Genomic DNA, 56,304 nt, shown 5'->3' on the forward strand with positions numbered 1-56,304 from the left:
TTTTTTGAGAGGTTTGACACCATATAAATGTGGAAATAATATTGTTAGTTGAGCGATTATCTTGAAAAATCGATCGAAAAAATTTATAGTAAGATTAAAGTCAAATATAGTCAAAGTCAATGGAGGAGGAGGCGGAGTGGCACAAAACATTTCTGATATCATCGAACAGTATTTGAAGGAAGTCTTGGATCAGAATGGTCGAGAAATATTGGAAATTAAGCGCAATGAGATTGCAGATAAGTTTCAATGCGTACCTTCACAAATTAACTATGTGATCAATACACGCTTTACGAGCGAAAGAGGCTATATCGTTGAAAGTAAGCGTGGCGGTGGTGGCTATATCCGTATCATTAAAGTCAAAATGAACGATGAAGTCGACTTATTGAACAACATTATTTCCCAAATATATCATCGTTTATCACAGGCCGCATCTGATCATATCATCATGCGTCTTGTTGAAAATAACATTCTATCTGAAAGAGAAGCTAAGATGATGATCAGTGTCATGGACCGTTCTGTTTTGCACATTGATTTACCTGAACGAGATGAACTGCGGGCTCGGATGATGAAAGCGATGTTAAATGCTTTAAAATTAAAGTAAAGCGGGTGAAAAGATTGATTTGTCAAGAATGCAATGAGAGACCAGCCACTTTTCACTTTACAAAAGTTATAAATGGAGAAAAACAAGAAATGCACATATGTGAACAATGTGCAAAAGAAAACAGTGATTCATATGCTATGAGTGGAAACCAGGGTTTCTCCATTCACAATTTGTTATCAGGCTTGTTGAATATTGATCCTAGCTTTACCACAAGTGCTAACAAAGGGTCATCTATTTTTCAAGAAGCGAGAGAAGTGGATCAATGTCCTAAATGTGGCTTAACCTTTCAGCAGTTCAGAAAAACAGGCCGTTTTGGCTGTGCAGAATGTTATCGTACATTTGATCAGTATCTGAATCCTGTTTTGCGGAAAGTCCATAGTGGAAATACAGCACATAATGGAAAAGTTCCTAAACGGATTGCCGGCAGTCTGCATGTTCGCCGGAAACTTGAGTTGATGCAGCAAGAGCTGAAGCAGTTGATTGAACAGGAAGAGTTTGAAAAAGCAGCGGAAGTTCGAGATCAAATTCGTGCATTAGAGCATGAGCAATCTCAGCAGAGGGAGGGAGAGTAACGACATGTCGCTCCAGCATTTTATTCAAGACGCTTTAAGTCAATGGATGAAACAAAAAGGACCAGAAAGTGACATTGTTCTTAGCAGTCGTATTCGGCTAGCACGCAATCTAGAGCATGTTCGTTTCCCAACTCAGTTTTCTCAAGAGGAGGCCGAAGCTGTTCTAAAGCAATTCGAGCAGAAGTTTGCGAGCGGGGAAGTGAAGGACGTTGGAAACTTTGTTCTGATTCGAATGAATGAAACGCAGCCTTTAGCCAAAAGGGTGCTTGTTGAAAAGCATTTGATTAGTCCCAACTTGGCAGAATCAAGATTTGGTGGCTGCTTGCTTTCTGAAAATGAGGAAATTAGTGTCATGCTAAATGAAGAAGACCATATTCGCATTCAATGCCTGTTCCCAGGATTTCAGTTGGCCAATGCACTAAAAGTGGCTAATCAGGTAGACGACTGGATTGAAGAGCAAGTGGATTATGCGTTTTCTGAAAAGAGAGGATACTTAACAAGCTGTCCGACCAATGTGGGTACAGGTATTAGGGCTTCGGTCATGATGCATTTACCAGCATTAGCCCTCACAAGACAAATGAACCGGATTATTCCTGCAATTAATCAATTAGGTCTTGTGGTCAGAGGAATTTATGGTGAGGGTAGCGAAGCAATAGGAAACATCTTTCAAATCTCAAATCAAATGACACTTGGTCAATCAGAAGAGGATATTGTGGATGATTTGAATAGTGTGACCGCTCAGCTTATTGAACAAGAGCGATCTGCACGAAAAGCTTTATATCAAACGTCTAAAATTGAACTTGAGGACAGAGTGTACCGCTCCTTAGGGATACTGGCCAATTGTCGTATGATTGAATCAAAAGAAACGGCAAAGTGTCTGTCAGATGTGCGGCTTGGAATTGATTTAGGTATCATTAAGGGGCTTTCAAGTAATATACTGAATGAACTCATGATTTTGACACAGCCTGGCTTCCTTCAGCAATATTCAGGGGGAGCTTTGGAGCCAAATGAACGAGATATAAAACGAGCAGCGATAATTAGAGAAAGGCTGCGCTTAGAAATGCATAGGAATGGACAGGAGGATGAAACGATATGATGTTTGGAAGATTCACTGAAAGAGCTCAAAAGGTATTAGCACTTGCACAAGAAGAAGCCATTCGCCTAGGCCATAAGAACATTGGAACAGAACACATTTTACTTGGTCTTGTACGCGAAGGTGAGGGTATCGCCGCAAAAGCGTTAGAAGCATTGGGTCTTGTTTCAGATAAAATCCAAAAAGAAGTCGAAAGCTTGATTGGAAGAGGGCAAGAGGTGACTCAAGCTATTCCTCATTATACGCCTAGAGCGAAGAAGGTCACTGAGCTTTCAATGGATGAAGCAAGAAAGCTAGGTCATTCCTATGTAGGGACAGAACATATTCTATTAGGTCTTATTCGTGAGGGAGAGGGTGTAGCTGCCCGTGTCTTAAATAACCTCGGAGTGAGCTTAAATAAAGCACGTCAGCAAGTCTTACAGCTGCTTGGCAGCAATGAAACGGGTGCATCTGCGGCAGGCTCTAATAGCAATGCGAATACACCAACATTAGATAGTTTGGCAAGAGATTTAACGGCTATTGCGAAAGAGGATAGCTTGGACCCTGTCATTGGCAGAAGCAAAGAAATTCAGCGTGTCATTGAGGTATTAAGCAGAAGAACGAAGAATAACCCTGTACTGATTGGTGAGCCAGGTGTTGGTAAAACAGCCATCGCAGAAGGTCTTGCACAGCAAATTATTCATAACGAAGTGCCTGAAATCCTGCGCGATAAACGAGTGATGACACTTGATATGGGAACCGTTGTGGCAGGAACAAAATATCGTGGTGAATTCGAGGACCGCTTGAAAAAAGTCATGGACGAAATTCGTCAGGCTGGAAATATCATTCTCTTCATTGATGAGCTTCATACACTGATTGGTGCAGGTGGAGCAGAGGGTGCGATTGATGCGTCTAATATTCTGAAACCATCTCTAGCACGTGGTGAGCTTCAATGTATTGGGGCTACAACGTTAGATGAGTACCGTAAATATATTGAGAAGGATGCGGCGCTTGAACGTCGATTCCAGCCAATTCAAGTGGATCAGCCGTCCGTTGATGAAAGTATTCAGATCTTAAGAGGACTTAGAGATCGTTATGAAGCACATCACCGTGTGTCTATTACAGATGAAGCGATTGAGGCGGCAGTGAAGCTGTCTGACCGCTACATTTCTGATCGTTTCCTTCCAGATAAGGCGATTGATCTAATTGATGAGGCAGGCTCGAAGGTACGCTTACGTTCATTCACGACACCGCCTAACCTAAAGGAACTAGAGCAAAAGCTAGATGAAGTACGTAAGGAAAAGGATGCGGCTGTACAAAGTCAAGAATTTGAAAAAGCAGCTTCTCTTCGCGATACAGAGCAGCGTTTGCGTGAAAAAGTAGAAGTGACAAAGAAATCATGGAAAGAAAAGCAGGGACAAGAGAATTCTGAGGTATCTGTAGATGATATCGCAATGGTGGTCTCTAGCTGGACCGGAGTGCCTGTTTCGAAAATTGCTCAAACGGAAACAGATAAGCTTCTGAATATGGAACAATTGCTCCACTCTCGTGTGATCGGGCAGGATGAAGCCGTTGTCGCTGTGGCAAAAGCTGTGAGACGTGCTCGCGCTGGTCTAAAAGATCCGAAACGTCCGATCGGCTCCTTTATTTTCTTAGGCCCAACAGGGGTTGGTAAGACAGAGCTTGCTAGAGCGCTTGCCGAGTCTATTTTCGGTGATGAAGAAGCGATGATCCGTATTGATATGTCTGAGTACATGGAGAAACATTCTACATCAAGACTTGTTGGATCACCTCCGGGTTATGTTGGCTATGATGAAGGCGGTCAGCTGACTGAAAAAGTGAGAAGAAAGCCTTACTCTGTTGTACTTTTAGATGAGATTGAAAAGGCGCATCCTGATGTCTTTAATATCTTACTGCAAGTATTAGAAGATGGTCGTCTTACTGATTCTAAAGGACGTACAGTTGACTTTAGAAATACCATTTTGATTATGACTTCAAACGTTGGAGCTAGTGAATTGAAGCGCAATAAATATGTTGGCTTTAACGTGCAGGATGAAGGTCAAAATTACAAAGATATGAAAGGCAAAGTAATGGGCGAGTTGAAACGTGCGTTTAGACCAGAATTCATCAACCGTATTGATGAAATCATTGTCTTCCACTCGCTTGAAAAGAAACACTTAAAAGAGATTGTGTCTCTCATGTCTGATCAATTAACAAAACGATTAAAAGAGCAAGACCTCTCAATTGAACTGACAGAAGCGGCAAAAGCGAAAATTGCCGACGAAGGGGTAGACCTTGAGTATGGTGCTCGTCCGTTAAGAAGAGCGATTCAAAAGCATGTGGAGGATCGACTTTCTGAGGAGCTGCTGAAGGGCAATATTGAAAAAGGTCAACATATTGTATTAGATGTGGAAGATGGAGAAATTGTCGTAAAAGCGACGGCTGCTACGAACTAATATAGTAAGATAAAAGTGTGAGGCATACCAGTCAGATGTATGCCTCCCTTTACTTATTCTCTGACCAGTATAAGGAGTTGTATTCTTCAATCTATGGCTAAGACAAAATCAAAATTTATATGCCAATCGTGCGGGTACGAGTCAGCCAAATGGATGGGGAAATGTCCAGGCTGCGGCACGTGGAACAGTATGACAGAAGAGGTCGTTCGCAAAGAGTCGGCAAACCGTCGAAGTGCTTTTAATCATTCTGTTCAAACCATTCAAAAACCTTCACCTATTTCTGCAATTGAAACATCCGAAGAACCCCGTATTAAGACGAATCTAGAAGAATTTAACCGAGTATTAGGAAGTGGAATTGTCAAAGGCTCTCTTGTTCTCATTGGAGGAGATCCTGGGATTGGGAAGTCCACATTATTATTGCAAGTATCAGCACAGCTCTCAGATCAAAATCAGAATGTGTTATACATATCTGGTGAGGAGTCCATTAAACAAACGAAGCTAAGAGCGGACCGCCTCGGCATTGATAGCACCTCTTTACATGTTTTGGCTGAAACCGATATGGAGTATATAACGTCTTCTATACAAGAGATGAAGCCCGCTTTTGTGGTGGTGGATTCGATTCAAACCGTTTATCAAAGCGATATAACGTCAGCTCCTGGATCTGTTTCTCAGGTAAGAGAATGTACAGCGCAGTTGATGAAGATTGCTAAGACGAATGGAATTCCTATTTTTATCGTTGGTCACGTGACCAAAGAGGGCTCCATCGCAGGTCCACGTCTTTTAGAGCATATGGTGGACACGGTTCTATATTTTGAAGGGGAGCGGCATCATACGTTTCGTATCTTACGAGCGGTGAAAAACCGATTTGGTTCAACGAATGAACTAGGGATTTTTGAAATGAGAGAAGAAGGGCTCACAGAAGTCTTAAACCCATCAGAAATCTTCTTAGAAGAGCGGTCAGCAGGTGTATCTGGGTCATGTGTTGTGGCCTCAATGGAAGGAACAAGACCCGTTCTTGTGGAGATACAAGCATTAATATCGCCGACAAGCTTTGGAAATCCGCGAAGAATGGCTACAGGCCTTGATCATAATCGTGTGTCATTGCTCATGGCTGTTTTAGAAAAACGTGTAGGGCTGCTGCTGCAAAACCAAGATGCATATTTAAAGGTCGCAGGCGGTGTGAAGCTTGACGAACCAGCGATTGACTTGGCTATTGCCGTCAGTATTGCATCAAGCTTTAAAGATGCAGCGCCGCAGCAAGCGGATTGCTTTATAGGAGAAGTGGGTCTGACGGGAGAAGTCAGAAGAGTATCAAGAATTGAACAGCGTGTGCAAGAAGCTGCTAAACTAGGATTTAAACGAATGTTTATTCCTCAGGCGAATATAGACGGATGGAAAAAGCCGAGAGGGATTGAGTTAGTCGGTGTAGAAAATGTAGCGGAGGCACTTCGTATTTCACTAGGGGGATCATAGAATGGAAAAAGAGAAAAAAGGAGCGAGAGAAGTTGATCTCTTAGATATCGTACAGTTTGTGGCACCAGGGACACCTTTGCGAGTAGGGATTGAAAATGTCCTGAGAGCCAATACTGGCGGGCTCATTGTTGTTGGTTATAACGACAAAGTAAAAAGTGTGGTAGATGGAGGATTTCACATTAATTCTGCCTTCTCCCCAGCACACTTATATGAATTGGCCAAGATGGATGGGGCGATTATTTTAAGTGATTCTGGTCAGAAAATCTTGTATGCGAATACACAGCTGATGCCAGATGCAACGATTCATTCATCAGAAACAGGTATGAGACACCGAACGGCTGAACGTGTAGCCAAGCAGACAGGCTGCTTAATCATTGCCATTTCTGAACGGAGAAATGTCATTACTTTATACCAAGGGAATCGTCGTTATACGTTGAAAGATATCGGTTTTATTTTAACAAAGGCCAATCAAGCCATTCAAACGCTTGAGAAATATAAAACCATTTTAGATCATGCCATTTCAGCGTTAAGCGCCCTAGAATTTGAAGAGCTTGTCACCTTTGGTGATGTACTCTCTGTGCTGCACCGCTACGAAATGGTGCTCAGAATCAAGAATGAAATTAATATGTATATCAAAGAACTTGGAACAGAAGGGCACTTGATCCGTCTTCAAGTCAATGAGCTGATTACAGATATGGAGCAGGAAGCGGCTCTATTTATTAAAGATTACGTGAAAGAAAAGATTAAAGATCCATATGTTTTGCTTAAACAACTCCAAGATATGTCTAGCTTTGAGCTGTTAGATGATTCTATTCTGTACAAGTTACTTGGATATCCAGCTTCTACAAATATTGACGATTATGTGTATACAAGAGGCTACAGATTACTTCACAAAATCCCTAGACTGCCAATGCCTATCGTCGAAAATGTGGTCGAAGCGTTTGGTGTGTTAGATCGAATTATGGAAGCAGATGTACAAGATTTGGATGAAGTAGAAGGAATTGGAGAAGTAAGAGCGAAAAAGATAAAAAAAGGATTAAAAAGGTTACAAGAAAAACATTATATTGACCGTCAGTTATAAAAGAGAAATTTTTCTTAATCACGGTTAAAAATGGATGAATATGGGTATATTAATGATGCTTTTGTTTTCTGTTGATTATGATAGAAAACTTAAACATATATCAATGTCAGATGAAGGTGGATTGACAGATGAAAAATAAAGGAGGTGAAGGTATGTTAAAAAAAATCGTTCAGGCGTTTTTTATCATTTTTGGTGCAGTTGTGGGGATTTTTATCATTCCAGAGTTATTTCTGCTGTTAAATGTAAAGGACATACCTCTCATAACAAATGCTTACTCTTCAGCACTAATAGGAGCCGCTGTGTTCTTCCTTATCGGCCAATGGTGCACAGGTTATGTGGTTAATTGGGTGAAATGGATCGAGGATTCTCTATTGAAGGCGCCTCTTCCTGATCTTATATCTGGAAGTTTCGGTTTAGTATTTGGACTTATTCTAGCATATCTTATTGTAAACGTGATCCCGCTAAACAATATCCCATATCATATTTTTGGTACCATTATTCCGATTTTTCTGGCTTTCTTTTTAGGATACCTTGGATTTCAGGTAGGGTTTAAGAAGAAGGATGAGATGATGGGGCTGTTCTCTCGATCTGCAAAGGTCAGCAAGAAAAAAGGCGCAGCTGATGATGAACCGGAAATAGAAGATAAAAAGCTGAAAATTTTAGACACAAGTGTTATCATTGATGGAAGAATCGCAGATATTTGTCAAACTGGATTCTTAGAAGGAGTTATGGTCATTCCTCAATTTGTTCTCGAGGAATTACAGCATATTGCTGACTCTTCTGATGTATTAAAGAGAAATAGAGGCCGAAGAGGTCTTGATATTTTAAATCGTATTCAAAAAGAATTGGATATCAAAGTTGAAATTTACGAAGGTGACTTCGAAGACATTCAAGAGGTTGATAGCAAGCTTGTGAAGCTCGCTAAATTAACTTCAGGTGTTGTTGTGACAAATGATTTTAATTTAAATAAAGTATGCGAACTTCAAAAAGTAGCAGTGTTAAACATCAATGATCTAGCCAATGCGGTCAAACCGGTTGTGCTACCTGGGGAAGAAATGAAGGTACAGGTCATTAAAGATGGGAAAGAGCATAACCAAGGTGTTGCCTACTTAGATGACGGTACGATGATTGTGGTCGAAGAAGGACGCAATTACATTGGAAAAGACATTGATGTGCTTGTCACAAGTGTGCTTCAGACTGCTGCTGGAAGAATGATTTTTGCGAAACCAAAACTTCTGGAGAAGGCGCTCTAAAGGGAGAACGAACATGTATTATGAAGTAGTTATTCCGGCTGCGGGGCAGGGGAAACGGATGAAGGCCGGCCGCAATAAGCTTTTTATTGAATTGAAAAGAATGCCGGTCATCATTCACACATTAAAGGTGTTTGACGCTCATTCACAATGCAAACGCATGATCTTAGCGATCAACGAAGAGGAGCGTCATGACTTTGAAAGGCTACTAAAGGTACACGCTTTTCAAACGCCTGTTTCACTTGTCACTGGTGGTGAAGAACGTCAGCAAAGTGTATACGAAGGATTGAAGGCTGTGAAAGATGCGGACATCGTGCTTGTTCATGATGGGGCAAGGCCTTTTATTAAGCATACACAGATCGACTTGCTCGTAAAAGCAGCGATTGAAAAAGGCTCCGCAGTCGTAGCGGTACCAGTGAAAGACACAATCAAACGCGTTCAACAAGGCAAAGTGGAGCAAACCATTGAACGTCAGAGCTTGTGGGCAGTCCAGACCCCACAAGCTTTTCGTCATTCTATTTTAAAAGAGGCGCATGAATATGCGGAGCGGACCGGCTTCCTTGGAACAGACGACGCCAGTCTTGTGGAACAACTACACGGTGAGAGTGTGTACATTGTTCAGGGAGACTATACCAATATTAAGCTGACAACACCGGATGATTTACTGGTTGCCAAGGCAATTATGGATGCGGAAAGAGGGTACTAGATCATGTTGAGAATAGGACAAGGCTTTGATGTACATCAATTAACAGAGGGAAGACCTCTTATTATCGGTGGGGTGACCATTCCCTATGAAAAGGGACTGCTTGGGCATTCAGATGCTGACGTATTGCTTCACACGGTGGCTGATGCCTGTCTAGGTGCGATTGGTGAAGGAGATATCGGCAGACATTTCCCGGATACGGATCCTGAGTTTAAGGATGCAGATTCTTTTAAACTACTTCAGCATGTGTGGGCGCTTGTGAAAGAAAAAGGCTATACACTTGTGAATATTGACTGCACCATCATGGCGCAAAAGCCAAAAATGGCACCTTACATTCAACCAATGTGCGAAAAAATCGCAGAAGCGCTTGAGGCAGATGTCACACAGGTGAATGTCAAAGCAACAACGACAGAGAAACTCGGATTTACAGGAAGAGGCGAAGGAATTGCCTCTCAGGCGACAGTGCTTCTTCAGAAAAAGTAAAATCCATTTTGATGAGAATGGGTTTTGATGATAAAATACGTTTATAAAAAATTGGTGTCAGACAACATGATGCAGATGAAAGGAAGTTAAACTCATGGGAAATGAAGTGCGCGTTCGTTATGCACCGAGTCCAACTGGTCATTTACATATTGGGAATGCTAGAACGGCTCTTTTCAACTATTTGTTCGCACGCAGCCAAGGCGGCAAATTTATTATTCGAATCGAGGATACGGATCAAAAGCGTAATGTAGAAGGCGGAGAAGAAAGTCAGCTTCGCCACCTGCAGTGGCTCGGTATTGATTGGGACGAGAGCATTGATAAAGATGGCGGCTACGGTCCTTACAGACAATCAGAACGTAATGATATTTACAAAAAATATTATGACGAGCTGCTAGAAAAGGACTTGGCGTATAAGTGCTATTGTACGGCTGAAGAACTAGAAGAAGAGCGTGAAGCACAAATTGCCCGCAGTGAAATGCCTCGATATTCTGGTAAATGCAGTCATTTATCAAAAGAAGAAGAGGACAAGCTCATTGCTGAAGGAAGAGAGCCAAGCATTCGCTTCCGTGTGCCAAAAGGAGAAATCATCAAATTTGACGATATGGTCAAAGGTGATATTTCATTTGAAACAGATGGCATCGGTGACTTTGTCATTGTGAAGAAAGATGGTACGCCAACTTATAACTTCGCCGTAGCAGTGGATGATCATTTGATGAAAATGACTCACATTCTTCGCGGAGAGGACCACATTTCAAATACACCTAAACAAATCATGATCTTCAATGCATTTGGCTGGGATGTTCCGCTATTCGGACATATGACGCTGATTGTGAACGAGAACCGCAAGAAATTAAGTAAGCGTGATGAATCGATTATTCAATTCATCGAGCAGTATAAGAACTTGGGCTATTTACCAGAAGCCCTGTTTAACTTCATTGCATTACTTGGATGGTCTCCAGTTGGCGAAGAAGAATTATTTACAAAAGAGCAGTTCATCGATATTTTTGATGTAAACCGACTTTCTAAGTCACCAGCTCTATTCGACATGCATAAACTAAAATGGGTGAATAACCAATACGTGAAAGCACTTGATCTTGATCAAGTTGTGGCACTAACACTTCCACATCTTCAAAAGGCAGGCAAGGTAAGCGAGCAGCTGACAGAAGAAGAAAACACGTGGGTACGCAAGCTTATTTCTCTATATCATGAGCAATTGAGCTACGGAGCAGAAATTGTTGAGTTGACAGAGTTGTTCTTTAAGGAGCAAATTGAGTATAATCAAGAGGCGAAGGAAGTTCTAGCAGAGGAACAAGTACCAGAAGTCATGGCCTCTTTTGCAGGTCAGCTTGAACGTCTGGAGTCTTTCACACCTGATGAAATCAAGGCTGCTATTAAAGCGGTACAAAAAGAAACAGGGCATAAAGGCAAGAAACTATTCATGCCGATTCGTGTGGCTGTCACAGGACAAACGCATGGCCCAGAACTTCCGCAAAGTATTGAACTACTAGGTAAAGAAACGGTATTAAACCGCATTAAACAAATATAAGGAAAATCGTTGCGAGGGAGAAGTACAATGTTTTCGCCCATCACAGAAAGAGTCTTCACCGGCTGAAAGAGACTTATGGGCAGACGTTGGAAATGCACCCTCAAGACCCTTGAGGAACACGTACGTTAGTATGCAAGGGCGGTACCCTCCGTTATGGGATTAAGTTGAGAAAGCTTGCAATAAGAGGCTTTCTAAACAGAGTGGAACCGCGTTTTCAAAACGTCTCTGTCATATGGCAGAGGCGTTTTTTATTTGTCCAAAAAAAGAGAGCAAGTCCTAAGAGAGATTGATGGGGAAGAACGGGGGGAGCATGTGTTTTTCAAAATGCTGAAAGAAGATATTGATACTGTGTTTGATCAAGATCCTGCTGCTAGAAGCTATATTGAAGTAGTGCTAACCTATTCAGGGCTTCATGCGATTTGGGCTCACCGTATCGCGCATGCATTTTATAAGCGTAAGCTATATTTTCTTGCGCGGATCATTTCTCAGGTCAGCCGTTTTTTCACAGGGGTTGAAATTCACCCAGCGGCAACCATCGGCAGGCGATTCTTCATTGATCACGGCATGGGTGTCGTGATTGGGGAAACGTGTGAAATTGGAGACAACGTTACTGTTTTCCAAGGCGTGACATTAGGGGGAACAGGGAAAGAAAAGGGAAAGCGGCATCCGACCATTTTAGACGATGCTCTCATTGCGACGGGTGCAAAGGTGCTCGGTTCCATTACCGTTGGAAAAGGGTCCAAGATTGGTGCAGGGTCTGTTGTGTTAAAGGACGTCCCTGACCATTCCACCGTTGTAGGTATACCTGGGCGCGTGGTCGTTCAAAATGGAAAGAAAATCAATCGTGATCTCAACCATCAAGATTTGCCAGATCCAGTTTCCGATCGTTTTAAAGAATTAGAACGAGAAATGGAAAAGCTAAAACGTGAGCTGGCTTCATTGAGCAGAAAGGAAGAACAATCATGACGATCAATATTTATAATACATTAACGCGTAAGAAAGAAGAGTTTGTCCCGCTTGAACCAGGAAAGGTCAAGATGTATGTGTGCGGACCAACCGTTTATAACTATATTCACATTGGGAATGCAAGACCAGCAATTGTATATGACACCGTACGTAAGTATTTAGAATACAGCGGTTATGATGTGAACTTTGTATCAAACTTTACAGATGTGGATGATAAGCTCATCAAAGCAGCCAATGAGCTTGGGGAAGATGTCCCGACCATTGCTGACCGGTTTATCCAAGCGTATTTTGAAGACGTCAGTGCATTAGGCTGCAAAAAAGCAGACCTTCACCCGCGAGTAACAGAAAATATGGATGACATCATTGCGTTTATTGCTACATTGATTGAAAAAGGCTACGCCTATGAAGCAGATGGCGACGTGTATTACAGCACGCGTTCGTTTGAAGGCTACGGAAAGCTTTCTCATCAATCGATTGATGAACTGAAGACAGGTGCCCGTATTCGTGTAGGTGAAAAGAAACGAGATGCACTGGACTTTGCTCTATGGAAGGCTGCAAAGGATCAGGAAATCTCATGGAATAGCCCGTGGGGCGAAGGTCGTCCAGGCTGGCACATTGAGTGCTCGGCCATGGTCAAAAAGTATTTAGGTGACACGATCGACATTCATGCTGGCGGGCAGGATTTAACCTTCCCGCACCATGAGAATGAGATTGCCCAATCTGAGGCGTTGACAGGGAAACCTTTTGCGAAGTATTGGATGCATAACGGATATATTAATATTGATAATGAAAAAATGTCAAAATCACTTGGCAACTTTGTGCTGGTTCATGACATTGTGAAAGAACAAGATCCAGATGTGCTTCGCTTCTTTATGCTGTCGGTTCACTATCGTCACCCGATTAACTATTCAATGGATTTATTAGAAAATACAAAGAGTGCGTTTAACCGACTCAAAACATCATTTGCCAATTTACATCACCGCCTTGAGAGCAGCACGAATATCACGGAAGATAATGCCGAATGGCTGGCGAAGATTGAAGAGCAGCGTGCGACATTTATTTCTGAAATGAATGATGACTTCAATACGGCGAATGCCATCTCTGTTTTATTCGAACTAGCGAAACAGGCGAATTACTATATGGAGAATGATCATACTTCGGAGGAGGTCATCAAGGCATTCATTGGCTTGTTCCAAGAGATCACTTCCGTTCTTGGTTTCTCAATAGAAGAAAAGCACACGCTTGACGAAGAGGTAGAAGCGTTAATTGAGAAACGAAATGAAGCTAGAAGAAATCGTGACTTCGCCCTGTCTGATCAAATTCGTGACCAGTTAAAGAGCATGAATATTGTATTGGAGGACACTCCTCAAGGTACTCGCTGGAAAAGAGGAGAATAGGCATGTTGAATTTTGAAAAGCTGAAAGACGGTAAACAGTTGAACGGACTTGCGCTTGCTTATATGGGTGATGCCATTTTTGAAGTCTATGTGAGGCATCACCTCCTCCAAACGGGGGCGACAAAACCAAATGAGCTGCATAAACGAGCAAGTAAGATTGTTTCAGCTAAATCTCAGGCCGCTATTTTATTTACACTTCAGCAGCAAGGCTTTTTCACTGAGGCGGAAGAAGCGGTGCTGAAAAGAGGAAGGAATGCAAAATCAGGCACAGTGCCTAAAAACACAGACGTTCAAACGTATCGTTATAGTACGGCGTTTGAAGCGCTCATGGGTTATTTATTTATTGAACAGCAGGACGAACGCTTAGAAGAGCTGATTAGTCAGGCGATTGAAATCGGAACGTCAGGGAGGAAGACAAATGAGTCAGCAACATGATTATGTGATTGGGAAAAATGCAGTGATTGAAACACTGAAGTCAGATCGAGAGTTATACAAGCTCTGGATGGCAGAAAACACTGTAAAAGGACAAGCCCAGCAGGTCATTGAACTCGCTAAAAAGCAAAATATCACCATTCAGTATGTTCCGAGGAAAAAGCTTGATCAAATGGTAACGGGTCAGCACCAGGGAATCGTTGCACAAGTAGCGGCATATGAATATGCAGAGTTAGACGATCTGTATCAAATCGCCGAAAAGCGGAATGAACAGCCATTTTTCCTTATTTTAGATGAAATCGAAGATCCTCATAATTTGGGGTCCATTATGCGTACGGCGGATGCTGTAGGTGCACACGGGATCGTTATTCCGAAAAGGCGAGCGGTCGGCTTGACGACAACCGTTGCCAAGGCATCCACTGGAGCAATCGAGCATATTCCTGTCGCAAAGGTGACCAATCTTTCAAGAGCTCTTGATGAGATGAAAGAAAGAGGAATCTGGGTCGCGGGAACAGATGCGTCTGCTAAGCAGGATTACAGACAATTTGATGGCACAATGCCGCTGGCTCTTGTGATCGGCAGTGAAGGAAAAGGGATCGGCCGCTTGATCAAGGAAAAATGTGATTTCCTGATTAAACTGCCAATGGCCGGGAAGGTCACTTCATTAAATGCATCAGTTGCCGCGAGTTTATTGATGTATGAAGTGTATCGAAAACGTTATCCGTTAGGAGAATAGAGATGGACATCCTCTTAGTCGATGGATACAACATGATAGGTGCATGGCCTCGTTTGCAGCACTTAAAGGAAAACAGCTTTGAAGAAGCCAGAGACGTACTGATTCAAAATTTAGCAGAATATCAAGCATACACAGGGTATCGAGTCATTGTCGTATTCGATGCCCATATGGTTAAAGGGATCGAGAAAAAGCGGACAAACCACCGGGTAGAGGTCATCTTTACGAGAGAGAATGAAACGGCTGATGAGCGTATTGAAAAGCTGGCGCAGGATTTAAATAACATTCGGACGCAAATTCATGTGGCAACCTCTGACTTTACGGAACAGTGGGCGATCTTTGGACAAGGCGCTCTTCGCAAGTCGGCTAGAGAGCTTTTAAGAGAGATTGAAGTGATTGAACGAAAGATTGAAACACGGGTCAAAAAGATTACGTCTGATAAACCGGCATCCAAAATTGAATTGTCAGAAGATGTATTGAAAACGTTTGAAAAATGGCGGCGAGGGAATTTGGAATAGCTTGACGATATTTCAACCATTAATGTATAATATTTCTATCTAGGTGCGGTCGGGGGGATCGAAGTGAATCTAAACAACAGCAAGGGTAAATCCATCAGAGAGCAATTTTGCCAGTTGGAAGATGAACAAGTCATTGAAAGGGTTCATGTCGGAGATAGTGATGCGCTAGATTATTTAATTACGAAATACCGCAATTTTGTTCGTGCGAAAGCAAGGTCATATTTCTTGATTGGAGCGGATCGAGAGGACATTGTCCAAGAGGGAATGATCGGACTTTATAAGTCTATCCGCGATTTCAGAGAGGACAAGCTTACTTCATTTAAAGCTTTTGCAGAATTATGTATTACCCGCCAAATTATCACCGCAATTAAAACAGCTACTCGCCAAAAACATATCCCGTTAAATTCCTATGTATCATTAGACAAGCCGATATACGATGAAGAATCGGACAGAACATTGTTGGACGTCATTTCCGGTGCTAAAGCGCTAAACCCAGAAGATTTAATCATTAGCAAAGAAGAATTTGATGATATTGAAATGAAAATGGGTGAACTATTAAGCGAGCTGGAAAGAAAGGTACTTGTGCTTTATCTTGATGGCAGATCCTATCAGGAGATCTCTGAAGATTTGAACCGTCATGTGAAATCAATTGATAACGCACTCCAAAGAGTAAAGAGAAAATTAGAGAAATATTTAGAACTTCGTGAGATCAGTCTCTAGTCAAACCTATATTGACAGCTTTTTCGACACTGTGATAAGGTACTAAGGAAATGATGTCGAGAAAATAGGTGTAAATATGAGGAAAAAAATTACTCTAGCCTGTAAAGACTGCGGAAGCCGCAATTATACGACAATGAAAAGTGTTGCTTCAGCAGCTGAAAGATTAGAAGTTAAGAAATATTGCAAGAATTGTAATTCACATAAAACACATTTAGAAACGAAGTAAGATTTGCGTTCTTTAATCTGTGGAGGTCTTTTACATGCGTATTATCAGTTTCTTAAAAAGTGTCGGAAAAGAAATGAAAAAGGTCAGCTGGCCAAAGAAAAACGAAATGGTCCGCTACACAATCACTGTTATTTTAACAGTCGTATTCTTTGCAATCTTTTTCTCTTTTCTTGATATAGGAATCTCACAATTAATCGAATTAATTCATTAATACTTGAATAATGGTCTGCTGAACGTGCTATAATAGATCATAATATGACTTGCCAAAAAACCCGTTTTACGGGTTTTTTCAATTGCTTGAAAATATTTACTGTTACTCGATATTCGTCAAATAGACATTATGAAATGTGGGGAGGGAAGGACTGAATAGTCCTGATCTAAAATGGAAAAGAATTGGTATGTTGTGCATACGTACTCTGGCTATGAAAACAAAGTAAAAGCAAATCTGGAAAAGCGTGTTGAATCAATGGGCATGCAGGATAAAATCTTCCGCGTAGTCGTACCAGAAGAAGAAGAAACTGATTTTAAAAACGGTAAGAAAAAAGTAGTCAAAAAGAAAGTATTCCCTGGCTATGTTCTAGTGGAAATCGTTATGACTGACGACTCTTGGTATGTCGTTCGTAATACACCAGGTGTCACTGGATTCGTTGGATCAGCTGGATCAGGCTCAAAACCGACTGCGCTGCTACCAGGCGAAGCTGAAACCATTCTGAAGAGAATGGGTCTTGAAGAGCGTAAAACAGAAATCGACTTTGAATTGAAAGAAACAGTCAAGGTCATCGATGGGCCATTTGCTAACTTCACAGGCTCTATTGAAGAGATTGATTACGATAAAAGCAAAGTTAAAGTATTCGTTAATATGTTTGGTAGAGAAACACCCGTGGAACTTGAGTTCACGCAGATCGACAAATTGTAATTCAAAAGAGCTTGAAATGAGTGTATAGAAGTGGTAATATAGCAAAGGTACGTCTTGAGTTCACTCAAGATCGCTAGCTAGTTATTTCGTCATTCATATAAAGAATGAAGTTGTTGAGTGGGAGGGGGATTCCCCTATTACCACATCACGGACTTTAAGGAGGTGTGTCTCGTGGCTAAAAAAGTAGTAAAAGTTGTTAAATTGCAAATTCCTGCTGGAAAAGCTAACCCAGCTCCACCAGTTGGACCTGCACTAGGTCAAGCCGGTGTTAATATCATGGGATTCTGTAAGGAGTTTAACGCTCGTACAGCTGACCAAGCTGGTCTTATCATTCCTGTTGAAATTTCGGTTTTTGAAGACCGTTCATTTACATTTATTACTAAAACTCCACCTGCTGCAGTATTACTTAAAAAAGCAGCTGGTATTGAGTCTGGTTCTGGTGAACCTAACCGTAATAAAGTGGCAACTGTTAAGCGTGATAAAGTACGCGAAATCGCGGAAACAAAAATGCCTGACTTAAACGCTGCTAGCGTTGAATCAGCTATGCGCATGGTTGAAGGTACTGCACGCAGTATGGGTATTGTCATCGAAGATTAATTTTTTGTCTTGTTGGGTTGCGAGTTTGGTTTTGACAAGTTCGCAACCCTTATTCGTGGGAGGTTATTCCGCTAAAACCACATAAGGAGGATTTTTATAATGGCTAAAAAAGGTAAAAAGTATGTAGAAGCTGCGAAGCTAATCGAACGTACTAAAGCGTATGATGTAGCTGAAGCTGTTTCTCTTACAAAAAAAGCAAATACAGCGAAATTTGATGCGACTGTAGAAGTTGCTTTTCGTTTGGGCGTAGACCCTCGTAAAAACGATCAACAAATCCGCGGTGCAGTTGTACTTCCTAACGGAACTGGTAAAACTCAACGCGTTCTTGTGTTCGCTAAAGGCGAAAAAGCAAAAGAAGCAGAAGCTGCTGGAGCAGACTACGTTGGAGATTCTGATTACATCACTAAAATCCAACAAGGTTGGTTCGACTTCGATGTAATCGTTGCGACACCTGACATGATGGGTGAAGTTGGTAAGATCGGTCGTGTACTTGGACCAAAAGGTCTTATGCCAAACCCTAAAACAGGAACTGTTACATTCGAAGTAGAAAAAGCAATCAATGAAATCAAAGCTGGTAAAGTAGAATACCGCGTTGATAAAGCTGGTAACATCCACGCGCCAATCGGAAAGGTTTCTTTCGAGGACGAAAAGCTTGTTGAGAACTTTGCAACAATCTATGACACAATCCTTAAAGCAAAACCTGCAGCGGCTAAAGGTGTATACGTGAAAAACGTTTCTGTTACATCTACTATGGGCCCTGGCGTGAAAGTGGATCCATCTTCTTTCTCTGCAAAATAATTCTTGACTTATCACAATCATTTTGATAATATCAAAATGTTGTAAAATAGAATATGTCCATTTATACCGTAGACAGCAGGGGCCTTATGGCTTAATTAACCCGCCGAGGTGTATATGTCACAGTCTTACGTTAACGTATGCTTGTATATACAGCCTCCATGTCTTAATGGAGGCTTTTTATATGGAGAACCGTTCGTTAGGAACGTGATGGCCTGATCGGTATAAGTGTTACACAAACAATGTACAGGAGGTGTAACCATGAGCAATGCAATCGATACAAAAAAAGTTGTCGTTGATGAAATTACTTCTAAATTTAAAGATAGTATGTCTACTGTCATTGTAGATTACCGCGGTCTTTCAGTTTCTGAAGTGACTGAACTTCGTAAACAGCTTCGTGACGCTGGCGTAGAATTCAAAGTTTACAAAAACACTTTGACTCGCCGTGCAGTTGAACAAGTTGAACTAACAGGTTTAAACGATTTCTTAACAGGTCCAAACGCTATCGCATTCAGTAATGAAGATGTTATCGCACCTGCGAAAATCATCAACGAATTTGCGAAAAGCCACGAAGCTTTAGAAATCAAAGCTGGTGTCATCGAAGGAAACGTAGCGACTGTAGAAGAAGTGAAGGCTCTTGCGGAACTTCCGTCTCGCGAAGGCTTACTATCTATGTTGCTTAGCGTTCTTCAAGCTCCAGTTCGTAACCTTGCTCTTGCTACTAAAGCAGTTGCAGATCAAAAAGAAGAACAAGGCGCTTAATGCGTACTTGACGTAAAATAACTTAAAATGGAGGAATTACAAATGGCTTTAAATATCGAAGAAATCATTGCTTCAGTTAAAGAAGCAACTGTACTTGAGTTAAACGACTTAGTAAAAGCAATCGAAGAAGAATTTGGCGTAACTGCTGCTGCTCCTGTAGCTGTAGCTGCTGGTGGCGGTGCTGCTGCTGAAGAAAAAACTGATTTTGATCTAGTACTTGCTGGTGCTGGAGACCAAAAAATCAAAGTTATCAAAGTGGTTCGTGAAATCACTGGTCTTGGCTTGAAAGAAGCTAAAGAACTTGTTGACAACACTCCAAAACCACTTAAAGAAGGTATTGCTAAAGAAGAAGCTGAAGAACTTAAAGCTAAGCTTGAAGAAGTTGGCGCTTCTGTAGAAGTTAAGTAATCTTCGCCTAATCTTTTGGGAAAGCTCGCTTTTACTGGCGGGCTTTTTCTTTTCTAATCTCCTGAAACGATTGAATCCAGAGGAGGTCCATTCACCATGAGTGACCACTATTATACGGAAAAGCCATCAGTGAAAAGCAATAAACAGACATGGGACTTCACCTTGAGAAACCGTAGCTATACTTTTACAAGTGACAGTGGAGTGTTTTCTAAGAAAGAAGTCGACTATGGTTCGAGGCTTTTAATTGAAGCTTTTGAAGAACCTGACTTGGATGGCGACGTCTTAGATGTCGGTTGCGGTTATGGACCGATTGGCTTATCGTTAGCAAACGAAATGACAGGCCGCACCATTCATATGATTGATGTGAACGAAAGAGCAGTCGAACTTTCAAAGGAAAACGCTAAGCATAATCGCATTGATAATGTCCGCATCTATCAAAGTGATTTGTTCTCGAATGTTCATTCATCAGCTGCTTTTGCCTCTATACTGACCAATCCCCCAATACGGGCAGGGAAGAAAGTAGTACATGCGATCTTTGAAAAAAGTGCTGATCATTTATTGCCGGAAGGTGAGTTGTGGGTGGTTATTCAGAAGAAACAAGGTGGACCATCTGCGATTGAGAAATTAGAGCAGCTTTTTGGAGAAGTCGCGGTCGTTATGAAAAAAAAGGGCTACTATATTATCAAAGCTAAAAAAGTTTGACGCAGTTTCCTAGCTGTGTTAACATTATAAAATGCCAATGTGTATATTTTGCTTGATAGGCTTAAAAAACAACTATTTTGTATAAATTATGCATACTTGGGAAAACTAATAAAATCGGTATTTGTTTTTGGATGTGGTTTTCTTATTTTAGAAACCCTTTTTTCTTTTGTCTTGTAAAAGTATTTCTTTACTGACATTTGAAAGACAGAAATACTTTTTACACATATAATACGCATGATTTGAGGGGTGAATCAGTTGACAGGTCAACTAGTTCAGTATGGACGACACCGCCAGCGCAGAAGCTACGCACGCATAAGCGAAGTGTTAGAATTACCAAATCTCATTGAAATTCAAACCTCTTCTTATCAGTGGTTTCTTGATGAGGGTCTTAGAGAGATGTTTCAAGATATATCCCCAATTGAGGATTTTACTGGTAACCTTTCTCTTGAATTCATTGATTACAGCCTAGGGGATCCTAAGTATCCTGTAGCAGAATCAAAAGAACGTGATGTAACTTACTCTGCTCCACTAAGAGTAAAAGTTCGTTTAATTAACAAAGAAACTGGAGAAGTAAAGGACCAAGATGTGTTTATGGGTGATTTCCCAATCATGACAGACACAGGTACTTTTATCATTAATGGTGCGGAACGTGTAATCGTTTCTCAGTTAGTACGTTCTCCAAGTGTATATTTCAGTGGTAAAGTAGACAAAAACGGTAAAAAAGGTTTTACTGCGACTGTCATTCCAAACCGTGGCGCATGGTTAGAATACGAAACTGATGCGAAGGATGTAGTCTATGTACGCATCGATCGCACACGTAAGTTGCCGGTTACGGTTCTTTTGCGTGCTCTCGGCTTCAGCTCTGATCAAGAGATTCTTGACCTCATTGGCGAGAATGAATACTTACGCAACACGTTGGAAAAAGACAATACAGAGAATGCCGATAAAGCACTTCTCGAAATCTACGAGCGTCTTCGTCCTGGAGAGCCACCAACTGTTGAAAATGCGAAAAGCTTGCTAGACTCTCGCTTCTTTGATCCGAAGAGATATGACTTAGCAAATGTTGGACGCTACAAGATTAATAAGAAGCTTCATATTAAAAATAGACTGTTCAATCAAAAATTGGCTGAAACGTTAGTTGACCCTGAAACAGGTGAAATTCTAGCAGAAAAAGGTCAAATTTTAGATAGAAGAGTGCTTGATAAAGTTCTCCCATACTTAGAAAACGGCATCGGATTTAGAAAGCTTTATCCGAATGGTGGCGTAGTAGAGGATGAAGTAGAACTTCAATCTATTAAGATTTATGCACCAACTGATCAAGAAGGCGAGCAAGTGATCAACGTGATTGGAAATGCATATGTAGAGGAAGCTGTGAAGAATATCACGCCTTCTGACATCATTGCATCGATCAGTTACTTCTTCAACCTTCTTCATGGTGTAGGTGACACAGATGATATCGATCACCTGGGTAACCGTCGTCTACGTTCTGTAGGTGAGCTTCTGCAAAACCAATTCCGTATTGGTTTAAGCAGAATGGAGCGTGTTGTTCGTGAAAGAATGTCGATCCAAGACACAAACACGATCACACCTCAGCAGCTGATCAACATTCGTCCTGTGATCGCATCTATCAAAGAGTTCTTTGGTAGCTCTCAGCTTTCTCAGTTCATGGATCAAACAAACCCGCTTGCTGAATTGACACACAAACGTCGTCTGTCAGCGCTTGGACCGGGTGGTTTGACACGTGAGCGTGCAGGAATGGAAGTTCGTGACGTTCACTACTCTCACTATGGTCGTATGTGTCCGATTGAAACACCAGAGGGTCCAAACATCGGTTTGATCAACTCTCTATCTTCATTTGCAAAAGTGAATCGTTTCGGCTTTATTGAAACACCTTACCGCCGGGTTGATCCTGAAACAGGTAAAGTGACACCGAGAATCGATTACTTAACTGCTGATGAAGAGGATAACTACGTAGTAGCACAAGCGAACGCTCAGTTAGCTGATGATGGTTCGTTTATCGATGATAATATCATTGCTCGTTTCAGAGGGGAAAACACAGTTGTTCCTCGAAACCGCGTTGACTACATGGACGTTTCGCCAAAGCAGGTTGTTTCTGCAGCGACAGCATGTATCCCATTCTTAGAAAACGATGACTCTAACCGTGCTCTAATGGGAGCGAACATGCAACGTCAGGCTGTGCCTTTGATGCAGCCAGAATCACCGATTGTTGGTACAGGTATGGAGTATGTATCAGGTAAAGACTCTGGTGCTGCTGTTATCTGCCGCTACCCAGGTGTTGTAGAACGTGTTGAAGCGAAGAATATTTGGGTTCGCCGGTATGAAGACGTTGACGGCCAACAAGTGAAAGGAAACCTAGACAAATACAGCTTGCTGAAATTTGTCCGCTCTAACCAAGGGACTTGCTACAACCAGCGTCCAATTGTAAGTGTTGGAGATGAAGTCGTTAAAGGGGAGATCCTTGCAGACGGTCCTTCTATGGAAAAAGGTGAATTGGCTCTAGGACGTAACGTTATGGTCGGTTTCATGACATGGGACGGTTACAACTACGAGGATGCGATCATTATGAGTGAGCGCCTTGTAAAAGATGATGTCTATACTTCTATCCATATTGAAGAATATGAATCAGAAGCTCGTGATACAAAGCTTGGACCTGAAGAAATTACACGTGATATTCCAAACGTTGGGGAAGATGCTTTACGCAACCTTGACGAGCGCGGAATCATCCGTATTGGTGCAGAAGTAAAAGACGGAGACCTTCTTGTAGGGAAAGTAACGCCTAAAGGTGTAACAGAACTAACAGCTGAAGAACGTCTATTACATGCAATCTTCGGTGAAAAGGCTCGTGAAGTTCGTGATACGTCTCTGCGCGTTCCACACGGCGGCGGCGGAATTATCCACGATGTAAAAGTCTTCAACCGTGAAGATGGCGATGAATTACCACCAGGTGTGAACCAGTTAGTCCGCGTATACATCGTTCAGAAACGTAAAATTTCTGAGGGTGACAAAATGGCCGGACGACATGGTAACAAAGGGGTTATCTCTAAAATCCTTCCAGAAGAAGATATGCCGTATCTTCCAGATGGAACGCCGATTGATATCATGTTAAACCCACTAGGGGTACCATCTCGTATGAACATCGGTCAGGTACTTGAACTTCATATGGGTATGGCTGCACGTTACCTTGGCATCCACATTGCGTCACCAGTATTTGATGGTGCTCGTGAGGAAGATGTTTGGGAAACGCTTGAAGAAGCAGGCATGTCCCGTGATGCAAAAACAGTCCTTTATGATGGTCGAACTGGTGAACCATTCGACAACCGTGTATCTGTCGGAATCATGTATATGATCAAACTGGCTCACATGGTTGACGATAAACTTCACGCTCGTTCAACTGGACCATACTCACTTGTTACGCAGCAGCCACTTGGCGGTAAAGCTCAGTTTGGCGGTCAGCGTTTCGGAGAGATGGAAGTATGGGCGCTTGAAGCTTACGGTGCAGCATACACACTTCAAGAAATCTTAACGGTTAAATCGGATGACGTTGTGGGTCGTGTGAAAACATACGAAGCCATCGTCAAAGGGGATAACGTACCTGAACCAGGTGTCCCTGAATCATTCAAAGTGTTAATTAAAGAACTTCAAAGTTTAGGTATGGATGTGAAAATCCTATCTGGTGATGAAGAAGAGATAGAAATGAGAGATTTAGAAGACGATGAGGAAACGAAGAAAGCAGACGGATTAGCGTTATCTAATGACGAAGATGCTGCTGACCTCGCACCTGTCGATCTTGAACGTGACGCAGTCACAAAAGAATAGCAGAAACGATTAGAGCAAGTGACTAGGGTATAACCCGAAGATTAAAAGGGAGGTAGGCCCCTTGCTAGATGTGAACAATTTTGAGTATATGAACATCGGTCTCGCATCACCTGATAAAATCCGTTCTTGGTCTTTTGGTGAAGTGAAAAAGCCTGAAACGATTAACTATCGTACACTGAAACCTGAAAAAGATGGTCTCTTTTGTGAACGTATCTTCGGACCGCAAAAAGACTGGGAATGTCATTGTGGAAAGTATAAACGCGTTCGTTATAAGGGTGTTGTATGTGACCGTTGTGGTGTAGAAGTAACACGGGCAAAAGTCCGTCGTGAGAGAATGGGGCATATCGAACTGGCTGCCCCAGTTTCCCACATTTGGTATTTCAAAGGTATCCCAAGCCGTATGGGTCTTGTACTTGATATGTCACCACGTGCGTTAGAAGAAGTGATCTACTTTGCTTCTTACGTCGTGACAGATCCAGGCAACACACCGCTTGAGAAGAAACAGCTTCTTTCTGAGAAAGAATTCCGTGCTTATTTAGATAAATACGGCAATACATTCCAAGCAGCTATGGGTGCTGAAGCAATCAACAAACTTCTTCAAGATATCGATCTTGTAAAAGAAGTAGATACACTGAAAGAAGAGCTAAAAACAGCCCAAGGACAGCGCCGTACACGTGCGATCAAACGCCTTGAAGTGTTAGAAGCCTTCCGTAACTCAGGAAACAAACCGTCTTGGATGATCCTTGATGTACTTCCGGTTATTCCGCCAGAATTACGTCCAATGGTTCAGCTTGATGGTGGACGTTTTGCTACTTCTGACTTGAACGACCTTTATCGTCGTGTCATCAACCGTAACAATCGTCTGAAACGTTTATTAGATCTTGGCGCGCCAAGCATCATCGTTCAGAACGAGAAGCGTATGCTTCAAGAAGCTGTCGATGCCTTGATTGATAATGGACGTAGAGGTCGACCAGTAACAGGACCAGGAAACAGACCATTGAAATCTCTTTCTCACATGCTGAAAGGGAAACAAGGACGTTTCCGTCAAAACTTGCTTGGTAAACGTGTTGACTATTCTGGACGTTCTGTTATCGTCGTAGGCCCACATTTGAAAATGTATCAGTGTGGACTTCCGAAAGAAATGGCTCTTGAGTTATTCAAACCATTTGTGATGAAAGAGCTTGTTGAAAAAGGATTAGCTCACAACATTAAGAGCGCGAAGCGTAAAATTGAGCGCGTGCAGCCGGAAGTATGGGATGTTTTAGAATCAGTTATTCGTGAGCATCCAGTCTTACTAAACCGTGCACCAACTCTTCACAGACTTGGTATTCAAGCGTTTGAACCTACACTTGTGGAAGGACGCGCAATTCGTCTCCATCCACTTGTATGTACAGCCTACAACGCTGACTTTGACGGTGACCAAATGGCGGTTCACGTACCATTATCTGCTGAAGCTCAAGCTGAAGCTCGTATCTTAATGCTTGCTGCTCAAAACATTTTGAACCCGAAAGATGGAAAACCAGTTGTTACGCCATCTCAGGATATGGTGCTTGGTAACTACTACCTAACACTTGAGCGTAAAGGTGCTATCGGAGAAGGTATGGTCTTCAAAGATACGAATGAAGCCCTTCTAGCTTATCAAAATGGTTATGTGCATCTTCATACTCGTGTAGCTGTTGCAGCTAACTCGTTGAAGAATGTGACATTCACTGATGAACAGCGTTCTAAATTGTTGATTACAACAGTTGGAAAACTGATCTTTAACGAAATCTTACCGGAATCATTCCCATACATGAATGAGCCGACGAAGAGCAATATTGAAGAAAAAACACCTGATCGTTTCTTCCTTGAAAAAGGTGAGGATATAAAAGCTGCGATCGAGAAACAAGAAATCAATCCGCCGTTCAAAAAAGGTATTTTAGGGAAAATCATTGCGGAAATCTTTAAGAGATTCCACATCACTGAGACATCTAAAATGCTTGACCGCATGAAAAATCTTGGGTTCAAATATTCTACTAAAGCCGGTATTACCGTTGGTGTATCTGATATCGTCGTATTAGATGATAAGCAGAAAATCCTTGAAGAAGCACAAGCAAAAGTAGATAACGTCATGAAGCAATTCAGACGTGGTTTGATTACAGAAGAAGAGCGTTATGAGAGAGTCATTTCAATCTGGAGTTCTTCTAAAGATGTCATCCAAGGTAAACTGATGAAGTCCCTTGATGAAGTCAACCCGATCTACATGATGAGTGACTCTGGAGCGCGTGGTAACGCATCTAACTTCACTCAGCTGGCTGGTATGCGTGGTCTGATGGCCAACCCGGCTGGACGTATCATTGAACTTCCGATTAAATCAAGTTTCCGTGAAGGTTTAACTGTATTAGAATACTTTATTTCCACTCACGGAGCGCGTAAAGGTCTTGCCGATACAGCTCTTAAAACAGCTGACTCAGGTTACCTCACGCGTCGTCTCGTTGACGTTGCACAGGATGTCATCATCCGTGAAACAGATTGCGGTACAGACCGTGGAATCTTGGCCAAGTCCATTAAAGAAGGAAATGAAATTATTGAGAAACTTGAAGAACGTCTAATCGGACGTTTTGCAAGAAAACCAATTGTTCATCCTGAAACGGGCGAAGTCATTGTTGGCGAAAACGAACTAATTGATGAAGATAAAGCACTTGAAGTAGTTGAAGCAGGAATCGAGGAAGTATGGATCCGTTCTGCATTTACATGTAACACGCCTCATGGTGTATGTAAACGATGCTACGGCCGTAACCTTGCAACTGGTACTGACGTTGAAGTCGGTGAAGCAGTTGGAATCATCGCTGCACAATCAATCGGTGAGCCAGGAACACAGCTTACAATGCGTACGTTCCACACCGGTGGGGTAGCAGGAGACGATATCACACAAGGTTTACCTCGTATTCAAGAGCTATTTGAAGCGCGTAATCCGAAAGGGCAAGCGACCATCTCTGAAATTGATGGTGTCGTTGCTGAAATTAACGATGTTCGTGACAAGCAGCAGGAAATTGTGGTTCAAGGCGAAGTTGAAACTCGTTCTTACACAGCTCCTTACAATGCACGTCTGAAAGTTGTTGAAGGTGACAAAGTCACTCGTGGTCAAGTATTGACAGAAGGTTCAATCGATCCGAAAGAACTTCTTAAAGTGACTGACATGACAGCTGTTCAAGAATATCTGCTTCATGAAGTACAAAAAGTATACCGTATGCAAGGGGTAGAAATCGGAGATAAGCACGTAGAGGTAATGGTTCGCCAAATGCTTCGTAAAGTGCGTGTGGCTGATGCTGGGGATACAGATGTATTACCAGGTACACTTCTTGATGTACACCAATTCACTGAAGCGAACAAAAAAGTACTATTCGAAGGCAAGCGTCCTGCAACAGGCCGTCCAGTTCTTCTTGGTATTACAAAAGCATCACTTGAAACAGACTCATTCTTGTCTGCTGCATCCTTCCAAGAAACGACTCGTGTCCTAACAGATGCGGCGATCAAAGGAAAACGCGATGAACTGCTTGGCTTGAAAGAGAATGTTATCATTGGTAAACTTGTTCCAGCTGGAACGGGAATGCCAAACTACCGTAAAGTTAAGCCGGTTTCACAAGTGCAACCGACTGACGACATGGTACCTGTAGAGTAATCTATCTCATCAGATCTCCATAAAAATCATCAAAAAATGGTGAAGGATGTCAAGAATATCTGTCATACGATATTGACATCCTTCTGCCATGATGATAATATAACCAAGGTGCTCAAAATAAAACCTGTTACTTTGGAGGATATTCGATGTCTTATGATAAAGTATCACAGGCTCAGTCCATTATTATTGGTACGAAGCAAACAGTAAAAGCCTTAAAACGAGATTCAGTAAAGGAAATCGTCGTAGCGAAAGATGCTGATCCTGCTTTAACAGCTAGTGTAATCAAACTAGCGCAAGAGAAGGGTGTAGACATTTTAATGGTAGATTCCATGAAAAAGCTCGGCAAGGCCTGCGGAATTGAAGTTGGGGCAGCAGCTGTTGCCATTATGTTATAACGTACTTGTTTGTTTTTGCATGCTTAAAATGCAAAAGCATTGTTTTTTGCCTTTTGATGAACCACCTGGGTATGTGGGTTATAAAAAAAGTAATGAAGGGAGGAATAACAACATGCCTACAATTAATCAGCTAATACGCAAAGGACGCGTGAGTAAAGTTGAAAACTCAAAGTCTCCTGCACTTAACAAAGGATACAACAGTTTCAAAAAAGAGCACACTAACGTAACATCTCCACAGAAGCGCGGGGTTTGTACTCGTGTCGGTACGATGACACCGAAAAAACCAAACTCAGCACTACGTAAATATGCTCGTGTACGTTTGTCTAACCTGATTGAAGTAACAGCTTACATTCCTGGTATCGGACATAATCTACAAGAGCACAGTGTAGTACTTATCCGTGGCGGACGTGTAAAAGACTTACCGGGTGTACGTTACCACATCGTTCGTGGTGCGCTTGATACTGCCGGAGTTGACGGTCGTATGCAAGGACGTTCTAAATACGGAACAAAACGCCCTAAACAAAGCAAATAATATAAACAAACATAAGGGTTTTTAGAAGTTGACGTCAGATCAGTGGAGTCAGGTAACTGACAATGAAACTTGTGAGATGAGAGACAGATAGAAATCCTTTTAAAAGAGAAGGGAGGCTATTCAGATGCCACGTAAAGGTCCTGTAGCAAAAAGAGACGTTTTGCCAGATCCAATTTACAATTCTAAACTTGTATCTCGTTTGATCAACAAAATGATGATCGACGGTAAAAGAGGAAAAGCACAAACAATCCTCTACAAGTCATTTGATATCATCAAAGAACGTACTGGTAATGAAGCGATGGAGGTTTTCGAACAAGCCTTGAAAAACATCATGCCAGTTCTTGAAGTTAAAGCACGTCGTGTAGGTGGAGCTAACTACCAAGTACCAGTAGAAGTTCGCCCAGACCGTCGTACAACTTTAGGTCTTCGTTGGTTAGTAAACTACGCTCGTCTTCGTGGAGAAAAAACGATGGAAGAGCGTCTTGCTAACGAAATCCTTGACGCAGCTAACAACACTGGTGCTGCTGTTAAGAAACGTGAAGATACACACAAAATGGCAGAAGCGAACAAAGCATTCGCTCACTACCGCTGGTAGGATTTATACCAAACTAAAAAAACTATTCCCTAATAAGGAAGGAGAAATTACCCAATGGCAAGAGAGTTCTCCTTAGACAAAACTCGTAATATTGGTATCATGGCTCACATCGATGCCGGTAAAACGACAACGACTGAGCGTATCTTGTACTACACTGGTCGTATCCATAAAATTGGTGAAACTCACGAAGGAGCTTCACAAATGGACTGGATGGAGCAGGAGCAAGAACGTGGTATTACAATCACTTCTGCTGCTACTACAGCACAATGGAAAGGTTACCGTGTAAACATCATCGATACACCAGGACACGTAGACTTCACTGTTGAAGTTGAACGTTCTTTACGTGTACTTGATGGTGCGGTTGCTGTTCTTGATGCACAATCAGGTGTAGAGCCACAAACTGAAACAGTTTGGCGCCAAGCAACAACTTACGGAGTACCTCGTATCGTATTCGTTAACAAAATGGATAAAACTGGTGCGGACTTCCTTTACTCTGTAAGCACATTAAGAGATCGCCTTCAAGCGAACGCTCATGCAATTCAATTGCCGATCGGCGCTGAAGACCAATTCGAAGGAATCATCGACCTTGTAGAAAACGTAGCATACTTCTATGAAGATGACCTTGGAACACGCTCTGATGCACAAGAAATCCCTGCTGAGTATAAAGACAAAGCTGAAGAGCTTCGCAACAGCCTAATTGAAGCTGTCGCTGAGCTTGATGAAGAGCTTATGGAAAAATACCTTGAGGGTGAAGAAATCACAATTCCTGAATTGAAAGCTGCAATCCGTAAAGGAACGTTGAATGTTGAATTCTACCCAGTTCTTGTTGGTTCTGCTTTCAAAAACAAAGGTGTTCAGCTTGTACTTGATGCTGTGATTGATTACCTTCCTGCACCAACTGATGTTGCTGCAATCAAAGGTACCTTGCCAGATACAAATGAAGAGGTTGTACGTGAGTCTACTGATGACGCACCGTTCGCAGCTCTTGCATTTAAAGTTATGACTGACCCTTATGTTGGGAAACTAACTTTCTTCCGCGTATACTCTGGAACACTTGATTCTGGTTCTTACGTGAAGAACTCTTCTAAGAACAAGCGTGAACGTGTTGGACGTATCCTTCAAATGCACGCAAACAGCCGTGAGGAAATCTCTACTGTATATGCAGGAGATATCGCAGCAGCTGTAGGTCTTAAAGATACATCTACTGGTGACACTCTTTGTGACGAGAAAAATCTTGTTATCCTTGAGTCTATGGAATTCCCAGAGCCAGTTATCGATGTAGCTATCGAGCCTAAATCTAAGGCTGACCAAGATAAAATGAGTATCGCTTTAGCTAAACTAGCTGAAGAGGATCCAACATTCCGTACACAAACAAACCCTGAAACTGGTCAAACGATCATCTCTGGTATGGGTGAGCTTCACCTTGATATCATTGTTGACCGTATGAAACGTGAGTTCAAGGTTGAAGCTAACGTAGGAGCTCCTCAAGTTGCGTACCGTGAAACATTCCGTTCTGGTGCAAAAGTTGAAGGTAAATTCGTACGTCAGTCTGGTGGACGCGGTCAGTTCGGACACGTTTGGATCGAATTCGAACCAAACGAAGAAGGCGCAGGCTTCGAATTTGAAAATGCAATCGTCGGTGGGGTTGTTCCACGTGAATACATCCCAGCAATTCAAGCAGGTCTTGAAGATTCACTTGAAAATGGTGTATTAGCTGGATTCCCATTAATCGACATCAAAGCAAAATTATTTGATGGATCTTACCACGATGTTGACTCTAACGAAATGGCGTTCAAAATTGCTGCATCTATGGCATTGAAAAATGCTGTCAGCAAATGTAACCCAGTTCTACTTGAGCCAATGATGAAAGTGGAAGTCGTTATCCCTGAAGAATACATGGGAGACATCATGGGTGATATCACATCTCGTCGTGGACGTGTAGAAGGTATGGAAGCTCGCGGTAACGCTCAAGTTGTTCGCGCTATGGTTCCACTTTCTGAAATGTTCGGATATGCAACTGCACTCCGTTCTAACACACAAGGACGCGGTACTTTCACTATGCACATGGATCACTACGAAGAAGTGCCTAAGAGCATCAGTGAAGAAATCATCAAAAAAAATAAAGGTGAATAATTGATTTTGCCTTTAAACTAAAGTATAACTACTATTGAAGATCAGAAAGTGAGAGGTAACTCTTCACTTTCTATCACTCTATACCAAATACAATGAACCTTTAAGGAGGATTTTTAGAATGGCTAAAGAAAAATTCGACCGTTCCAAATCGCATGCTAACATTGGTACAATTGGACACGTTGACCATGGTAAAACAACTCTAACTGCTGCTATCTCAACAGTTCTTCATAAGAAATCTGGTAAAGGTACAGCTATGGCTTATGACCAAATCGATGGTGCTCCAGAAGAGCGCGAGCGTGGAATCACAATCTCAACTGCACACGTTGAGTATGAAACTGAAAGTCGTCACTATGCACACGTAGACTGCCCAGGACACGCTGACTATGTTAAAAACATGATCACTGGTGCTGCTCAAATGGACGGCGCGATCTTAGTAGTATCTGCTGCTGACGGTCCAATGCCACAAACACGTGAGCACATCCTACTTTCTCGTAACGTAGGTGTACCTTACATCGTAGTATTCCTTAACAAATGTGACATGGTTGACGATGAAGAGTTACTTGAACTTGTTGAAATGGAAGTTCGTGACCTTCTTTCTGACTATGACTTCCCTGGTGACGATGTACCAGTTATCAAAGGTTCTGCTCTTAAAGCTCTTGAAGGAGATGCTGAGTACGAAGCAAAAATCTTTGAACTTATGGATGCGGTTGATGAGTACATCCCAACTCCAGAGCGTGACACTGAGAAGCCATTCATGATGCCAGTTGAGGACGTATTCTCAATCACTGGTCGTGGAACAGTTGCTACTGGTCGTGTTGAGCGTGGACAAGTTAAAGTCGGTGACGAAGTTGAAATCATCGGTCTTCAAGAAGAAAACGGTAAAACAACTGTTACAGGTGTTGAAATGTTCCGTAAGCTTCTTGACTATGCTGAAGCTGGTGACAACATCGGTGCACTACTTCGTGGTGTATCTCGTGAAGATATCCAACGTGGTCAAGTACTTGCTAAACCAGGTACAATCACTCCACATAGCCGTTTCAAAGCTGAAGTTTATGTACTTTCTAAAGAAGAGGGTGGACGTCATACTCCATTCTTCACTAACTACCGTCCGCAGTTCTACTTCCGTACAACTGACGTAACTGGTATCGTACATCTTCCAGAAGGTACTGAAATGGTAATGCCTGGCGATAACACTGAGATGGAAGTTGAACTTATCTCTACTATCGCTATCGAAGAAGGAACTCGTTTCTCTATCCGTGAGGGTGGACGTACTGTAGGTTCTGGCGTTGTTTCTACTATCATTAAGTAATAAACAGATAAAAGAGACTCCTTTCAAAAGGGTCTCTTTTTTTGCTTTTCCAGATCAGAACCGCTACTATAAGCTATAGAATCTAAATGGAACCGAGAGGATCACTGGAATGGCGAAGACACACTTGAAAAAATGGTTGATCGGTGGGGTTGACCAATGGATTATGATAAAAGAAGATCACCTGCAAAAAACGAAGCCCGTTCTTTTATTTTTACATGGTGGGCCTGGCTCAGCTCAAATCAGTTATATTGATTCCTTTCATGAGGAACTTGATCAAGACTTTACAGTCGTTCATTGGGATCAGCGTGGTGCAGGACTTTCCTATCAAAAGACAATTCCCGCTGCTTCGATGACTATTCAGCAATTTGTTGAAGATACGATTGAACTAACCGAAAAGCTTCTTTCGTATTTAGGGCATTCAAAACTGTACATTGCAGGGTACTCGTGGGGATCACTAATTGCGATACAAGCCGTACATAAGCGACCAGATCTATATCTTGCTTACTATGGGATTAGTCAGGTGGTGGATGTTTTAAAAGAAGATATTGTGTCGTACGAACTTCTTCTAAAGAAATACCAGCGCAATCGACTGTTCACTAGCTGCCTTCGATTACTGACACCACCTCCTTGGAAGCGAACTTCTGCACATGCTTTGTTCTCTCTCTATAAGGAGTTCGCAAAAGTAGGGCTCACGCATAGGTGGAAGCCGATTTTTCAAATAATGGGAGCGTTTCTTCATAGTAAGCATTATCAGCTTATAGATAAATGGAGATTCCTTAAAGGACAGAAGTTTAGTCAGGATAAGCTATGGAATGAACTGATGAATGAGAGTATTCAATACCGAGTTTCTACTATATTAATACCGTGCTACTTTATCATTGGTGAACATGACATGATTACACCAGCTGCTGTATCAAAACCATATGTTGATCAATTAACAGCACCTATCAAGGAATGGTTCACCTTTAAAGAATCTGCACATTCCCCGCATATTGAAGAGCCAGATGAATTTATTCGTATCGTAAGAAAGACTGCTATACATCATCTTCAGGGAAAGCTTGATTTATAGGCTGAACCCCTGTATAATATGAAAAGTGTGCAAATCATAAATTTATCCGATTTATTATTGCAACACGCAGGCCAATTTGGTACAATAGTGCATGTTGGTCTTTGACTGCGATGAAGTGAGAGGTTGCTGACACACCCGGCCGCTTTGCCATGGCAAGGTGATCAGGTTTTTCTCACGGAGAACTGTCTAACGTAAGTAGGCGAAAAGGAGGGAAAATAATGGCAAAACAAAAAATTCGTATTCGTTTAAAAGCATATGATCATAGAATTCTTGATCAATCTGCTGAGAAGATTGTTGAAACGGCTAAGCGTTCTGGTGCTAGTGTATCTGGTCCAATCCCGCTTCCAACTGAAAAATCAGTTTACACAATCCTTCGTGCGGTGCATAAGTACAAAGATTCTCGTGAGCAATTCGAGATGCGTACTCATAAACGTCTAATCGACATCGTGGATCCAACTCCGCAAACAGTTGATGCACTTATGCGTTTAGATTTACCATCTGGTGTAGATATCGAAATCAAACTTTAATTCAAATAGAAAACACATATTATAGGAGGTGTGACGAATGACCAAAGGAATCTTAGGTAGAAAAATTGGTATGACGCAAGTATTCGCAGAAAACGGTGATCTTATCCCTGTAACTGTTGTTGAGGCTGCTGCTAACGTTGTTCTTCAAAAGAAGACTGCTGATACGGATGGCTATGAAGCAATCCAAATCGGTTTTGATGACAAACGTGAAAAGCTTTCTAACAAACCAGAGAAAGGCCACGTTGCTAAAGCGGAAACTGCTCCTAAGCGCTTCGTAAAAGAATTACGCGGTGTGGAGTTAGATGCGTATGAAGTTGGTCAGGAAGTCAAGGTTGATATTTTCGCAAATGGAGATATCGTAGATGTAACAGGAACATCAAAAGGTAAAGGATTCCAAGGGGCTATCAAGCGCCACGGACAATCACGCGGACCAATGACTCACGGTTCACGTTATCACCGTCGTCCTGGTTCAATGGGACCTGTTGATCCAAACCGCGTATTTAAAGGTAAACTTCTTCCAGGACGTATGGGCGGAGAGCAAATCACTGTCCAAAACCTTGAGATCGTTAAAGTGGATGCAGAACGCAATCTTCTATTGATCAAAGGAAACGTACCAGGAGCTAAAAAATCTCTAGTAACTGTCAAGAGTGCAGTTAAATCTAAATAACTCTCTTAGGAAAGGAGGAAACAAGTCATGCCAAAAGTAGCATTATTTAACCAAAACGGTTCTACTAACGGTGAAATCGAATTAAACGCTTCTGTGTTTGGAATCGAGCCAAACGAAAGCGTAGTATTCGATGCTATTCTTATGCAAAGAGCTTCCTTACGTCAAGGAACTCACAAAGTAAAAACTCGTTCTGAAGTACGTGGCGGAGGTCGTAAGCCTTGGAGACAGAAGGGTACAGGTCGTGCTCGTCAAGGTTCTATCCGTTCACCACAATGGCGCGGAGGCGGTATCGTATTCGGTCCATCACCACGCAGCTATTCTTATAAATTACCTAAAAAAGTTCGCCGCTTGGCTATCAAGTCAGTATTGTCTTCTAAAGTAATCGACAACAACATCATCGTTCTTGAAGATCTAACTCTTGATGCAGTGAAAACGAAAGAATTCGCAGGCATCCTTAAAGGGTTATCTGTTGAGAAGAAAGCGTTGATCGTCACTGCGGATGCAAACGAAACAGTAGCTTTATCTGCTCGTAACATCCCTGGAGTAACAGTTGTTGAAGCTAAAGGTATCAACGTTCTTGACGTTGTCAACCACGACAAACTTCTGATCACAAAAGCAGCGGTTGAAAAAGTAGAGGAGGGACTTGCATAATGAAAGATCCTCGTGATGTTCTAAAGCGCCCTATCATTACTGAACGTTCTGCTGATCTAATGACAGAGAAGAAGTACACGTTCGAAGTTGATGTCAGAGCTAACAAAACAGAAGTGAAAGACGCTGTTGAAGAAATCTTTGGAGTGAAAGTTGAGAAAGTCAACGTTCAAAACTACAAAGGAAAATCTAAACGCGTTGGACGCTACACTGGTATGACTAGCCGTCGCAGAAAAGCGATCGTGAAATTAACTGCTGACAGCAAAGAAATCGAAATTTTTGAAGCGTAAATCTTAAAAAGAAGGAGGGAAATTCAAAATGGCGATTAAAAAGTATAAACCAACCAGTAATGGTCGTCGTGGCATGACTACTTCAGATTTTGCTGAAATCACGACTGACAAACCAGAAAAATCGTTGCTTGCACCGCTTCATAAAAAAGGCGGACGTAACAACCAAGGTAGATTGACTGTTCGTCATCAAGGTGGCGGTCATAAACGTCAATACCGTATCATTGACTTTAAGCGTGATAAAGACGGTATACCTGGACGCGTTGCTACAATCGAGTATGATCCAAACCGTTCAGCGAACATCGCTCTTGTAAACTATGCAGATGGTGAGAAACGTTACATTCTTGCTCCGAAAGGAATCCAAGTTGGTACTGAAGTTACTTCTGGACCAGAAGCTGACATCAAACCAGGTAATGCTCTTCCACTTATCAACATCCCAGTTGGTACAGTTGTGCATAACATTGAATTAAAACCAGGTAAAGGTGGACAATTAGTTCGTTCTGCTGGTACTTCTGCTCAAGTTCTTGGTAAAGAAGGTAAATACGTTCTTGTACGTTTGAACTCAGGAGAAGTTCGCATGATTCTTTCTGCTTGCCGTGCGACTATCGGTCAAGTTGGAAACGAGCAACACGAATTAATTAACATCGGTAAAGCTGGACGTTCTCGCTGGAAAGGCGTACGCCCAACAGTTCGTGGTTCTGTAATGAACCCTAACGATCACCCACACGGTGGTGGTGAAGGACGCGCTCCAATCGGACGTAAATCACCAATGTCTCCATGGGGTAAACCGACTCTTGGATTCAAGACTCGTAAGAAAACCAACAAGTCTGATAAATTCATTGTACGTCGTCGTAAAAACAAGTAACGGGGTTGTCTACGGTTCATTTAGGACCGTAGTTCAATCACGAAGGGAGGTTCCACAATGGCTCGCAGCTTAAAAAAAGGACCATTTGTTGATGATCATTTGATGGCTAAAGTCGAGAAATTGAATGAAACTGACAAAAAGCAAGTCGTAAAAACTTGGTCTCGTCGTTCTACAATTTTCCCACAATTCATCGGTCACACAATCGCTGTCTATGACGGACGCAAACATGTACCTGTTTTCATTTCTGAAGATATGGTAGGTCACAAATTGGGCGAATTCGCACCAAGCCGTACTTACAAAGGTCATGCTAGTGACGATAAAAAAACAAGACGCTAATGAGAGGAGGCTTTTAAATGCAAGCTAAAGCTGTCGCAAGAACAGTCCGTATTGCTCCTCGTAAAGCACGTCTAGTAATGGACCTGATCCGAGGTAAGCAAGTAGGAGAAGCAGTTTCTATCTTAAACCTTACACCTAAGGCTGCTTCACCAATTATTGAAAAAGTATTAAAATCTGCTATCGCAAACGCTGAGCACAACTACGAGTTGGACGCTAACAGCCTAGTGATTACTCAAGCATTCGTTGACGAAGGTCCAACACTTAAGAGATTCCGTCCACGTGCTATGGGTCGTGCGAGCGCAATTAACAAACGTACTAGCCACATTACAATCGTTGTATCAGAAAAGAAGGAGGGATAATCCGTGGGTCAAAAGGTAAATCCAGTAGGTCTTCGTATTGGCGTCATTCGTGATTGGGAATCTAAATGGTTCGCAGGTAAAGATTACGCTGACTTCTTACATGAAGACTTGAAAATCCGTGAATTCATCAGCAAGCGTTTGTCTGACGCGTCTGTTTCTAAAGTAGAAATCGAACGTGCTGCAAACCGCGTAAATATCACAATCCACACGGCTAAACCAGGTATGGTAATTGGTAAAGGCGGATCTGAAGTTGAAGCACTTCGTAAAGCTCTTAACAGCCTAACTGGCAAACGTGTACACATCAACATTCTTGAAATCAAGAGAGCAGATCTTGACGCTCAGCTAGTTGCTGAAAACATCGCTCGTCAACTTGAAAATCGTATTTCATTCCGTCGTGCACAAAAACAAACAATCCAACGCACAATGCGTGCTGGAGCACAAGGAATTAAAACAATGGTTTCTGGTCGTCTTGGCGGTGCAGATATTGCTCGTTCTGAATATTACAGTGAAGGTACTGTTCCGTTGCACACACTTCGTGCTGACATCGACTATGCTACTGCTGAAGCTGACACTACTTATGGTAAGCTTGGCGTAAAAGTATGGATCTATCGTGGAGAAGTCCTTCCAACTAAGAAGAATACTGCGGAAGGAGGAAAATAATATGTTATTGCCAAAACGCGTGAAGTATCGCAGAGAACATCGTGGAAAAATGCGTGGTCGTGCAAAAGGCGGCACTGAAGTACATTTCGGTGAGTTCGGTATCCAAGCTCTTGAAGCTTCATGGATCACTAACCGTCAAATCGAAGCTGCTCGTATTGCTATGACTCGTTACATGAAACGTGGCGGTAAAGTTTGGATTAAAATTTTCCCTTCTAAGCCATACACAGCAAAACCTCTAGAGGTCCGCATGGGTTCCGGTAAAGGTGCTCCAGAAGGATGGGTAGCTGTAGTAAAACCGGGCAAAGTTTTATTTGAAATTTCTGGTGTGTCTGAAGAAGTTGCTCGTGAAGCTCTTCGTCTTGCATCTCACAAATTGCCAATTAAAACGAAGTTCGTAAAACGTGAAGAAATTGGTGGTGAATCAAATGAAAGCTAATGAAATTCGTGACCTTACCACTGCTGAAATTGAACAAAAAGTAAAGTCTCTTAAAGAAGAACTTTTCAATCTTCGTTTCCAATTAGCGACTGGGCAGCTTGAAAACACTGCTCGCATTCGTGAAGTGCGTAAATCAATCGCACGCATGAAAACTGTGATTCGTCAAAGAGAAATCGCTGCTAATAAATAATAATTAGAGGGGAGGCCCCGCAAACATGAGCGAACGTAACCAACGTAAAGTGTATCAAGGTCGTGTTGTTTCTGACAAAATGGATAAAACCATCACTGTTGTAGTTGAAACATACAAAAAGCATTCACTTTATGGCAAACGTGTAAGATACTCTAAAAAGTTCAAAGCACATGATGAAAACAACCAAGCAAAAATCGGAGACATCGTAAAGGTCATGGAAACTCGTCCTTTATCTGCGACTAAACGCTTTCGTCTAGTTGAAGTTGTCGAAGAAGCTGTTATTATCTAATAAAGTTCGGATTTCTTTTTCCGAAGGGAGGTAACATTAATGATTCAACAGGAGACTCGTTTAAAAGTAGCTGACAACTCTGGCGCACGCGAAGTACTAACGATTAAAGTTCTTGGTGGCTCTGGACGTAAGACGGCTAACATCGGTGATGTCATTGTTTGTACGGTTAAACAAGCAACACCAGGAGGCGTTGTCAAAAAAGGTGAAGTTGTGAAAGCAGTTATCGTTCGTACAAAGAGCGGAGCTCGCAGAAACGATGGATCTTACATCAGTTTTGATGAAAATGCATGTGTCATCATCCGTGACGACAAGAGCCCACGTGGAACTCGTATCTTCGGACCAGTAGCACGTGAACTTCGTGAAAATAACTATATGAAAATTGTTTCTCTAGCACCAGAAGTACTTTAATGAATACAATCCCCGACTCAAGGAGGTGCGATTAAATGCATGTTAAAAAGGGCGATAAAGTAGTGGTTATCTCTGGTAAAGATAAAGGTAAACAAGGAGTCATCCTTGCTGCTTTCCCTAAGAGTGACCGTGTTTTAGTAGAAGGTATTAACCTTGTGAAAAAACACTCTAAACCAACCCAAGCTAACCCTCAAGGCGGAATTTCTGAACAGGAAGCGTCGATTCACGTATCAAACGTAATGCCGCTTGATCCTAAAACGGGTGAAGTGACACGTGTTGGATATAAAGTTGAGGACGGAAAGAAAGTCCGTGTAGCGAAAAAATCTGGGCAAGTTCTAGATAAATAGTAAATAAGGAAGGGAGGTCTTTCTCATGAACCGCCTTAAAGAAAAGTTTGTAAAAGAAATTACACCTGCATTAGTTTCTAAGTTTGAATACAAATCAGTAATGCAAGTGCCAAAAATCGAAAAAATCGTGATCAACATGGGTGTTGGTGACGCAGTTCAAAATGCTAAAGCAATCGATACTGCTGTTGAAGAATTAACGTTTATCGCTGGTCAAAAACCTGTCGTTACTCGTGCGAAGAAGTCTATTGCTGGATTCCGTCTACGTGAAGGGATGCCAATCGGTGCGAAAGTAACACTTCGCGGAGAGCGCATGTATGATTTCCTTGATAAACTTATTTCTGTATCTTTACCACGTGTACGTGACTTCCGCGGGATTTCTAAGAAATCTTTCGACGGACGTGGAAACTACACGCTTGGTATTAAAGAACAGTTAATCTTCCCAGAAATTGATTACGATAAAGTAACAAAGGTCCGCGGTATGGATATCGTTATCGTTACGACTGCCAATACGGACGAAGAAGCACGTGAGTTATTAACTCAAGTAGGTATGCCGTTCCAGAAATAATCAATGAAAGGGAGGCGAAATCGTGGCTAAAAAGTCTATGATTGCGAAGCAACAACGCAAACAAAAGTTTAAAGTTCAAGAGTATACGCGCTGCGAACGTTGTGGACGTCCACATTCAGTTATTCGTAAGTTTAAACTTTGCCGTATTTGTTTCCGCGAACTTGCATATAAAGGACAAATTCCTGGCGTTAAAAAAGCCAGCTGGTAATCCCCATAAATGGGAAGGAGGTTATTAAATAATGGTTATGACAGATCCGATTGCAGATTTGCTGACTCGTATTCGCAATGCGAACATGGTACGTCATGAGAAGCTAGAAGTACCGGCTTCAAAAATCAAAAGAGAAATTGCTGAAATCTTAAAGCGTGAAGGTTTTATCCGTGACGTTGAGTACGTCGAAGACAGCAAACAAGGAATTATCCGTATGTTCCTTAAATACGGCCAAAACAACGAACGTGTTATCACTGGTCTTAAAAGAATCAGTAAACCTGGTTTACGCGTATATGCGAAATCAAATGAAGTACCACGTGTACTTAACGGACTTGGAATCGCAATTATTTCTACATCACAAGGTGTTTTATCGGACAAAGAAGCCCGTGCTAAACAAGCTGGTGGAGAAGTACTTGCTTACGTATGGTAAAAAAAGCTTAAGATGAATGGAGGTGCTTGGTATGTCTCGCATAGGTAAAAAACTAATCGAGATCCCTTCAGGAGTAACTGTGACAAACAACGATAACACAGTGACAGTAAAGGGACCAAAAGGTGAACTAACTCGTACGTTTCACCCTGATATGGAAATTAAAATTGAGGACAACGTCTTAACTGTAAGCCGTCCGTCTGAAAATAAAGAACACCGTGCATTACATGGTACAACACGTAGCTTGCTTGCAAACATGGTTGAAGGTGTATCTAAAGGTTTCGAAAGAGGTTTAGAACTTATCGGTGTCGGTTACCGTGCAGCTAAATCTGGAAACAAACTTGTTCTTAACGTTGGATACTCTCATCCAGTTGAAATCGTTCCTGAGGCTGGAGTTGAAGTCGAAGTTCCATCTCAAACGAAAGTAATCGTTAAAGGTATCGATAAAGAGCGTGTAGGAGCTCTTGCTTCTAACATCCGCGCTGTCCGTTCTCCAGAGCCTTACAAAGGTAAAGGAATTCGTTACGAAGGTGAATTCGTTCGCCGTAAAGAAGGAAAAACTGGTAAGTAAGATCGCTTAAAGTGAAGAAAGGAGTGACTCGGATGATTACGAAAACTAGCAAAAACGCTACTCGTCTTAAAAGACATGCTCGTGTTCGTGCGAAACTTTCAGGTACTGCTGAAAGACCTCGCCTTAACGTTTTCCGTTCTAACAAGAATATTTACGCTCAAGTAATTGATGATGTGAACGGTGTAACACTTGTAAGTGCTTCTACTCTTGATAAAGAGTTAAAGATCGAGAATAGTTCTGACACTGCAGCTGCTACGAAAGTTGGCGAAGTTGTTGCAAAACGTGCTGTTGAAAAAGGAATCTCTAACGTGGTATTTGACCGCGGAGGATACTTATATCATGGACGTGTAAAAGCTCTAGCTGAAGCTGCTCGTGAGGCTGGACTTAAATTTTAATAAAAGAAGGAGGGACACATCCGAATGAGTCGTATTGACCCAAGCAAATTAGAGTTAGAAGAACGCTTAGTTACGGTTAACCGCGTAGCGAAAGTTGTTAAAGGTGGACGTCGTTTCCGTTTTGCAGCTTTAGTTGTTGTCGGTGACAAAAACGGTCATGTTGGTTTCGGTACTGGTAAAGCACAAGAAGTACCAGAAGCAATCCGCAAAGCTGTTGAAGATGCGAAAAAGAATTTAATTGAAGTACCAATGGTTGGAACTACAATTCCACATGAAATCATCGGTCGATTCGGTGCAGGAAACGTTCTATTGAAGCCTGCTTCAGAAGGTACGGGAGTTATCGCTGGAGGCCCAGTGCGTGCGGTACTTGAGCTTGCTGGTCTAGCTGATATCCTTTCTAAATCTCTAGGTTCAAATACACCGATCAACATGATCCGCGCAACACTTCAAGGTTTAAGTGAACTTAAACGTGCTGAAGATGTAGCGAAGCTTCGTGGAAAATCTGTAGAAGACCTGTTAGGATAAGGAGGGAACAATAATGGCAAATAAATTAGAAATTACCCTCAAACGCAGTGTTATCGGTCGCCCTGAAGATCAGCGTGTCACTGTTCGTACTCTTGGTCTAAAGAAAACAAACCAAACAGTCGTACATGAAGACAATGCAGCGATCCGCGGCATGATTAACAAGGTGTCTCATTTAGTTTCTGTTAAAGAACAATAAAACATTTTTAATCGATAAGGAGGTGCCCAAATGAAACTTCATGAATTGAAGCCTTCAGAAGGTTCACGTAAAGTACGCAACCGTGTTGGTCGTGGTATTGGATCAGGTAACGGTAAAACTTCTGGTAAAGGTCATAAAGGTCAAAACGCTCGTTCTGGCGGCGGTGTACGCCCTGGATTCGAAGGTGGACAAATGCCTTTATTCCAACGCCTTCCAAAACGTGGTTTTACAAACATCAACCGTAAAGATTACGCGGTAATCAACTTAGACAGATTAAACAGTTTTGACGAAGGAACGGAAGTCACTCCTGAACTTCTTCTAGAGACTGGTGCATTAAGCAAGTTAAAAGCAGGAGTAAAAATTCTTGGCAACGGTAAATTAGAAAAAAAATTAACTGTAAAAGCCAATAAATTCTCTGCTTCTGCGAAAGAAGCTATTGAAGCTGCTGGCGGTACAGCCGAGGTGATCTAACTTGTTTAAGACAATCTCCAATTTTATGCGCGTGAAAGATATACGGAATAAGATTATATTCACACTTTTAATGTTAGTCGTCTTTCGTATAGGTGCTTTCATCCCTGTGCCTAATGTGAACGCTGAAGTTCTCCAGGCACAGGATCAAATGAGTGTTTTCGGTATCCTCAATACATTTGGGGGTGGGGCACTTTTCCAATTCTCCATTCTTGCAATGGGGATTATGCCGTATATCACTGCTTCGATCATCATTCAGCTCTTGCAGATGGATGTTGTTCCGAAGTTTACTGAGTGGTCAAAGCAAGGAGAGGTTGGCCGCCGAAAATTAGCACAATTCACAAGGTATTTTACAATTGTTCTAGGATTTATCCAGGCGTTAGGAATGTCATATGGGTTCAACAATATGGCAGGAGGCATGCTGATTGAAAACCCTGGGGTGTCAACGTATCTCTTAATTGCGGTCGTACTCACTGCGGGAACAGCATTTTTAATGTGGCTGGGTGAGCAGATTACTGCTCACGGCGTAGGTAACGGTATATCGATTATTATCTTTTCCGGTATCATCGCAGGTATCCCTCAAACATTAAAGCAAGTGTACGCTCAGCAGTTTGTAGGTGGCGATGGACAGCTGTTCATGCAAATCCTTAAAATTGCCCTTATTGTGATTGCCATTCTTATCATTGTTATAGGTGTTATTTACATTCAAATGGCAGTGAGAAAAATTGCAATTCAATATTCAAAAGGAACTGGCCGTGCACAAATGTCTGCAAGTCAAGCAACGCATCTTCCATTGAAAGTGAATCCAGCAGGGGTGATTCCAGTCATCTTTGCCGTTTCTTTCATTATTACTCCGCAGACGGTCGCATCGTTCTTTGGAACTAATAATGTCACAACTTGGATAACCAACAACTTTGACTATACTAAGCCAATCGGTATGACGATTTATGTAGCGCTGATTGTTGCTTTCACATATTTTTATGCCTTTGTCCAAGTCAATCCTGAACAAATGGCTGAAAATCTGCAAAAGCAGGGTGGCTATATCCCGGGAGTTCGTCCAGGGAAAATGACTCAAGATAGAATTACGAGTATTTTGTACCGACTCACGTTTGTGGGCGCCATTTTCTTAGCCGTGATTTCAATACTTCCTATCTTTTTCATTCAATTCGCTGGATTACCTTCCGCTGCACAAATTGGTGGCACAAGCCTTCTCATTGTTGTAGGTGTTGCACTTGAAACAATGAAACAGCTTGAAAGCCAATTAGTGAAACGAAACTACCGTGGATTTATGAAATAAAACAGAGGGCTGGGCTCCTGCCCAACCTCTCTAAGTAAGGAAGGGGAAATCCGAAATGAACTTAGTCTTAATGGGGCTTCCGGGTGCTGGTAAAGGCACTCAGGCAGAACGAATTGTTGATGATTATGGGATCCCTCATATCTCAACAGGAGATATGTTCCGCGCTGCTATGAAAGAGGAGACACAACTTGGGCTCGAAGCAAAATCCTTTATCGATAAAGGAGAGCTTGTTCCTGATGAGGTCACAATCGGTATTGTTAGAGAAAGACTTGGCAAGAATGATTGTGAACAAGGTTTTCTTCTGGACGGATTTCCGCGAACAGTCGCTCAGGCTGAAGCTTTAGAAGAAATTCTAAAGGACCTTGGCAGAACGATTGATTATGTCATTAATATTAAAGTCGATAAAGATGCTTTGATGGAGCGTCTGACTGGCCGAAGAATTTGCAAAAATTGCGGAGCGACATATCATTTAGTATTCAATCCACCTGCGAAAGAAAATGTTTGCGACAAGTGTGGAGGCGAGCTTTATCAACGTGCAGATGATAATGCAGAAACCGTTTCGACTAGACTTGAAGTAAACTTAAAGCAGACTGAACCTTTACTGAACTTCTATTCAGAAAAAGGATATCTTGTAAACATTGATGGTGCGAAGCACATTAACGATGTATACACAGATATCAAGGACCTGCTTGGGGGATTAAATAAATGATTATCTGTAAAACTCCTCGCGAGCTTGAGATTATGAGAGAAGCTGGACGTATTGTCGCACTGACTCATGAAGAGCTGAAGAAACACATAAAACCAGGTATTTCGACAAAAGAATTGGATCAAATTGCCGAACGTTTTATTACAAAGCAGGGTGCAATCCCATCTTTTAAAGGGTATAATGGTTTTCGCGGGAGCATTTGCGTTTCGGTGAATGAAGAACTCGTTCACGGTATTCCTGGTAAACGGGTTTTACGTGATGGAGACATCATTAGTATCGATATCGGCGCAAAGTTAAATGGCTATCATGGTGACTCTGCTTGGACTTATCCAGTTGGGGTAATCAGTGATGAAGACCGCAAACTACTGGAAGTCACAGAGGAATCTCTATATAAAGGCTTACAGGAAGCAAAGCCAGGCGAACGTCTGTCGAACATTTCCCATGCCATACAAACGTATGTTGAAGGTGAGAATTTCTCAGTTGTTAGAGAATATGTTGGACATGGGGTCGGACAGGATCTTCATGAGGACCCTCAAATTCCTCATTATGGTCCGCCAAACAAAGGCCCACGGCTAAAACCTGGAATGGTGTTGGCCATCGAACCGATGGTGAACGCAGGCAGCCGATATGTGAAAACATTGGCTGATAACTGGACGGTTGTAACGGTTGATGGGAAAAAGTGTGCTCACTTTGAGCATACGATTGCGATTACAGATACAGGTTTTGATATACTGACTAAGATTTAGGTCTTCTGAAGCCTTTCAGGCCCAATTTGGGCAGGTTGTCTGTATAGTCCAAGGAAAGAACAAGATCAGTATACAGGTGTCATCGGCATGTTCGTTTGTTGCCATATACTAATCGCAGACGGAGAAAAGCGTAGATTTCATTCTCCTAAGAAAAAAATATCAATCATTTAACCTTTTATGATTGCGTATCTCCGGAAGTTCAGAACAGTATATTCAAAACAGGTCGGGTGATAGATGGACAATTGAGAGGATCTCATTTGGACATTTGTCAGAGAGCAAATTACTGATTTGAAGAAGGGAGAACACTTGAATGGCGAAAGACGATGTAATTGAAGTGGAAGGTACTGTAGCAGAAACTTTGCCAAATGCAATGTTCAAAGTCGAACTAGAGAATGGTCATACAGTTTTGGCTCATGTATCAGGAAAAATCCGTATGCACTTCATTCGCATTTTACCTGGAGACAAAGTTACGGTAGAATTATCTCCATATGACTTAACTCGTGGTAGAATTACGTACCGTTACAAATAAAGCAACTCCGGAAGAAGGAGGTTGGAAACACATGAAAGTGAGACCATCTGTTAAACCTATCTGTGAAAAATGTAAAGTGATTCGCAGAAAAGGAAAAGTAATGGTGATCTGTGAAAACCCAAAACATAAACAAAAACAAGGCTAATAACAAGGAGGTGCCCAAATCATGGCTCGTATTGCTGGTGTAGATATTCCACGTGATAAGCGTGTTGTCATTTCTTTAACATATGTTTTTGGAATTGGTCGTACGACTGCGCAACAAGTCCTTAAAGAAGCAGGTGTTTCTGAAGACACTCGCGTTCGCGATCTAACTGAAGACGAACTTGGTAAAATCCGTGATATCATTGACAAACTTAAAGTAGAAGGTGACCTTCGTCGTGAAGTTTCACTTAACATTAAGCGTCTAATTGAAATCGGAAGCTACCGCGGAATCCGTCATCGCAGAGGACTTCCTGTTCGTGGACAAAACACAAAAAACAACGCGCGTACTCGTAAAGGTCCGCGTCGTACTGTAGCTAACAAGAAAAAATAAGTAAAGGAGGTAGTTAAAGAATGGCTGCTGCTCGTAAACAAAATACGCGTAAACGTCGCGTGAAAAAGAATATTGAAGCTGGAATCGCTCATATCCGTTCCACTTTCAACAACACGATTGTAACGATTACTGATGTTCATGGAAACGCAATTTCTTGGTCAAGTGCTGGTGCATTAGGATTCAGAGGTTCTCGTAAATCTACTCCTTTCGCTGCACAAATGGCTGCTGAAACTGCTGCTAAAGGTTCTATCGAACATGGTCTTAAAACACTTGAAGTAACTGTTAAAGGTCCTGGTTCTGGTCGTGAAGCTGCAATTCGTGCGCTTCAAGCTGCAGGTCTTGAAGTTACTGCAATCAGAGACGTAACTCCAGTTCCTCATAACGGATGCCGTCCACCAAAACGTCGCCGCGTGTAATTTGTTTGTATAGATTTTGTGTCCCTGTCAATAATGGGTTATGATACAGTTATTTATGAGACGAATACACGACTCGTTGCCTGAGCACATACGGGACTAAACAATGAGGAATTTCGGATGGAATCTCATATGATTCTATTCGAGGTTTCGACGTTTTGAAGGAGGGTTTTATTAGATGATCGAAATTGAAAAACCAAAAATCGAAACGGTTGAAATCAGCGACGATGCCAAGTATGGCAAGTTTGTCGTAGAGCCACTTGAGCGTGGATATGGTACCACTTTAGGGAACTCCCTTCGTCGTATCCTTTTATCCTCACTTCCTGGTGCAGCTGTAACATCGATCCAGATAGATGGTGTCTTACACGAATTCTCAACGATCGAAGGCGTGGTTGAAGATGTTACAACGATTATCTTAAACATTAAAAAGCTTGCACTCAAAATCTACTCTGAAGAAGAGAAGACGCTTGAAATTGATGTACAAGATGAAGGTATTGTAACAGCTGCTGATATTACACACGACAGCGATATTGAAATCTTAAATCCAGATCTTCACATCGCAACTCTTGGCAAGAATGCGAGCTTCCGTGTTCGCTTAACTGCACAAAGAGGTCGCGGGTATAATCCTGCTGATGCAAACAAAAGAGACGATCAGCCAATCGGTGTGATTCCGATCGATTCAATCTATACACCTGTATCTCGTGTGACTTATCAAGTGGAGAACACCCGTGTTGGGCAAATCACAAACTATGATAAACTAACACTAGATGTATGGACTGATGGAAGCACAGGGCCGAAAGAAGCGATCGCTCTAGGTTCTAAGATTTTAACTGAACACCTGAATATTTTCGTTGGGTTAACTGACGAAGCTCAGCATGCAGAAATCATGGTTGAAAAAGAAGAAGACCAAAAAGAAAAAGTGCTTGAAATGACAATTGAAGAGCTTGATCTTTCTGTTCGTTCTTACAACTGTTTGAAGCGTGCGGGTATTAATACTGTTCAAGAGCTTGCTAACAAGACAGAAGAGGATATGATGAAAGTTCGTAACCTTGGACGTAAATCTCTTGAAGAAGTGAAAGCGAAACTAGAAGAACTTGGACTGGGTCTTCGTAAAGACGATTGACTAGTTTCATTGTGAACTAGGATTTTCGTGTGTTTTTTATTCATACAGCATCTCTAATTAAGGAGGGGACATCACATGGCATACAGAAAGCTAGGACGCACTAGTGCACAACGTAAAGCAATGCTTCGTGACCTAACGACTGATTTGATCATCAACGAACGCATCGAAACAACTGAAACACGTGCGAAAGAACTTCGCTCTGTAGTTGAAAAAATGATCACTCTTGGCAAACGCGGAGATCTTCATGCTCGCCGTCAAGCTGCAGCTTACATTCGTAACGAAGTAGCTAACGCTGAAACAAACCAAGATGCACTTCAAAAATTATTCGCTGACGTTGCAACTCGCTACGAAGATCGCCAAGGTGGATACACTCGTATCATGAAGCTTGGACCTCGTCGCGGCGATGGCGCACCAATGGCTGTCATTGAATTAGTTTAATCACATATCGTGTATCTAAGAAAGGGCGGGACAGTTTATAACTGGATCTATGCCCTTTTTTAGATACTACGGCTTTTTAGGCATAAGCGAAGAAGAGGTTGAGCTGAGAGGAGGTCCGGTAGAGATGGGGAAGACATTAATTGACGTAAAGGACATTGTATTTCGTTATCACAAAGATGCGGACAAGCCCGCTTTAGATCAAGTGTCATTGCATGTGAATCAAAATGAATGGCTCGCCATTGTTGGTCATAACGGTTCAGGTAAATCCACACTTGCCCGTGTGCTGAATGGGCTCATTTTACCGGATGCTGGAACGGTCAAAGTTGGTGAGATTGAGCTAAAAGAAGAGAGTGTTTGGGATATTCGCAAAAAGGTCGGAATGGTCTTTCAAAACCCAGATAACCAATTCGTTGGCTCAACAGTTCGTGATGATGTGGCTTTTGGTTTAGAAAATAACGGGGTTGAGCGGGAATTGATGATAGAACGTGTGGATTGGGCTGTCAAACAGGTCAATATGCAGGAGTTTCTTGATCAAGAGCCGCACCATCTATCAGGCGGGCAAAAGCAGAGAGTCGCCATTGCAGGTGTGCTTGCCGCAAGCCCTGACATCATGATCTTGGATGAAGCAACATCTATGCTTGATCCGATTGGCCGAGAAGAAGTGTTAGAGACTGTTAGACTGCTGAAGGAACAAGGAACGGTCACAGTCATTTCCATCACACATGATTTAGACGAGGCTGCGAAGGCAGACCGGGTTATTGTGATGAATGGCGGGAAAAAGTTTGCCGAGGGAACCCCAGAGGAAGTATTTGAACTAGATGAACAGCTGGTTCAAATTGGACTTGATCTGCCATTTTCCTACCGATTGAGCAAGCAATTGAAGCAGCAAGGTGTGCCGCTTGCAAATGCCCATTTGACACAAGAAGGATTGGTGAAAGAGCTATGGACATTACGATCAAAGAATTAGAGCATCGTTATCAAATGAAAACGCCGTTTGAGCGTCTCGCTTTGTATGATGTCAATGCTTCCATCAAAGAGGGCAGCTATGTCGCTGTCATTGGTCATACGGGTTCTGGCAAGTCTACATTACTGCAGCACTTAAATGGATTGCTCAAACCAACGAAGGGGAGCATTGCGCTTGGAGATACAGTCTTACAAGCCAATAAAAAGCAGAAGGATTTGAAATCCCTCCGGAAAAAAGTAGGCATCGTGTTTCAGTTTCCTGAGCATCAGCTCTTTGAGGAGACGATTCTCAAGGATATCTGTTTTGGTCCGATGAATTTCGGCGTTCCTCAGGAGAAGGCAGAAGCGAAAGCGAAGGAAATGCTGAAGCTAGTCGGTCTTCCTGAATCTCTATTATCTCGATCGCCCTTTGAACTAAGCGGCGGTCAAATGAGGCGTGTGGCGATTGCAGGCGTTTTAGCGATGGAGCCAGAAGTGCTTGTGCTAGATGAGCCGACTGCTGGGCTAGATCCACGCGGACGGAAGGAAATCATGGACATGTTTTATGAGCTTCATCAAAAGGCAAACCTCACCACGATTCTGGTCACACATAGCATGGAGGATGCCGCCCATTATGCGGATCAAATGATTGTGATGCATAAAGGAACAGTGAAGGCGACAGGGACGCCGAGAGAACTGTTCGCCAATCGTACAGACATGTCTTCGTTTGGCCTCGACCTCCCAGAAACGATTAAATTCCAGCAGACTGTAGAAGAAAAGCTGGGCATTACGTTTCCAAGGCCGCTTCTGACCATGGATGAAATGGCAGAAGCCTTAACAGCTCTTTATCAGGAGGACACGACATCATGATGGATAGTATGATTATCGGCAAATATGTGCCAGGTTCATCCTTTGTCCATCGTCTTGATCCAAGGACAAAGCTGTTATCAATTTTCTTTTTCGTTTTTATTGTCTTTTTTGCTAATAACTATATCACTTACGGGCTTTTAGGTGTCTTTACGATCTTTGTGGTGATGGTTTCACAGGTGCCGCTTTACTTTATTCTCAAGGGAATGAAGCCGATCCTGTGGATTGTCCTGTTTACCTTTATTTTGCATATTTTCATGACAAAGGATGGCGCCTTGCTATTTCACTTTGGCTTTCTAAATATTTATGAAGAAGGTCTAAAGCAGGGGATCTTCATTTCACTCCGTTTTGTCTATCTTATTATGATGACAACACTACTTACGTTAACCACAACGCCAATAGAAGTGACAGACGGCATGGAGAAGCTGCTGCATCCATTCCGTAAAATCAAACTGCCTGTTCATGAGCTTGCCCTCATGATGTCCATCTCTCTTCGTTTTATTCCGACTTTACTAGAAGAGACAGACAAAATCATGAAAGCACAAATGGCAAGAGGTGTTGATTTTACAAGCGGACCTCTAAAGGATCGTTTGAGAGCGATTGTTCCTTTGCTTGTCCCGCTTTTCGTCAGTGCGTTTAAGCGTGCGGAGGAGCTGGCGACTGCCATGGAAGCGAGAGGCTACCGCGGCGGGGAAGGACGCACGAAATACCGCCAGCTTGTCTGGGGCATGAAAGACACGTTTACGATGCTTCTATTCATCTTGTTAACGGCACTTCTTGTATTTTTGAGAAATTAGGTGATTCCTAGATGAAGGTAAAATGTACCGTATCATACGATGGAACACATTTTAAAGGCTATCAGGTGCAGCCTGGGCAGCGAACCGTTCAGACGGAGATTGAGTCAGCTCTTGCAAGAATGCATAAACAGGAGGAGCTAATTCCGATTGTGGCTTCCGGTCGTACAGACAGCGGTGTCCATGCCGTGGGGCAGGTCATCCACTTCGACACCCCGCTCTCGATCCCGATGGAGAGATGGCCTTTTGCCCTCAATAGCTTGCTGCCGGATGACATCCGTGTTCTAAAGGCTGAGGAAGTGGATGAGTCGTTTCATGCACGGTTTCATGTCGTTTCGAAGGAGTACCGTTATAAGGTCTCAACGGAAACGCATCAAAATGTGTTCACGAGACAATATGCCTGCCACTATCCTTACCGGCTGGATGTCGAAAAAATGAAAGAAGCTGCCGGACACTTGATTGGCACACATGACTTCACAAGCTTTTGTGCGGCCAATACAGAGGTTCAGGACAAGGTGAGGGATATTTATACCCTTGAGTGGAAAAACGTCTCAGATGGGCTTGAAATGCGTGTGAGAGGAAATGGCTTTTTATACAACATGGTGCGGATTATCGCTGGAACGTTACTTGAAATCGGATCTGGTAAATTTCGCCCTGAGGAGATCAAAGCCATGCTTGCCGCCCGAAATCGCGAAGCGGCAGGCAAGACTGCGCCTAGTCACGGACTGTATTTATGGGAAGTTTTCTATGACAACTAAACCAGGTGTAACATGTTCTTGACACAGGAAGCAGAAAGTTATAAAATATCATATGGTATGTATTTCAACCCCACAAATAAGCCCCGGAAGACTTATCTTGTGTTTTGAAATAGAACGTAGCATTTGATTCAAGGAAAATCATTGATTTATTTAGGAGGGAAACTCATGCGTACAACACCAATGGCGAACGCAAGCACAATTGAGCGCAAATGGCTAGTTGTTGATGCGGCAGGCAAGACTCTAGGTCGTCTTTCTACTGAAGTAGCATCACTTTTGCGCGGTAAGCACAAACCAACTTATACACCACACGTTGATACAGGTGATCACGTCATCATCATCAATGCTGAGAAAATCGAATTAACAGGTAAGAAATTGACGGACAAAATTTACTACCGTCACACTATGCACCCAGGTGGTTTGAAACAAAGAACTGCTCTTGAGATGCGTACAAACTACCCTGAAAAAATGTTGGAGCTTGCTATCAAAGGTATGCTTCCAAAGGGTCCATTAGGCCGTCAAATGTTCAAAAAATTAAATGTGTACCGTGGTTCTGAGCATCCACATCAAGCACAACAACCTGAAGTTTACGAACTTCGCGGTTAATTATAAGGGAGGTTAACAATTTGGCACAGGTTCAATATTACGGTACAGGTCGTCGTAAAAGTTCTGTAGCGCGCGTTCGCTTAGTTCCAGGTGAAGGCCGTATCGTCGTTAATAATCGTGAAATTACTGAATACATTCCATTCGCTGCTTTAATCGAAGACGTGAAACAGCCTTTGAACATCACAGAAACAGCTAACAGCTACGATGTTCTTGTAAATGTTCACGGTGGTGGATTCTCTGGTCAAGCTGGAGCAATTCGTCACGGTATCTCTCGTGCTCTTCTAGAAGTAGATCCTGAGTACCGTACACCACTTAAACGTGCTGGACTTCTTACTCGTGACCCTCGTATGAAAGAGCGTAAGAAATACGGTCTTAAAGGCGCACGTAGAGCTCCTCAGTTCTCGAAGCGTTAATTTTACTTGGTATATCAATTTTCAACCTCCTTGCTCATATTGAGCAAGGAGGTTTTTTATGACCAAATATGAAATTGAATACTCCTTGATTATTCCAAGTTAAAATCTCATATCCTTTGGATCATCTTGGCTGTTTTTCTGTCACTTCAACGGTCATATGAGTGATAAAATCCTTTGTAATTTTATCGAACTGGGTTTGTATATCTTTAATGGGAGCATTGGCTGCAAACAAAAAATAGCATATGTATACCGAATGCATGGGTATTTTTTGTGATGCTCAGAATTATTTAGATAAATTCGCTTGACCTTTCCATTTAAGTATGCAGTCGACAATAATCCATTTAATGCTTTGACTAATAATAGACTGAAAAGAATGGTTGTTTATTATCAGGTTGAAAAGGAGTAGCTAAGTTGTAACGTCAATAGCGTTGTAGTTGCTTTCCACGCCATTTTTTTAAAATTTCTAGGTTTTTCAAATTACGCTAACAATACGTTGAGAAGCCTCTTTTTTGATGTCTGAATCTGCTTTTTTCGTTCACGTGAATCAGTGTCTTTTTAAACTGATTTTTTATGAACAAAACCAATGCCCTTTCAATGCAAGGTATGCCTTAACCCCATGTTCAATACTGTGAAGGTGAGTATTCGAAAGTATAAGCCTGTCATCGTCCTGAATCGTTTTCTGAAAGCATCTTAATTCTCCTCTTCTGCATTATATTCATTTTCACTTTTTAGTTCAGGTGACATGATTCATTGAATTCTACTTAATAATTTTCATTCTTATAGAATGCCTAAAGATCAGCTTTCCTATTGCTCTAATCTATAATGACATTCATATAAAGAAATGAGTAAGACTGTAGGCAACAGAAGGTTATTATTAGAATTTTTAGAAAAGCGTTAACTCATCTAACACCTACTTTTAACATTTTCAGTCGAAACTTAAAGAAAGAAAAAATCTTGAGTATGTACTTGTTAAAAAAATCAGTATCTAGTTAGCTTAGATGTTGAAAAATTTTACAAGAAGTTTTAAAATAATTTAACAACACACTCTTGATATTGGAGGTATTGGTGAAAAATGAAAAAAGAAGTGGAAAAAAAATATATCGTCAGTGAAATTCCAGAATATTTATCAATAGGGGATTCAAGGGAGATACACCAAACATATTTGGCAATAGGTAAAGAAGAAGTACGACTAAGAAAGATTATTAATCCAGATTTTGAGCAGTTTGTTTTGACTATAAAAAAGGGGAGTGGCTTAACAAGGAATGAGTTCGAAATTGAAATATCTAAAGAAAGTTATCAACAATTATTAATAGATAAAAAAGTAACTCCTTTAATTAAGAAAAGGACAAGATTTGAAATTGAAAATCAATGTTATGATTTGGATGTTTATTTAAATTATCCTGTGTCTAATTTAATGACTGTAGAAATTGAATTTGAATCAGAAATAGAAGCAAGTAAATATCATGGACTTGAATGGTTTGGACAGGATATAACTTACAATAAAAAATTTAAAAATCAAAATCTTTGGCAGGATATACAACAGCAAAGAGAAGATGGTAAAATTCATGAAAGTCATAGATGAATTATACGGGGAGTTTATTCTGGAAGATATTTTTATTGATTTATTAAATACAAAGGAGATTAAAAGATTAAAAGGTGTACACCAAGGTGGGGCCGGTTACCTTATAAATAAGAGCTGGAATGTAAATAGATATGAACATTCATTAGGTGTAATGCTTTTAGTAAAAAAATTAGGGGGACAAAAAGAAGAACAAATCGCAGCCTTACTTCATGATATATCTCATACGACTTTTTCGCATGTAATTGATTATGTGTTTAATAATGAAAATGAAGATATACACGAATTAATATATAAGTATGTAATTGAAAATTCAGAAATACCTAATATTTTAAATAAAGATGGTTACTTGTATAAGGAATTATTATTGGATAATCGTGAATACAGTTTATTGGAAAGAAAAGCCCCTCATCTATGTGCCGATAGAATTGATTACACTTTAAGGGATATGTATCGCCATGGAAATATAACTTCGTTTGAAGTGGATAACTTCATTAATAGTTTAAGAGTTAAAAATGGTATAATTTACATAAACGATATTGATCAAGCAGAGTGGTTTGTAGAATTATATTACAAAGAAGTAATAGACTACTTTTTAAATCCACTAAATGTATATATAAACGATATAATAAAGAGAATTTTGAAATATACAATAAAAAATAAGATTGTTCGTCTGGAACAATTGTTAACTACTGATGATGAGATTATGGAATGTTTTAAAGAGAGTAATGATTCATATGTGCAAAGTTTATTAAATGAAATTAGTAACAACAAATCCTTAAAAAGTAGTTTCAAGGATGATTATGATATTTTTCATAGAAATAAACTAAGGATAATAGATCCTTTAGTACAATCAGAAGCTGGATTATTAAAAGCTTCTAAGCTCTCTCCCAAAGTTCATCAAAAAAACAAAGAAGCAAAATATAGAGCGGAGAAAGGAATATATATAAAAGTTAAAAATTAGAATAATATAACAAAAAGCCCTGAATTTAGTTTTCGGGCTCTTTGTTATGAATTCATAGCTCTTATCTTTTAGTTGATTTCCATTATAACTGCACAAAAAATAATAATAGATGTAAAATTTCCTAAAGTGTAAATTTTTTAATAATTTTAATAATTAGATATTGACAAAAAGTGGTGAACTATTATACTTTTAATATGTGGGTCGGGAGGGATTAAAATGAATATATGGAAAAGTAAAGAATCTATGCTTTTAATTTTCTCTTCAGGGATAACCTTTATTGGGAATGG

At 41.6% G+C, this 56,304-nt stretch carries 71 protein-coding genes and 2 other annotated features (1 of these 73 only partly in view); all 71 genes read left to right on the plus strand.

Features of this window, described 5'->3' with window-relative positions; translation table 11 throughout:
• Positions 1-136 precede the first annotated feature (136 nt).
• Positions 137-601, plus strand: coding sequence for a CtsR family transcriptional regulator (locus IEE86_RS15735; RefSeq protein ID WP_003217184.1), 465 nt, complete (start codon positions 137-139; stop codon positions 599-601).
• A gap of 14 nt (positions 602-615) precedes the next feature.
• Positions 616-1,173: a protein-arginine kinase activator protein McsA gene (locus IEE86_RS15740; protein ID WP_191098057.1), complete on the plus strand. Its 558-nt coding sequence runs from the start codon at positions 616-618 to the stop codon at positions 1,171-1,173.
• Between the two features lie 4 nt (positions 1,174-1,177).
• Positions 1,178-2,269 carry a protein-arginine kinase McsB gene (locus tag IEE86_RS15745; RefSeq protein WP_191098058.1) on the plus strand — a complete coding sequence of 364 codons (1,092 nt, stop codon included), beginning with the start codon at positions 1,178-1,180 and terminating at the stop codon, positions 2,267-2,269.
• The gene (gene clpC, locus IEE86_RS15750) at positions 2,266-4,701 is read left to right on the plus strand and encodes an ATP-dependent protease ATP-binding subunit ClpC (RefSeq protein ID WP_191098059.1); all 2,436 of its coding nucleotides are present in this window, start codon (positions 2,266-2,268) and stop codon (positions 4,699-4,701) included. The genes IEE86_RS15745 and clpC overlap by 4 nt, the downstream gene beginning before the upstream one ends.
• Positions 4,702-4,794: 93 nt before the next feature.
• Positions 4,795-6,174 carry a DNA repair protein RadA gene (gene radA / locus IEE86_RS15755; RefSeq protein ID WP_191098060.1) on the plus strand — a complete coding sequence of 460 codons (1,380 nt, stop codon included), beginning with the start codon at positions 4,795-4,797 and terminating at the stop codon, positions 6,172-6,174.
• Between the two features lies 1 nt (position 6,175).
• Positions 6,176-7,255: a DNA integrity scanning diadenylate cyclase DisA gene (disA, locus tag IEE86_RS15760; RefSeq protein WP_191098061.1), complete on the plus strand. Its 1,080-nt coding sequence runs from the start codon at positions 6,176-6,178 to the stop codon at positions 7,253-7,255.
• Between the two features lie 152 nt (positions 7,256-7,407).
• Positions 7,408-8,508, plus strand: coding sequence for a PIN/TRAM domain-containing protein (locus IEE86_RS15765; protein ID WP_191098062.1), 1,101 nt, complete (start codon positions 7,408-7,410; stop codon positions 8,506-8,508).
• Between the two features lie 13 nt (positions 8,509-8,521).
• Positions 8,522-9,211, plus strand: coding sequence for a 2-C-methyl-D-erythritol 4-phosphate cytidylyltransferase (gene ispD, locus IEE86_RS15770; protein WP_191098063.1), 690 nt, complete (start codon positions 8,522-8,524; stop codon positions 9,209-9,211).
• Positions 9,212-9,214: 3 nt separating this feature from the next.
• The gene (gene ispF, locus IEE86_RS15775) at positions 9,215-9,691 is read left to right on the plus strand and encodes a 2-C-methyl-D-erythritol 2,4-cyclodiphosphate synthase (protein ID WP_191098064.1); all 477 of its coding nucleotides are present in this window, start codon (positions 9,215-9,217) and stop codon (positions 9,689-9,691) included.
• 94 nt (positions 9,692-9,785) lie between these two features.
• Positions 9,786-11,237, plus strand: coding sequence for a glutamate--tRNA ligase (gene gltX, locus IEE86_RS15780; RefSeq protein ID WP_191098065.1), 1,452 nt, complete (start codon positions 9,786-9,788; stop codon positions 11,235-11,237).
• Positions 11,238-11,467, plus strand: a binding site (T-box leader).
• Positions 11,468-11,549: 82 nt separating this feature from the next.
• Complete coding sequence (cysE, locus tag IEE86_RS15785) at positions 11,550-12,203, plus strand: serine O-acetyltransferase (protein WP_034323283.1); 654 nt, start codon at positions 11,550-11,552, stop codon at positions 12,201-12,203.
• Entirely contained in the window at positions 12,200-13,600 is a 1,401-nt protein-coding gene (gene cysS, locus IEE86_RS15790; RefSeq protein WP_191098066.1) for a cysteine--tRNA ligase, read from the plus strand. The genes cysE and cysS overlap by 4 nt, the downstream gene beginning before the upstream one ends.
• A 2-nt stretch (positions 13,601-13,602) precedes the next feature.
• The gene (locus IEE86_RS15795) at positions 13,603-14,034 is read left to right on the plus strand and encodes a Mini-ribonuclease 3 (protein WP_191098067.1); all 432 of its coding nucleotides are present in this window, start codon (positions 13,603-13,605) and stop codon (positions 14,032-14,034) included.
• A complete protein-coding gene (gene rlmB, locus IEE86_RS15800) occupies positions 14,018-14,767 on the plus strand; it encodes a 23S rRNA (guanosine(2251)-2'-O)-methyltransferase RlmB (protein ID WP_034665632.1) in 750 nt (249 codons plus the stop codon). Before IEE86_RS15795 ends, rlmB begins: the two co-directional genes overlap by 17 nt.
• 2 nt (positions 14,768-14,769) lie before the next feature.
• Positions 14,770-15,282 carry a ribosome-dependent mRNA decay endonuclease Rae1/YacP gene (rae1, locus tag IEE86_RS15805; RefSeq protein ID WP_034323248.1) on the plus strand — a complete coding sequence of 171 codons (513 nt, stop codon included), beginning with the start codon at positions 14,770-14,772 and terminating at the stop codon, positions 15,280-15,282.
• A 63-nt stretch (positions 15,283-15,345) separates the two neighbouring features.
• Positions 15,346-16,002 carry an RNA polymerase sporulation sigma factor SigH gene (sigH, locus tag IEE86_RS15810; RefSeq protein WP_008345424.1) on the plus strand — a complete coding sequence of 219 codons (657 nt, stop codon included), beginning with the start codon at positions 15,346-15,348 and terminating at the stop codon, positions 16,000-16,002.
• A gap of 76 nt (positions 16,003-16,078) precedes the next feature.
• A complete protein-coding gene (rpmG, locus tag IEE86_RS15815) occupies positions 16,079-16,228 on the plus strand; it encodes a 50S ribosomal protein L33 (RefSeq protein WP_078061730.1) in 150 nt (49 codons plus the stop codon).
• A 34-nt stretch (positions 16,229-16,262) separates the two neighbouring features.
• Positions 16,263-16,439, plus strand: a complete 177-nt coding sequence (gene secE / locus IEE86_RS15820; protein ID WP_008345422.1) for a preprotein translocase subunit SecE — start codon at positions 16,263-16,265, stop codon at positions 16,437-16,439.
• Positions 16,440-16,610: 171 nt separating this feature from the next.
• The gene (gene nusG, locus IEE86_RS15825; protein WP_034323246.1) at positions 16,611-17,144 is read left to right on the plus strand and encodes a transcription termination/antitermination protein NusG; all 534 of its coding nucleotides are present in this window, start codon (positions 16,611-16,613) and stop codon (positions 17,142-17,144) included.
• Positions 17,145-17,315: 171 nt separating this feature from the next.
• On the plus strand, positions 17,316-17,741 hold the full coding sequence (rplK, locus tag IEE86_RS15830; protein WP_003216956.1) for a 50S ribosomal protein L11: 426 nt from the start codon (positions 17,316-17,318) through the stop codon (positions 17,739-17,741).
• Positions 17,742-17,840: 99 nt separating this feature from the next.
• The gene (rplA, locus tag IEE86_RS15835) at positions 17,841-18,539 is read left to right on the plus strand and encodes a 50S ribosomal protein L1 (RefSeq protein ID WP_003217271.1); all 699 of its coding nucleotides are present in this window, start codon (positions 17,841-17,843) and stop codon (positions 18,537-18,539) included.
• A 48-nt stretch (positions 18,540-18,587) separates the two neighbouring features.
• Positions 18,588-18,728: a sequence feature (ribosomal protein L10 leader region), on the plus strand.
• Positions 18,729-18,797: 69 nt separating this feature from the next.
• Positions 18,798-19,298, plus strand: a complete 501-nt coding sequence (rplJ, locus tag IEE86_RS15840) for a 50S ribosomal protein L10 (RefSeq protein WP_003217048.1) — start codon at positions 18,798-18,800, stop codon at positions 19,296-19,298.
• Between the two features lie 42 nt (positions 19,299-19,340).
• Entirely contained in the window at positions 19,341-19,706 is a 366-nt protein-coding gene (gene rplL / locus IEE86_RS15845; protein ID WP_008345418.1) for a 50S ribosomal protein L7/L12, read from the plus strand.
• A 96-nt stretch (positions 19,707-19,802) separates the two neighbouring features.
• On the plus strand, positions 19,803-20,408 hold the full coding sequence (locus IEE86_RS15850; protein WP_191098068.1) for a class I SAM-dependent methyltransferase: 606 nt from the start codon (positions 19,803-19,805) through the stop codon (positions 20,406-20,408).
• Positions 20,409-20,663: 255 nt separating this feature from the next.
• Positions 20,664-24,245 (plus strand): DNA-directed RNA polymerase subunit beta, encoded by a 3,582-nt coding sequence (gene rpoB, locus IEE86_RS15855; protein WP_024425866.1) that lies wholly within the window; start codon positions 20,664-20,666, stop codon positions 24,243-24,245.
• A 61-nt stretch (positions 24,246-24,306) separates the two neighbouring features.
• On the plus strand, positions 24,307-27,906 hold the full coding sequence (rpoC, locus tag IEE86_RS15860) for a DNA-directed RNA polymerase subunit beta' (protein ID WP_191098069.1): 3,600 nt from the start codon (positions 24,307-24,309) through the stop codon (positions 27,904-27,906).
• 146 nt (positions 27,907-28,052) lie between these two features.
• The gene (locus IEE86_RS15865) at positions 28,053-28,301 is read left to right on the plus strand and encodes a 50S ribosomal protein L7ae-like protein (protein WP_191098070.1); all 249 of its coding nucleotides are present in this window, start codon (positions 28,053-28,055) and stop codon (positions 28,299-28,301) included.
• A 112-nt stretch (positions 28,302-28,413) separates the two neighbouring features.
• Positions 28,414-28,833: a 30S ribosomal protein S12 gene (gene rpsL, locus IEE86_RS15870; protein ID WP_003216962.1), complete on the plus strand. Its 420-nt coding sequence runs from the start codon at positions 28,414-28,416 to the stop codon at positions 28,831-28,833.
• Between the two features lie 124 nt (positions 28,834-28,957).
• On the plus strand, positions 28,958-29,428 hold the full coding sequence (gene rpsG, locus IEE86_RS15875; RefSeq protein ID WP_008356520.1) for a 30S ribosomal protein S7: 471 nt from the start codon (positions 28,958-28,960) through the stop codon (positions 29,426-29,428).
• A 54-nt stretch (positions 29,429-29,482) separates the two neighbouring features.
• Positions 29,483-31,561 (plus strand): elongation factor G, encoded by a 2,079-nt coding sequence (gene fusA, locus IEE86_RS15880; RefSeq protein ID WP_191098071.1) that lies wholly within the window; start codon positions 29,483-29,485, stop codon positions 31,559-31,561.
• A 118-nt stretch (positions 31,562-31,679) separates the two neighbouring features.
• Positions 31,680-32,870, plus strand: a complete 1,191-nt coding sequence (tuf, locus tag IEE86_RS15885) for an elongation factor Tu (protein WP_191098072.1) — start codon at positions 31,680-31,682, stop codon at positions 32,868-32,870.
• Between the two features lie 109 nt (positions 32,871-32,979).
• Positions 32,980-33,939 carry an alpha/beta fold hydrolase gene (locus IEE86_RS15890; RefSeq protein ID WP_191098073.1) on the plus strand — a complete coding sequence of 320 codons (960 nt, stop codon included), beginning with the start codon at positions 32,980-32,982 and terminating at the stop codon, positions 33,937-33,939.
• 218 nt (positions 33,940-34,157) lie between these two features.
• A complete protein-coding gene (rpsJ, locus tag IEE86_RS15895; RefSeq protein ID WP_099728190.1) occupies positions 34,158-34,466 on the plus strand; it encodes a 30S ribosomal protein S10 in 309 nt (102 codons plus the stop codon).
• 37 nt (positions 34,467-34,503) lie between these two features.
• The gene (gene rplC / locus IEE86_RS15900) at positions 34,504-35,133 is read left to right on the plus strand and encodes a 50S ribosomal protein L3 (protein WP_041084736.1); all 630 of its coding nucleotides are present in this window, start codon (positions 34,504-34,506) and stop codon (positions 35,131-35,133) included.
• A gap of 27 nt (positions 35,134-35,160) precedes the next feature.
• Positions 35,161-35,784, plus strand: coding sequence for a 50S ribosomal protein L4 (rplD, locus tag IEE86_RS15905; protein ID WP_034323219.1), 624 nt, complete (start codon positions 35,161-35,163; stop codon positions 35,782-35,784).
• Complete coding sequence (rplW, locus tag IEE86_RS15910; RefSeq protein WP_003217016.1) at positions 35,784-36,071, plus strand: 50S ribosomal protein L23; 288 nt, start codon at positions 35,784-35,786, stop codon at positions 36,069-36,071. The genes rplD and rplW overlap by 1 nt, the downstream gene beginning before the upstream one ends.
• A 28-nt stretch (positions 36,072-36,099) precedes the next feature.
• Complete coding sequence (gene rplB / locus IEE86_RS15915; RefSeq protein ID WP_024425599.1) at positions 36,100-36,933, plus strand: 50S ribosomal protein L2; 834 nt, start codon at positions 36,100-36,102, stop codon at positions 36,931-36,933.
• 57 nt (positions 36,934-36,990) lie between these two features.
• A complete protein-coding gene (gene rpsS / locus IEE86_RS15920; protein ID WP_003216920.1) occupies positions 36,991-37,269 on the plus strand; it encodes a 30S ribosomal protein S19 in 279 nt (92 codons plus the stop codon).
• 17 nt (positions 37,270-37,286) lie between these two features.
• Positions 37,287-37,628, plus strand: coding sequence for a 50S ribosomal protein L22 (gene rplV, locus IEE86_RS15925; RefSeq protein ID WP_007496316.1), 342 nt, complete (start codon positions 37,287-37,289; stop codon positions 37,626-37,628).
• Positions 37,629-37,631: 3 nt separating this feature from the next.
• Positions 37,632-38,288, plus strand: a complete 657-nt coding sequence (gene rpsC, locus IEE86_RS15930; protein ID WP_003217241.1) for a 30S ribosomal protein S3 — start codon at positions 37,632-37,634, stop codon at positions 38,286-38,288.
• Between the two features lies 1 nt (position 38,289).
• Complete coding sequence (rplP, locus tag IEE86_RS15935) at positions 38,290-38,724, plus strand: 50S ribosomal protein L16 (protein WP_003225801.1); 435 nt, start codon at positions 38,290-38,292, stop codon at positions 38,722-38,724.
• On the plus strand, positions 38,714-38,914 hold the full coding sequence (gene rpmC, locus IEE86_RS15940; protein WP_003217155.1) for a 50S ribosomal protein L29: 201 nt from the start codon (positions 38,714-38,716) through the stop codon (positions 38,912-38,914). Before rplP ends, rpmC begins: the two co-directional genes overlap by 11 nt.
• Positions 38,915-38,939: 25 nt before the next feature.
• Positions 38,940-39,203 carry a 30S ribosomal protein S17 gene (rpsQ, locus tag IEE86_RS15945; protein ID WP_003216906.1) on the plus strand — a complete coding sequence of 88 codons (264 nt, stop codon included), beginning with the start codon at positions 38,940-38,942 and terminating at the stop codon, positions 39,201-39,203.
• 39 nt (positions 39,204-39,242) lie between these two features.
• On the plus strand, positions 39,243-39,611 hold the full coding sequence (gene rplN / locus IEE86_RS15950; RefSeq protein WP_003216882.1) for a 50S ribosomal protein L14: 369 nt from the start codon (positions 39,243-39,245) through the stop codon (positions 39,609-39,611).
• 35 nt (positions 39,612-39,646) lie between these two features.
• A complete protein-coding gene (rplX, locus tag IEE86_RS15955; protein WP_034323211.1) occupies positions 39,647-39,958 on the plus strand; it encodes a 50S ribosomal protein L24 in 312 nt (103 codons plus the stop codon).
• A 25-nt stretch (positions 39,959-39,983) separates the two neighbouring features.
• Positions 39,984-40,523 carry a 50S ribosomal protein L5 gene (gene rplE / locus IEE86_RS15960; protein ID WP_191098074.1) on the plus strand — a complete coding sequence of 180 codons (540 nt, stop codon included), beginning with the start codon at positions 39,984-39,986 and terminating at the stop codon, positions 40,521-40,523.
• A gap of 22 nt (positions 40,524-40,545) precedes the next feature.
• Positions 40,546-40,731 carry a 30S ribosomal protein S14 gene (gene rpsN / locus IEE86_RS15965; RefSeq protein WP_008356542.1) on the plus strand — a complete coding sequence of 62 codons (186 nt, stop codon included), beginning with the start codon at positions 40,546-40,548 and terminating at the stop codon, positions 40,729-40,731.
• A 31-nt stretch (positions 40,732-40,762) separates the two neighbouring features.
• Entirely contained in the window at positions 40,763-41,161 is a 399-nt protein-coding gene (rpsH, locus tag IEE86_RS15970; RefSeq protein WP_003217040.1) for a 30S ribosomal protein S8, read from the plus strand.
• 31 nt (positions 41,162-41,192) lie between these two features.
• The gene (gene rplF, locus IEE86_RS15975) at positions 41,193-41,729 is read left to right on the plus strand and encodes a 50S ribosomal protein L6 (protein WP_191098075.1); all 537 of its coding nucleotides are present in this window, start codon (positions 41,193-41,195) and stop codon (positions 41,727-41,729) included.
• A 32-nt stretch (positions 41,730-41,761) separates the two neighbouring features.
• The gene (gene rplR / locus IEE86_RS15980; protein WP_034323204.1) at positions 41,762-42,124 is read left to right on the plus strand and encodes a 50S ribosomal protein L18; all 363 of its coding nucleotides are present in this window, start codon (positions 41,762-41,764) and stop codon (positions 42,122-42,124) included.
• Between the two features lie 24 nt (positions 42,125-42,148).
• On the plus strand, positions 42,149-42,649 hold the full coding sequence (gene rpsE, locus IEE86_RS15985; protein ID WP_007496332.1) for a 30S ribosomal protein S5: 501 nt from the start codon (positions 42,149-42,151) through the stop codon (positions 42,647-42,649).
• Between the two features lie 13 nt (positions 42,650-42,662).
• Positions 42,663-42,845: a 50S ribosomal protein L30 gene (gene rpmD, locus IEE86_RS15990; RefSeq protein ID WP_003217067.1), complete on the plus strand. Its 183-nt coding sequence runs from the start codon at positions 42,663-42,665 to the stop codon at positions 42,843-42,845.
• A gap of 30 nt (positions 42,846-42,875) precedes the next feature.
• A complete protein-coding gene (gene rplO / locus IEE86_RS15995) occupies positions 42,876-43,316 on the plus strand; it encodes a 50S ribosomal protein L15 (RefSeq protein ID WP_034323201.1) in 441 nt (146 codons plus the stop codon).
• Between the two features lies 1 nt (position 43,317).
• Positions 43,318-44,610: a preprotein translocase subunit SecY gene (secY, locus tag IEE86_RS16000; RefSeq protein ID WP_034323198.1), complete on the plus strand. Its 1,293-nt coding sequence runs from the start codon at positions 43,318-43,320 to the stop codon at positions 44,608-44,610.
• A 55-nt stretch (positions 44,611-44,665) separates the two neighbouring features.
• Complete coding sequence (locus tag IEE86_RS16005; RefSeq protein WP_191098076.1) at positions 44,666-45,319, plus strand: adenylate kinase; 654 nt, start codon at positions 44,666-44,668, stop codon at positions 45,317-45,319.
• Positions 45,316-46,062, plus strand: a complete 747-nt coding sequence (gene map, locus IEE86_RS16010; protein WP_007496338.1) for a type I methionyl aminopeptidase — start codon at positions 45,316-45,318, stop codon at positions 46,060-46,062. Before IEE86_RS16005 ends, map begins: the two co-directional genes overlap by 4 nt.
• Positions 46,063-46,372: 310 nt before the next feature.
• On the plus strand, positions 46,373-46,591 hold the full coding sequence (gene infA, locus IEE86_RS16015) for a translation initiation factor IF-1 (RefSeq protein WP_003217190.1): 219 nt from the start codon (positions 46,373-46,375) through the stop codon (positions 46,589-46,591).
• A gap of 31 nt (positions 46,592-46,622) precedes the next feature.
• Complete coding sequence (gene rpmJ, locus IEE86_RS16020; RefSeq protein WP_003156543.1) at positions 46,623-46,736, plus strand: 50S ribosomal protein L36; 114 nt, start codon at positions 46,623-46,625, stop codon at positions 46,734-46,736.
• A gap of 21 nt (positions 46,737-46,757) precedes the next feature.
• Complete coding sequence (rpsM, locus tag IEE86_RS16025) at positions 46,758-47,123, plus strand: 30S ribosomal protein S13 (RefSeq protein WP_003217023.1); 366 nt, start codon at positions 46,758-46,760, stop codon at positions 47,121-47,123.
• A 20-nt stretch (positions 47,124-47,143) separates the two neighbouring features.
• On the plus strand, positions 47,144-47,539 hold the full coding sequence (rpsK, locus tag IEE86_RS16030; protein ID WP_003217231.1) for a 30S ribosomal protein S11: 396 nt from the start codon (positions 47,144-47,146) through the stop codon (positions 47,537-47,539).
• 175 nt (positions 47,540-47,714) lie between these two features.
• Entirely contained in the window at positions 47,715-48,659 is a 945-nt protein-coding gene (locus IEE86_RS16035; protein ID WP_191098077.1) for a DNA-directed RNA polymerase subunit alpha, read from the plus strand.
• A gap of 75 nt (positions 48,660-48,734) precedes the next feature.
• A complete protein-coding gene (gene rplQ, locus IEE86_RS16040; protein ID WP_003216944.1) occupies positions 48,735-49,097 on the plus strand; it encodes a 50S ribosomal protein L17 in 363 nt (120 codons plus the stop codon).
• 124 nt (positions 49,098-49,221) lie between these two features.
• Complete coding sequence (locus IEE86_RS16045) at positions 49,222-50,064, plus strand: energy-coupling factor ABC transporter ATP-binding protein (RefSeq protein ID WP_008356549.1); 843 nt, start codon at positions 49,222-49,224, stop codon at positions 50,062-50,064.
• Positions 50,040-50,909 carry an energy-coupling factor ABC transporter ATP-binding protein gene (locus IEE86_RS16050; protein WP_191098078.1) on the plus strand — a complete coding sequence of 290 codons (870 nt, stop codon included), beginning with the start codon at positions 50,040-50,042 and terminating at the stop codon, positions 50,907-50,909. Before IEE86_RS16045 ends, IEE86_RS16050 begins: the two co-directional genes overlap by 25 nt.
• Complete coding sequence (locus tag IEE86_RS16055; protein ID WP_191098079.1) at positions 50,906-51,703, plus strand: energy-coupling factor transporter transmembrane component T family protein; 798 nt, start codon at positions 50,906-50,908, stop codon at positions 51,701-51,703. The genes IEE86_RS16050 and IEE86_RS16055 overlap by 4 nt, the downstream gene beginning before the upstream one ends.
• Positions 51,704-51,714: 11 nt before the next feature.
• A complete protein-coding gene (gene truA, locus IEE86_RS16060; protein WP_191098080.1) occupies positions 51,715-52,458 on the plus strand; it encodes a tRNA pseudouridine(38-40) synthase TruA in 744 nt (247 codons plus the stop codon).
• Between the two features lie 165 nt (positions 52,459-52,623).
• Positions 52,624-53,061, plus strand: a complete 438-nt coding sequence (gene rplM / locus IEE86_RS16065) for a 50S ribosomal protein L13 (RefSeq protein WP_003217042.1) — start codon at positions 52,624-52,626, stop codon at positions 53,059-53,061.
• A 20-nt stretch (positions 53,062-53,081) separates the two neighbouring features.
• Positions 53,082-53,474 (plus strand): 30S ribosomal protein S9, encoded by a 393-nt coding sequence (gene rpsI / locus IEE86_RS16070; RefSeq protein WP_034283876.1) that lies wholly within the window; start codon positions 53,082-53,084, stop codon positions 53,472-53,474.
• 1,072 nt (positions 53,475-54,546) lie between these two features.
• Entirely contained in the window at positions 54,547-55,056 is a 510-nt protein-coding gene (locus tag IEE86_RS16075) for a CYTH domain-containing protein (protein ID WP_008356554.1), read from the plus strand.
• Entirely contained in the window at positions 55,040-56,017 is a 978-nt protein-coding gene (locus IEE86_RS16080) for an HD domain-containing protein (RefSeq protein ID WP_191098081.1), read from the plus strand. Before IEE86_RS16075 ends, IEE86_RS16080 begins: the two co-directional genes overlap by 17 nt.
• A 216-nt stretch (positions 56,018-56,233) precedes the next feature.
• Positions 56,234-56,304 carry the beginning of an MFS transporter gene (locus IEE86_RS16085; RefSeq protein WP_008356556.1) on the plus strand. Its footprint extends 1,168 nt past the window's final position, so only the first 71 of its 1,239 coding nucleotides appear in the window; the start codon lies at positions 56,234-56,236; its stop codon lies beyond the right edge, outside the window.

It is taken from the genome of Bacillus crepusculi (genome assembly GCF_014764715.1).
Lineage (GTDB): Bacteria > Bacillota > Bacilli > Bacillales > Bacillaceae > Bacillus.

Excerpts from the sequence above, each read along its gene's own strand:
- IEE86_RS15745 (WP_191098058.1), top strand. The coding sequence starts at position 1,178 with ATGTCGCTCCAGCATTTTATTCAAGACGCTTTAAGTCAATGGATGAAA.
- clpC (WP_191098059.1), top strand. The coding sequence starts at position 2,266 with ATGATGTTTGGAAGATTCACTGAAAGAGCTCAAAAGGTATTAGCACTT.
- radA (WP_191098060.1), top strand. The coding sequence starts at position 4,795 with ATGGCTAAGACAAAATCAAAATTTATATGCCAATCGTGCGGGTACGAG.
- disA (WP_191098061.1), top strand. The coding sequence starts at position 6,176 with ATGGAAAAAGAGAAAAAAGGAGCGAGAGAAGTTGATCTCTTAGATATC.
- IEE86_RS15765 (WP_191098062.1), top strand. The coding sequence starts at position 7,408 with ATGTTAAAAAAAATCGTTCAGGCGTTTTTTATCATTTTTGGTGCAGTT.
- ispD (WP_191098063.1), top strand. The coding sequence starts at position 8,522 with ATGTATTATGAAGTAGTTATTCCGGCTGCGGGGCAGGGGAAACGGATG.
- ispF (WP_191098064.1), top strand. The coding sequence starts at position 9,215 with ATGTTGAGAATAGGACAAGGCTTTGATGTACATCAATTAACAGAGGGA.
- gltX (WP_191098065.1), top strand. The coding sequence starts at position 9,786 with ATGGGAAATGAAGTGCGCGTTCGTTATGCACCGAGTCCAACTGGTCAT.
- cysS (WP_191098066.1), top strand. The coding sequence starts at position 12,200 with ATGACGATCAATATTTATAATACATTAACGCGTAAGAAAGAAGAGTTT.
- IEE86_RS15795 (WP_191098067.1), top strand. The coding sequence starts at position 13,603 with ATGTTGAATTTTGAAAAGCTGAAAGACGGTAAACAGTTGAACGGACTT.
- rlmB (WP_034665632.1), top strand. The coding sequence starts at position 14,018 with ATGAGTCAGCAACATGATTATGTGATTGGGAAAAATGCAGTGATTGAA.
- rae1 (WP_034323248.1), top strand. The coding sequence starts at position 14,770 with ATGGACATCCTCTTAGTCGATGGATACAACATGATAGGTGCATGGCCT.
- rpmG (WP_078061730.1), top strand. The coding sequence starts at position 16,079 with ATGAGGAAAAAAATTACTCTAGCCTGTAAAGACTGCGGAAGCCGCAAT.
- secE (WP_008345422.1), top strand. The coding sequence starts at position 16,263 with ATGCGTATTATCAGTTTCTTAAAAAGTGTCGGAAAAGAAATGAAAAAG.
- nusG (WP_034323246.1), top strand. The coding sequence starts at position 16,611 with ATGGAAAAGAATTGGTATGTTGTGCATACGTACTCTGGCTATGAAAAC.
- rplA (WP_003217271.1), top strand. The coding sequence starts at position 17,841 with ATGGCTAAAAAAGGTAAAAAGTATGTAGAAGCTGCGAAGCTAATCGAA.
- rplJ (WP_003217048.1), top strand. The coding sequence starts at position 18,798 with ATGAGCAATGCAATCGATACAAAAAAAGTTGTCGTTGATGAAATTACT.
- rplL (WP_008345418.1), top strand. The coding sequence starts at position 19,341 with ATGGCTTTAAATATCGAAGAAATCATTGCTTCAGTTAAAGAAGCAACT.
- IEE86_RS15850 (WP_191098068.1), top strand. The coding sequence starts at position 19,803 with ATGAGTGACCACTATTATACGGAAAAGCCATCAGTGAAAAGCAATAAA.
- IEE86_RS15865 (WP_191098070.1), top strand. The coding sequence starts at position 28,053 with ATGTCTTATGATAAAGTATCACAGGCTCAGTCCATTATTATTGGTACG.
- rpsL (WP_003216962.1), top strand. The coding sequence starts at position 28,414 with ATGCCTACAATTAATCAGCTAATACGCAAAGGACGCGTGAGTAAAGTT.
- rpsG (WP_008356520.1), top strand. The coding sequence starts at position 28,958 with ATGCCACGTAAAGGTCCTGTAGCAAAAAGAGACGTTTTGCCAGATCCA.
- fusA (WP_191098071.1), top strand. The coding sequence starts at position 29,483 with ATGGCAAGAGAGTTCTCCTTAGACAAAACTCGTAATATTGGTATCATG.
- tuf (WP_191098072.1), top strand. The coding sequence starts at position 31,680 with ATGGCTAAAGAAAAATTCGACCGTTCCAAATCGCATGCTAACATTGGT.
- IEE86_RS15890 (WP_191098073.1), top strand. The coding sequence starts at position 32,980 with ATGGCGAAGACACACTTGAAAAAATGGTTGATCGGTGGGGTTGACCAA.
- rpsJ (WP_099728190.1), top strand. The coding sequence starts at position 34,158 with ATGGCAAAACAAAAAATTCGTATTCGTTTAAAAGCATATGATCATAGA.
- rplC (WP_041084736.1), top strand. The coding sequence starts at position 34,504 with ATGACCAAAGGAATCTTAGGTAGAAAAATTGGTATGACGCAAGTATTC.
- rplD (WP_034323219.1), top strand. The coding sequence starts at position 35,161 with ATGCCAAAAGTAGCATTATTTAACCAAAACGGTTCTACTAACGGTGAA.
- rplW (WP_003217016.1), top strand. The coding sequence starts at position 35,784 with ATGAAAGATCCTCGTGATGTTCTAAAGCGCCCTATCATTACTGAACGT.
- rplB (WP_024425599.1), top strand. The coding sequence starts at position 36,100 with ATGGCGATTAAAAAGTATAAACCAACCAGTAATGGTCGTCGTGGCATG.
- rpsS (WP_003216920.1), top strand. The coding sequence starts at position 36,991 with ATGGCTCGCAGCTTAAAAAAAGGACCATTTGTTGATGATCATTTGATG.
- rplV (WP_007496316.1), top strand. The coding sequence starts at position 37,287 with ATGCAAGCTAAAGCTGTCGCAAGAACAGTCCGTATTGCTCCTCGTAAA.
- rplP (WP_003225801.1), top strand. The coding sequence starts at position 38,290 with ATGTTATTGCCAAAACGCGTGAAGTATCGCAGAGAACATCGTGGAAAA.
- rpmC (WP_003217155.1), top strand. The coding sequence starts at position 38,714 with ATGAAAGCTAATGAAATTCGTGACCTTACCACTGCTGAAATTGAACAA.
- rpsQ (WP_003216906.1), top strand. The coding sequence starts at position 38,940 with ATGAGCGAACGTAACCAACGTAAAGTGTATCAAGGTCGTGTTGTTTCT.
- rplN (WP_003216882.1), top strand. The coding sequence starts at position 39,243 with ATGATTCAACAGGAGACTCGTTTAAAAGTAGCTGACAACTCTGGCGCA.
- rplX (WP_034323211.1), top strand. The coding sequence starts at position 39,647 with ATGCATGTTAAAAAGGGCGATAAAGTAGTGGTTATCTCTGGTAAAGAT.
- rplE (WP_191098074.1), top strand. The coding sequence starts at position 39,984 with ATGAACCGCCTTAAAGAAAAGTTTGTAAAAGAAATTACACCTGCATTA.
- rpsH (WP_003217040.1), top strand. The coding sequence starts at position 40,763 with ATGGTTATGACAGATCCGATTGCAGATTTGCTGACTCGTATTCGCAAT.
- rplF (WP_191098075.1), top strand. The coding sequence starts at position 41,193 with ATGTCTCGCATAGGTAAAAAACTAATCGAGATCCCTTCAGGAGTAACT.
- rplR (WP_034323204.1), top strand. The coding sequence starts at position 41,762 with ATGATTACGAAAACTAGCAAAAACGCTACTCGTCTTAAAAGACATGCT.
- rpsE (WP_007496332.1), top strand. The coding sequence starts at position 42,149 with ATGAGTCGTATTGACCCAAGCAAATTAGAGTTAGAAGAACGCTTAGTT.
- rpmD (WP_003217067.1), top strand. The coding sequence starts at position 42,663 with ATGGCAAATAAATTAGAAATTACCCTCAAACGCAGTGTTATCGGTCGC.
- rplO (WP_034323201.1), top strand. The coding sequence starts at position 42,876 with ATGAAACTTCATGAATTGAAGCCTTCAGAAGGTTCACGTAAAGTACGC.
- IEE86_RS16005 (WP_191098076.1), top strand. The coding sequence starts at position 44,666 with ATGAACTTAGTCTTAATGGGGCTTCCGGGTGCTGGTAAAGGCACTCAG.
- map (WP_007496338.1), top strand. The coding sequence starts at position 45,316 with ATGATTATCTGTAAAACTCCTCGCGAGCTTGAGATTATGAGAGAAGCT.
- infA (WP_003217190.1), top strand. The coding sequence starts at position 46,373 with ATGGCGAAAGACGATGTAATTGAAGTGGAAGGTACTGTAGCAGAAACT.
- rpmJ (WP_003156543.1), top strand. The coding sequence starts at position 46,623 with ATGAAAGTGAGACCATCTGTTAAACCTATCTGTGAAAAATGTAAAGTG.
- rpsM (WP_003217023.1), top strand. The coding sequence starts at position 46,758 with ATGGCTCGTATTGCTGGTGTAGATATTCCACGTGATAAGCGTGTTGTC.
- rpsK (WP_003217231.1), top strand. The coding sequence starts at position 47,144 with ATGGCTGCTGCTCGTAAACAAAATACGCGTAAACGTCGCGTGAAAAAG.
- IEE86_RS16035 (WP_191098077.1), top strand. The coding sequence starts at position 47,715 with ATGATCGAAATTGAAAAACCAAAAATCGAAACGGTTGAAATCAGCGAC.
- rplQ (WP_003216944.1), top strand. The coding sequence starts at position 48,735 with ATGGCATACAGAAAGCTAGGACGCACTAGTGCACAACGTAAAGCAATG.
- IEE86_RS16045 (WP_008356549.1), top strand. The coding sequence starts at position 49,222 with ATGGGGAAGACATTAATTGACGTAAAGGACATTGTATTTCGTTATCAC.
- IEE86_RS16050 (WP_191098078.1), top strand. The coding sequence starts at position 50,040 with ATGGACATTACGATCAAAGAATTAGAGCATCGTTATCAAATGAAAACG.
- IEE86_RS16055 (WP_191098079.1), top strand. The coding sequence starts at position 50,906 with ATGATGGATAGTATGATTATCGGCAAATATGTGCCAGGTTCATCCTTT.
- truA (WP_191098080.1), top strand. The coding sequence starts at position 51,715 with ATGAAGGTAAAATGTACCGTATCATACGATGGAACACATTTTAAAGGC.
- rplM (WP_003217042.1), top strand. The coding sequence starts at position 52,624 with ATGCGTACAACACCAATGGCGAACGCAAGCACAATTGAGCGCAAATGG.
- IEE86_RS16075 (WP_008356554.1), top strand. The coding sequence starts at position 54,547 with ATGAAAAAAGAAGTGGAAAAAAAATATATCGTCAGTGAAATTCCAGAA.
- IEE86_RS16080 (WP_191098081.1), top strand. The coding sequence starts at position 55,040 with ATGAAAGTCATAGATGAATTATACGGGGAGTTTATTCTGGAAGATATT.